Raw genomic sequence first — 57671 nt, 5'->3', positions numbered from 1 at the left:
GGGGGCAAATTTCATGACTAGATTCGTCACCCAAAACATTACTTCCAACACACCTTCAAAGAATCCAAGAATAGGCTTTCCTTTTTCGCCTATCGCAGCCACACCTAAGCCGAATAAAACAGAAAAGAAGATAATCGGTAATAAATCCGCTTGAGCCATTGATTCAAATACATTTGAAGGAACAATATGAGAAATTGTTTCTCCAAAGCCACTGCTGCCAGCGGTATTTGTCGTTTCTTCATATTTTGAAATATCACTTTTTTCAAGATTGCTTGTATCTAAGCCAGACCCTGGGTGGAACAAGTTTGCCGCCAGTAATCCAATAACAATGGCAATTGTGGTGACAATCTCGAAATAAAGAAGAGTCTTCCCGCCTAATTTTCCCAGTTTCTTTATATCGCCGACTCCCGCTATGGAGACGACTAGTGCAGCCATGACGATTGGGATGACGATCATTTTAATTAAATGAATGAAAATATCGCCGATAGGTACCAAAATGGCCATGACTGTTTCATTACCATGGAATAAAGCACCGACAACGATACCTAGTACAAGTGCAACAAAAATTTGAGTAGCTAAGCCAAACCTTTTCATTTGAATTCCTCCTTTTATAGTTGTTCTGTTGTTAGCGCTTTCAATTTTTAGATTATTTCAAGTTTATGATCATCCTACTGGAACCTACTGAATCCTACGGATACTTACAAGGGCCATAAAAAATAATAATTTCAGTCAAAACCCTTCTCACTTTTTTACCTTTTCATGTGTTATGTTTTTAATATAGTGACTGGGGAGGGACCGTATTGAAAAAGAGTATAAGGATATTGCTATTGATTATGATTGCGGTGCCTCTTGCGGGCGAATTCAAGTTTTACCCCTTCGATGATACATTCAGAGTCAGTTTGGGAACCCCCGTCTTCTTCTTGTTTTTACTATGGGGGAGGAGCATCCACCCGATTATTGCAGGCATAGTGACGGGAGTGAGTGTGTTTTTTTTGCGTTTTTCACTGGCTGTCGGGATACCGGACATATCCGTTGAGGATGCGATCTATCTTCATGTTCCCGCCTTTTTCTATTATTTCATTTACGCGTTGGCCTTTCATAAAACGAAATTGAACGAACGGCACGATCAGCCGTTTATGATCGGGCTTTTAGGGGTATTGATCGAGCTTTTTGCAAGTGTATCGGAGATGACGATCCGATCCATCCTGGCGAATCAGGGCACACCCTTGTTAGCCATTGACCAACTTGTTTTAATCGCCTTTATTCGAAGCTTTTTCGTTCTCGGCTTTTTTAATATAGTAAAGCTGAGAGAAGCGAAATCCGCAGAAGCGGAGCAACGCATTCAAAAGGAACAAATGCTGCTTTTCATTTCAAGTTTGTATGAGGAATCGGTTCAACTGAAGAAAACGATGCAAAATGCGGAAGAAATCACCCGAACTTGTTATGACTTTTACCGTCGGATAAAAACAAGGGGGACTAATGGAAGCCATGCGCAAACTGCGTTGCAGATTGCAGGTCTCGTGCATGAGATCAAAAAAGATAACCAGCGGATTTATGCGGGGCTTTCGAAACTTATGTCATCCAAAAACCTACAGGAATATATGAAGATCGAAGACCTTGGTAACATCATGATCGTGTCCAATAGACGATATGCAGAGTCCCTTCGCAAAGTTATTACATTTACCTTGCATATAGATGATGACCATCCCCCCTATCATGTATATATGGTATTATCATTAATAAATAATTTATTGGCCAATGCAGTGGAAGCCATTGAAGAAGAAGGATACGTATCACTGCATGTGAAAAGGAAAGATCAATTCGTGGAGTTTTGCATCTGTGATAATGGCCCCGGCATTGCGCCAAAGCAGAAGGAAATCATTTTTACAGCAGGTTATACAAAGAAATTCGATGCGGCGGGAAACCCTTCGACGGGAATTGGCTTATCGTATGTGAAACAAACAGTTGAAAAATTTGGAGGACATATCAGGCTAATGGATACCTATAAAGAAACCGTATTCATCGTAGGAATTCCGATTGATGCTATTATGGAGAAAGGGCTAACGAGATGAATTATTTCATTATAGATGACGATCCTGCCATTCGAGGAATGTTGACAGAGATAATTGAAGACGAAGATTTAGGCAAAGTGGTAGGAGAAGCAGAAGACGGAGCTTTAGTGAATAATGGCTTGTTGTTTTTAAAAAAAGCAGACGTTGTCTTAATTGATTTGCTCATGCCATTAAGGGATGGAATTGAAACAATCAGGTCTCTTGCTGATGGATTTCAAGGAAGATTTGTGATGATATCGCAAGTGGAAACGAAAGAAATGATTGGTGAGGCGTATAAATTAGGAGCGGAATACTACATTACAAAACCGCTGAACCAAGTTGAAATTTCATGCATATTAAATAAAGTGAACGAGCGAATACTGGTGGATCAATCGATCCAGGGCATTCAAAGGTCGTTGAACGTGTTTACGGACCGCCCGAAGTCTTCTAAAACCTTTCATACAAAAAATATCATGGAAGCCGGACGGTCCTTAATTTCTGATTTAGGTATGATTGGCGAAGGGGGAAGCGAGGATTTATTAAACATTTTAGGATTCCTCCAAAATGAAAAGCAAAGACTCGGTCCTGCCTACTCGTTTCCATATTTAAAGGAGATTTTTGCTGGGATTGCTGCTGAAAAGCTGGGAGATCAAGCGAAAGAAGCCGAAATCCAGAAAGAAATGAAAGCTTCCGAGCAGCGTGTCCGTCGCGCTCTTAACCAGGCACTCATCCATATCGCTTCATTAGGATTGACGGATTATATGAATCCAAAATTCGAGGCCTATTCATCCACATTTTTTGATTTCTCGGAAGTCCGAAAAAAAATGCTGGAGCTAGAAGACAAAAGCAAAAAAGTAAGCAGTCAGAGCCGCAATAATATGAAAAAATTTATCCAAGTGCTGTTTATGGAAGCAAGGCAGATGATGAAATAATAAACCAGTAACACAAGTGGAATAGATTGAAAATTCACAAAAACATTTTCTTATTTTTCGTTGGAAGAAGCATAAAGGCAAATCCGTTTATATGGGATTTGCCTTTATCGCTATTTCCCCCGTATTTTTTTATGGCTCTTTTCGTAAAGATTGTTGTTTTTAAACGAAACTATTTAAGGTTGATTGGAGCGGAAGTGCGAGACTCCTGCGGGAGCAGCGGGACAGGTGAGACCCCACAGGCGTTTACGCCGAGGAGGCTCACCGCCCGCCCCGCGGAAAGCGAGCATCTGGAGGGGAAATCAACCACAACCCACTACCTGGTAAATAGCAACAAAGTATGTGAAAACATCCTTTTTTATAAACAGTATTGTTTCAAATCTATAGAAAAAGGATAAAGAAGTTCATTCGTTTTCTATTCGTTGATTAATTCCATCGCTCTAACTTTGGGATGCCTCTAGTGAAAAACTTAGCAATAAATTTAGGCATATTCATATTTTCCATCATATGATTTTGAACAACTTTTTGCATTTCTATCGCAGTAATGTTTTGAGTGAATTCACCATTTATATAACAATGACTGCAATATTTAGTACTTATCCTACCATCTTTTTCAGTTCCACCACCTAATTCATCTTTAGATAGCGGCATTCCACAACTCTGACATGCTTTATAATTTTTCATGATAATTTCTCCTACAAAAAGTTTTATCCTAAACATTATCTAACAAACAAAGTTAAGTCAAGACAATATGAATCGCATCTCATCGAAACGAATCAAACGTTGATGTGGGTGTTGCAGTTCTTATGAAAGGCGGGACTGGCGAAGCTTTAGGCCTTCAAATAATCATAAAAATAACCAGCCAAGCTATTGCTCGACTGGTTACTGGCTTTACATGTTAAATTAAAGTTTAAAATGACGATTCATTATGGCAACTGTTGTGCAAAATACATTGATATCATTCGGAATTTATGATAAGTTAGTATAGAAACGCATTTAAATATATATAAAAACAGTTTACCCCTTACTATAAGTATAGGGTAAAACTCACCTCTAGTCAACCCCTAATTTCTCATTTTTTAAAGGAGTGTCCGTTATGAACAATGAAATTCGGCAGGAGCAAGAACGTTTGAATGAGGTGATAGAAACAATCACGAAACAAATCAGCAAAATAGAAGGAGAAACTTCAAAGCGTAAAAAAGAAGTTGTTAATATCCGTAAACACTTTTGGGATGACCTCAAGGTTAATATCGATACTTTCGATGATTATCTCGAGACCATCATTGGATTAAGGCAGCAGGCTCAAGACTTGTCACAAAGCGAAGGCGCACATAGATATGCCTTTAAGAGGCTGTCAACACTGCGCCGCATGCAGGAAGTGCCTTATTTCGGCCGGATTGATATCACTGAAGAAGGGTCTCCCCTTACGGAACAAATTTATATTGGGACTTCCACTCTTACTGATGCAACAGGAGAAAACTTCATTATCTACGATTGGAGGGCCCCGGTTTCGAGTGTTTATTATGACTATCCTCCCGGTCCTGTAGAATACTCCACTCCCGGAGGCGTAATTCGGGGGATGCTGGAGAACAAGTGGCAATACACCATCAAGGGCGCCGTTATCGAATCAATGTTCGATACGAATCTCACCATTGGGGATGAGATCCTGCAGCAGGTACTGGGCAAGGGAACGGATAAGCATATGCACAGTATCGTGTCCACCATTCAACGTGAGCAAAATAGGATCATCCGGAACGATCGCGGACGTCTGCTCATTGTTCAAGGTGCAGCTGGCAGCGGGAAGACATCGGCTGCCCTTCAACGGATTGCTTACTTGCTCTACAAGAACCGTGAAAGGCTGAAAGCCGATCAAATCATTTTATTCTCTCCTAACTCCATGTTTAATAACTACGTATCCAATGTGTTGCCCGAACTTGGCGAAGAGAATATGCAGCAGGTAACATTCCAGGAATATCTGGATCATCGTCTGACTGAATCGTTTCAAGTTGAGGATCCTTATGAGCAACTGGAATATTTGCTGACTGGAGCGGAGGATCCTTCCTATAGCACCAGGACAGCGAGTATCCAATTTAAGGCATCCATTCGCTTCTTTGAAATCATCAAGACCTACAGACAATCACTGGAGCAATCCGGAATGATCTTTAGAGGGGTAAAGTTCCGAGGGGAAACGCTCGTCTCAGCTAAACAAATCTCGGAAAGATTTTATAACACAGACACCACATTAAGATTTCACAATAGGATTGAAAAGCTGAAAGAGTGGTTATGTGAGCTACTTGATGAAAGGGAAAAGTTTGAGTTGAAACAACCTTGGGTCGAGGAGGAAATCGAGTATCTTAGCAAAGAAGACTACCAAAAGGTATACACCTATTTAGAGAAAAAACGCGGCCATGATGAAGATTCCTTTGACGATTATGAGATGGAAAATAAAATGCTTGCGCGTATGATTGTTCGAAAGAAATTGAAGACGTTACGCAAACGGATAAAAGCACTTCATTTTATCAATATTAAGGGCATATACAAGCAACTTTTTGACGAACAAATACGGATCGAACTGTGGAATGAGGGTGAAACACCTGCCGAAAGGGAAATTTGCTTATCAACCCAAAAAATGCTGGACGAAGGTAAACTGTATTATGAAGACGCGACTCCATTTTTGCTGCTGAAGGAGTTAATTCAAGGATTTCAGTCGAATACAGCTATAAAATACGTGCTTGTAGACGAAGCACAGGATTATTCTCCATTTCAATTCGAGTTCTTGAAACGATTGTTTCCTAATGCCAGGATGACCGTGCTCGGTGACTTTAACCAGGCAATATTCGCCCATGCCAGTGAACGGGTTGATTTCCAGACTCTTACCAGTTTATACGGGATAAATGAAACCGAGAGCATAACCTTGGATCAAAGCTACAGATCCACAAAGCAGATTATAGAATTCACACGTGAACTAATTCCAGAAGGCCATCGAATTAAGGCATTCAATCGTGAAGGCGAGAAGCCTGTACTCACTCAAGTGTCCAGCCGTGATGAACTGCACCGTGAGATCATGTCTAAAGTCAAAGACTTTCAAAGCCGTGAGTACAATACAATCGCAATAATCTGTAAATCTGCTGCCGAAAGTGCCGCCGCATACGATGCCCTTAATGCCCACGGTGAAATTAAACTCGTACAGAAAGGCACAAATGAATATGAACAGGGTGTAGTTGTTATACCGGCTTATTTAGCCAAAGGCATCGAATTCGATGCAGTCATCATTTATGATGCAGCCATGCAAACATACGGTGATGAGAGCCTGCGTAGATTGTTCTACACCGCATGTACCAGGGCTATGCATGACTTGCAAATTTATACGGTTGGCGAACCCAGTCCATTCTTGAAAAACAGTGCAGCGGAGAGTTTACTTCTGACCTCCAAATAACAAAGAATGGAGTCATTATTAGTGCTTCCTTTTTTCTCCTTTCATTTTATTGCTCTTTTATCGAAATACTATAAAAGAAAATCTTTAGAAAAGGAGGAGATGGATTGACTAACGAGAAAGAACAGGTGGAAACGGGAGGAAGCCAGGTGACTGGTGAATCAACGATTCAAACAGTTAATGATGGTCATTATCATTATCCAGGGCCCGTGGAAGAAGGCTATAGCGGAAATACAGGAAGAGCAGTACAGCCTGCCGGGAAAAAAGATCCTGATGTTCCTCAGAACAAAGATACATTTAATTACACCCGTAATTTAAAGTAGATCCGTCCAACATCATACTTGGAGGTGAAGGAAATGAGTAAAAAGACAGGAAGAGGTCGCATCGCTCCAAGTGTTAACCCGCAGGGGCATGGAAAAGATGTGGAATTCTCCACCGAGCCTAAAAGCGATCTTGAAAACAAGGCAAAAAAGTCCAATACAAAATAAACGTATTGGATAAAAATGAGGTCATACTTTTATTAAAGCCCTTCTCTTAGTCGAGAGGGGCTTTTGCAATCTAAAAGAAGGTATTAATCATCTTAAAAATCCAATCCTTGCTCCTCGTTTTTTGTCGATGAATCATACGTTTTTGAAGCAGCGGGATGTGAAAGAATAAAAGGATGGGGTTACCGTTAAAAAAATACCAAATACATATACTGCTGTGCTAATATGAAAGACTGAACTTAAATAAATGAGAGGAGTTACAAATGAAAATAAATCGATTAATAGCGAACAATATAAGCCATTTGGATTCATCACTGCCAGACGACCAATCATTAGGAATTGCTGGTTTATCAGGTTCCGGGAAGACGACTTTTTGTCAAACCATTGGCGAAGAATCCAAGAAGCGTCTCGTTTCCTTATTGCCGAAGTCTGAATATCAGTATTTATTCCCTAATATTATGGAAACCAACTTCAGTGCCATCAAGATGGAGGAAATGCCTCTGGTCCTTTTTCTCGGCAAATCATCCATTTCAGCTAATCCCCGTTCGACCATTGGCACACATACTGGTGTGTTTAAAGAGATACGTGTTTGTCTTGCAGAAAAATTCAATCTTTCTCCGGAAGTTTTTTCATTTAATAATGCCTTAGGCTGGTGCCCCGCTTGTAAAGGACGCGGTACGACGAAAAACGTCGAATGTCCAAAGTGTGAGGGGAAGCGCTACAATCAAGAAGTCGAGCAATATACCATTGAATTATTAGATCGCCCGCATACTATATCCGATATCAACAACTTAAGCATCGAAACGATCCTTTCACTCGCAGAGACCTTACATATTAGTGAAGCTAAACAGCATATTCTCCAAAATATAATCAATATGAATATTGGTTATTTAGGCTTGAACCGTATTATGGGGACAGTGTCAGGAGGGGAATTAACCCGGCTTTATTTGGCCGAATTCATGGCAACAAGTGAAAATACCGTGATCATCATCGATGAAATCTCCGTCGGTCTTGATCATCAAACCCTTTTGAAAATTTTGGAGCAGATTAAGCAATTAGGTTATAAAAATCAAATTTGGCTCATTGATCACTCCGACACGGTGTTGGATAGCACGGATGACCAATTGTTCTTTGGACCCGGCAGCGGAAAATATGGCGGGAAAATCGTTGAGGAATCACCGCGGCCCAAACCAATCAGCTGGAAGCGTAATGAAGCAGCGCCAACGGAATACTATCAATTTCAGGATCTCTACTGCCGTAATATTCAAATGGAAGAAATCCGGATTCCCAAGAATAGACTCGTTACCTTTACCGGTGAGTCCGGCTGCGGTAAATCTACACTAGTCAATGAATGCATCTCCAAAGATTTTCAGAAGCGGTATCCAAAGGATAAGCTGGTCATGGTCGGGCAGGACCGAAATAAATCGATCACCAGCCGGTCGACCGTTGCGACGTTTCTTGATATTAAAAAGAAGCTCACCAAATACAGTGATGAAATTGATGATATTTTTCAGCGTTCGATCGAAGATATCATCGAAGAATTGCCATCTGAAGACATCGCACATAAACGTTTGAGCTTATTGATCAAACTTGGACTTGGTTATTTGACGTTAGAAAGAAAAACACAAACATTATCGACGGGTGAATTTCAATGTGTCCACTTAGTTTCCGAGCTGTTTGCGAAGACAAGAAACCCGCACACGCTGTTCATTTTTGACGAGCCTTCAAAAGGGTTATCGCAAAATATTTTAAACCAATTCATTGACAGTGTCAGGGTCATTCTGGAGGATGAATCCGTCTCCATCATCATGATTGAACATAATGCCTATATGCTGGAAAGCTCGGATTATATCGTGGATTTTGGCAAAAGACAGCTAACACCTGTCCAGCATCTTGACGTTGTCAGTCATGATGATTATTACAGTCACAAAGACAGTGACGAACGGGTGGAGCCATTGCATATCTCTTCAACGCTCCGGTCAAAAACTGGTATCGATTATTTACAGGATAATCATCTGGACTATTTCAAAAACGCAGAGAACGTCTATAAGGGCGGCATTTTAAAAAGCTTATCACCAATCGCTCGCGTGATTTATGGGGAGTACGAGTCCGACACGATTGCACCTGTGATCGCCATTGATCTTGAACGCCACTTGTACAGTCAATATACGTTTCTTTATGAATTGGGCGGAATGATCAACCATATAGTGGCTGCACATCCGACCAATAAGGATACAAGAAGCTTCGATTTCTATTCAGCAGAAAATCATTGTCCAAGCTGTTCGGGACGCCGGTTCATTGAAAAATTCGATTTCGATGTAGTCATACAAGACAAAAACGTGCCATTCTGGGATGGTTTATTACATCCGGACGTGATGGAAGTATTAAAATATTATCAGCATTCAAAACTGCAATTCCTGTTTGATGAGATCAAGAATGAACTCGGTCACGACATTAGTAAAAGCTATAATGAGATGACAGATGCCGAAAAGCATACCTTCTTATATGGGTATTGGGAAAAGTCCTTTTACGATAAAGCAGGCAAGGCATCGCGAATTTGGGAAGGGTTCAATTTCATCATTGGGCGTTATATCTTCGTATCGAAATCAATCATTAAAGAGCAGATGAAAGAAACAAAAGAGATGATCGACTGTCCAGTCTGTCAAGGAACGGTTCTCAAACATCATAAAAAGCTGATGTTTGGTGATACGGACATTCGCGAGATCATCCAACAGCCAATTGATCAAGTCATCCAAATTGTAGGAAAGCTGCCGGAACTGGAAAAACTAAAAGCGATTGTGGGCGGCGATATCGCACTTACTGATGATGTCTCATTCCTTCCACGTAAAACAAAAGCGGCGTTGAAAATGCTCGAACTCGAACTAGCAAGCTTTGTCGGCTATGAAGTGGTTTTACAAAATGCCCAACCATTCTGGGACAGCATTAAAGGCAATATCGAAGCAATCAGCAGCAAAAATCAGATTACCATCTGTGACTTTGCCAATATTAACGAAACAAGAGAAACCATTATTGATAATTATTTCACCAATGGCAAATACAAAAAACTAACCTATGTCTATGAAGCATTCGGCTACAAAAAAATCGTTACCCAAATCAATAAAATTAAAGCAAGTCATAAATGCCCATTCTGTAATGGCAAGAAAGTCATTTCAGAAGACAACATCCATGACGGTGTGTATAAATTAACGATCCCTTGTGTGAGCTGTCATGCCAGTGGCATCGATGATGAAGGACGCAAAGAAATCGTCGAAAGCATCGACGTCCAGACCTGGCTGACAGGGAAAGTGAAGGATGTCGTGGCCGAAAGCGAACGTACCGAGGCCGTGGCCGATATCCCCATTTTCGCCCGGATACGTGAATTGAACAAACGAGACATGATGGCGGTTTATCAATGCCTAGACAAGAAAAAATAAAGTGAAAAGTCCGCCGAAAATGGCGGACTTTTATTTTGGGGACATAAGGGGTTAAGAGTCCGAATAGTGAGGTGAAGGTCGAAAAAAATTCGTGAGCGGCCGAATACTATGTGGTTCGGGACGATAAACTGCGTCAATGGCCCAAGACAGTGCAGCTGTTTGAATAAAGTGCTCCGGTCTTTAAGGTTTATTACTGTAGTTCTTATTAGATTGAAGAAATTTGCGACACTCCTGCCGAATAACCCACAGACGATTGCGTCGAGGAGACTTGGCAGACAGTCGGCGAAAATAGATTTAAAACAGAGTTGATAGGAACGGAAGGTACGAGACTCCTGCGCGAAAAGCGTCTAGGGGAGACCCCGCAGGCGAAAGCCGAGGAGGCTCCCCCGACCGCCCGCGGAAAGCGAGTGCCAGGAGGGAGATCGGCGTTCCATGTTTTATAAACCCTCATAAAAACTGTGGACAGAAGGGGTTTTATCTAAATTTCAAAACAGAGTTGATAGGAACGGAAGGTACGAGACTCCTGCGGGAAAAGCGCGTCTAGGGGAGACCCCGCAGGCGAAAGCCGAGGAGGCTCCCCGACCGCCCGCGGAAAGCGAGTGCCCTACGTTCCAATCAACGGTCAAATTTTAAAAACCTTATACATACTAAAAGTCCGCCGTAAATGGCGGACTTTGTTTATTATTTTCCAGAATGATCTTCTTGATAAACGGGAAGTGTTATTGAAATCGTTGTTCCCTTATTCAAAGCGCTAGTTAAATGAAGTGTACCATTCATCGTTTGGATGGTCTTGACAGCCACCATAGATCCCAACCCAGTCCCTTTTTCTTTGGAACTGTAATAAGGCTCACCAAAACGATTTATTTGTTCCTTGTTCATTCCCACTCCATTGTCACTGATTTCGATAATGATATCGAAATTATTTACATAAGAAACAATATTAAGTTCCCCGCCGTTTGGCATTGCCTCTATACCATTCTTGATGAGGTTTAGGAAGCATTGCTTGAAATGTTGAATATTCCCCCGGGTGATGCCTGGAGCCAACTGATTAGATATAGTAACTAAATTCATGTTAGCTAATGGTTTTATCATTTCAATTACATATCCTATTTCACGGTTAATTAAAATATTTTCCACTTTTTCGATTGCAGGTTTTGCAAATGCTAAGTATTCACTGATAATGGATTCTGCACTATTAAGCTCTCTAACTACATGTTGTATATATTGTTCTCTTACTTCCTGAGTCAGATCAGGAGCCTTTAGCAGTTGAACAAATCCTTTCACAACCGTTAAAGGATTTCTAACTTCATGTGAAATGCTGGCTGCAAGCTGACTGACTACCTCCATTTTTTCAAGCCTTACCATTTGTGTCCGGATTATAATGGCATCCTTTAAAATTTCTATGATATAAACAGCTAAACCAATGATGAAAGGAGGGAGGATGATAAAGTAAAATACATACGCCTCCGTTATTCGAAAATAATCAGACATAAAAAGTGAAATGAAGCTCGTTAGTATTCCAAGAAACAAAATTAATAGTATCGAGCTATTAAGCTTATATTTTCGATTGAAATTTTTGAATTTGGAAGAAAATAGAGCCGTTATAATAAAGATTACGATATATACAATTAACGTGAGTAAATTGAAACCATAAAAAGCAAACCTAAAAGTTAATATGATGACTAACAGGGCAGCCCCTACAGGCCAACCACCATAAAGTGTCCCTATTATAAAAGGGATTTGCCTGAGATCATGGACACAATATTCATCGATATAAATAGGAAACTTCATACATAAAATAATAGGAATGCTCATGCATGCAGTAATAAGGGTCTTGCCATACTGACTTAACCTTTTGCCATGATCTAATAAAATGTAATAAATCAAAATGCTTACTAATATATAAAAAAGATTATCTAATATGTTTTGATTGATATAAATAAAATTCATAGGATTCTCCTGAAAAAGTAACCGTTTGGTTTATTATACAAGAATAACACCAAAAAAGAGAATCTTAATAAGTAATTTATTTACAGAACGACTTTGAATTTAAAAAAAGAGTTGGTTAATGTATCTATTTAATTAGAACTATTTAACGATTCATCCGTTCGAATTTGTTTATTACATAATAAAGGAAATATAATAGAGGCAGAGGTGATTTTCATTGAGAAAATGGACAAAAGAAATAGAAATAAATGCCCCAATTGAACAGGTATGGAAGTTTCTTGATGGTTCTGTAGAAAATTTGCAAAAAATCATGCCTCAAGTAGTTGAACAAAAGCCGGTTAAAATAACGGAAGAAGTGGTTGGAAGTGTATATCGACAAAAATATCGAGAAGGAAAACGAACAGAAGAGTATGATATAGAAACATTGGAATATTTGAATGAAACTAATGAGAAAAAGCTTAAAGTAGGCTTCATACTTGCTAAAATGTTTGAAATTACGGCTTTCTATGAACTAAATAAAATCAATGACAATAGAACTTCCTTTACATATACAGTCACCAGTCGCCCGTTAAAGTGGTTTTTGAAATTACTTTTAGTATTTGCCACCGATAAAGTGGTCGTGGAATTTTTAGACCGCGTTAAAAAGGTAGCTGAAGCAGAAACAAGTGGATCATGAATTTATAAAGTTAATCCAAGATCGACACAGCAACGCAGATATTAAAAGAATCCATCTTATTCAAGGTGGATTCTTTTTTATTTGTCGTGAATTAATTTTTCAACCATTGGTACTGTCAGGTTCTTTTATTTGTGGCAAGAAAGATATAACGTGAGAGGGCCGCAGAAACGAAGGAGAACGATTCCATATGTAAAAATCGTGAATTCAATTTTGGGACCTATCAATCTGAATGTATGGTTATTATGCCATTATGATAGAGCATCTATACGGCTGCCTATAAGAAATACTAACAGGAAGAGGGGGTGAATTCTACGGAGGAGGAAAGCTCTGGTGATTTATCAAATTTATTCATAAAGGAAGTATTCTATGGAAAAAAAATACGACTTCGCAAGGTTATTCCCTCCTAAAAGAATTGAGGAAGTAGCTTATATATTAGAGTATGATTTAGAGGGAATAGAGATTCCTAAAGAAGATGAACGTATAAAATATATACTGGCTGATCCTTATGCTCCAGAAATGAAGCTTATTAAAGGAGTATATATAATCTATAATAAAACGATACTAGAATTACTCACAGGAAAAATTCATTCTATTAATAGCTATGAATTTAAATACCCTAAGAAAAAGAATAGAAAGATTTCAGATACAGACATAGAATATGCACTGGACATGGCAACAATTGTAGTACTTGCAAGCACAAATAATATAATACTCACGACCTATTTTATTAGTGGTTCTGCTGAAAAACTAAACAGTATATTAAACTTATGTATTGGCTACTCCAAAGATTTAGCATATGATAAATATAAAGTTAGTTTACAAAATTTTAAAAATGATATTGAAACAGTTAGTCAGATGGGATTATTAGAGAAAATACTTGGAAGTGATTCTGGCGTAAGTTAAGTAATTAAAGATTTCTGTATATTAAATAGAGCCGCCGAGAAATGGTGAACATCACCATGTCTCGGCGGCTGTTTTAATGATTAACGATCCATCGTTTCTATTTTTTCAATGCCAAATAACCGACGAAGCGACTTAGTGAAGTAGTTGGAAAAGAATGGGTTATCATGAGTTTCTTCTGGATTTAACTCAAATAATAGACCGCAGCTTCTGCTATACCTCAATCTCCATCCCGATGTTCCGTTCTTTCGATTGGCTGTAAACACCTTTTGCCACAGCGAGGTCAAAGTAAGCAGCACCGACTGATTTAAAGAAGGTAATTTCCTCTTCATTTTCCCTGCCTGTTTTGGTCCGCATGACAAGTTCATAAAGCTCCCCGTGTATATCATTAAACGACCAATTTCCCTGATTGGCTGCAGAAATGAGTTCTCCTGCTTCAGCCTTCACGCCCGCCAAATCGTCGACGATAATTTTAGCAGCGCGTGAAATGGTGGTATTATCCACTTCTTTCATATCCGGTAAGTAAGACCCGACCCCGTTAATGTGTGTGCCCGGCTTTAAATCGAGTCCATTAAATACTGGCTCGTTCGAGCGGGTTGCACAGCAAATGATATCTGCTTGACGAACAGCTGCTGAAACATCTTCGCAAACTTCAAAAGGAACGGTTACTCCGAATGCCCGCAGCCTTTCACCGAATTTCTGCGCTTTCTCTTGTGTGCGATTTACTAATAAAATACGCTCAATGTCCCTTACGGCCAACACACCGATTGCTTGTTCAAATCCCATAGCTCCTGTCCCGATGATTGTGAGAACCTTGGCGTCTTTACGAGCAAGAAAGTCTGTGGCAATGCCGCTCAATGCCCCCGTTCTGAGACGTGTTAAATAGGAGGCATTCAACAATGCTAAGTGTTTGCCATTTTCTGCATCTGACAGCAAGATGACTCCTTGTGTGGTTGCCATCCCCCTTGAAGGATTCTTTGGAAAAATCGTAACGACTTTGACTGCCGAAACCTCTTCAGATAAATCAGCGCTTGGCATGTAAAGGGCCGATGCCTCGTGTTGAGGATAAGCAAGCACTGTGCGATGAGGGATATCTATTTGTTGAGCACCATGTGCACGCAATACGGCCTTTATATCCGCTATTGCGTCATTCATTCCATATGATTGTTGAATTTCCTTCTCGCTTATTACCAACATTCAATTGTCCTCCTTGAAGTAAAAGATCCATAGATTACATGGCACTAGTATTATGCGTTTCGTCTAATTTCTGATTGCTGCGATCCTTAACTGCCCAAATCGCTGCTAGTGACAGGACAGATGCAAAAATAATATAAAGGGCGACAGGAACATAGGAGTTATTAAACCTATCAAGTAAAGCCGTTGCAACTAGCGGAGCTGTTCCTCCTGCCAGAGCTGCTCCGATTTGATAGCCGAGCGTGATGCCGGTATAACGGATCTTTGCATCGAAAATTTCCGAGAACATCGTTCCAAGAACAGCTGTGATGGGAGCCCAAATAACCCCTAAACCTATCACTGTTGCAACGATCAATAGCAGTACCGATTTTTGCTGCAGCAACCAGAAGTATGGGAATGCAAACAGTGCCATCCCGATCGTTCCCCCTATAAACAGCTTTTTGCGGCCAATCTTATCAGATAAATTCCCCATGATTGGTATTAAAATCGTCGTTATAATTGTCGCAATCATGACTGCAGTTAATGTAGCTGTCCGGGAGAAACCGAGATTTGCAGTAGCATATGATACGACAAACGTGCTGAAAATATAAAATGGAGCTGTTTCTACCACTTTGGCTCCGACGGCGATAAGCACTTCACGCCAATAATTCTTAAGAGTTTCCACAATCGGCAGCTTTGGAACTTCTCCCGATTCCTTCACTTTTTTGAATGAAGGTGTTTCATCAATTCCTTTACGAATCCATAGGCCAAAAAATACTAGCAGAGCACTAAAAATGAATGGTATACGCCATCCCCAAGTCATGAATGCGTTTTCAGGCAGCAGTGTCATAATGGATAAGGCAACGGTTCCAAGCAGCATTCCTATAGTAACACCCATTTGAGGAATGGCTCCGAACAAGCCCCGTTTCTCAGCGGGAGCATATTCAACGGCCAATAAAAGCGCGCCTCCCCATTCACCGCCAATTCCCAGACCTTGTACTAAGCGCAGCGTGATTAATAAAATCGGCGCCCAAATCCCAACGGCTTGATACGTAGGAAGAAGCCCCATCCCAAAGGTTGCGACACCCATTAAACTAAGTGTTAAAACAAGGGTTTTCTTTCTCCCGATACGATCACCAATATGGCTGAAAATCACTCCGCCAAAGGGGCGGATGAAGAATGCTAACGCAAAGGATGCATAGGAAAGCAACAGCCCTATTGTCGGATCTTCATTCACGAAGAATAGCTGGTTAAACACGAGAGCTGAAACGGTCCCATATAAAAAATAGTCAAACCACTCAATTGAACTTCCGACTAAACTCGCAATTAAAATTCGCCGCATTTGTTTCTTCTCCATCTTGAGTCACCCCATTAAAATTGAAGTGTCACTTCAATTTATTATTTCCTTTATTGTAAATAATTTATAATTTTCTGTCAATTATTTTATTAATGACGGAACATTCATCAAAATTTGTACTGTATAATGAAGCTAGATACTATGTAAAAAAAGGGGGCATCTCTATGCCTTTTGATTCAATCGGGGAAAAAATGAAATCATTGAGGAAAGAGCGAAAACTAACATTAAAGAGCCTTGCTGAACAAACAGGCGTTTCGATCAGCTTTTTATCACAAGTAGAACGGGGTAAATCAAGCGTCACATTAGAGTCATTAAAAAAAATCGCTGATACATTGGATGTCAACCCAAGCTTCTTTTTTTCTGAGGACCGTTCCCAAGAAAATTCAGATTATAATCATGAACAATTTCACTATCAGAATTTATCCAGCGGCATTCGTGATGCTGTTTTTTCGCCTATTCTTGTCACCTTAAAGCCAGGTGAAAATAAAGGAAGCGCCTTTTCTCATAGCGGACATGAATTCTTGTTCATTATCGAAGGGAAGTTAACAGTGGAAATAGAGGGAGAAAGAATGGAACTCCATGAACAGCAGTCGTTCATGTTCGATGCTAGAAAAGCCCATTACTGGTTTAACTTCTCGGATCAAAATGTCCGGTTTTTGGTGGTGTCGTCCAAATAACGTCACGGTGCTGTGTAATAAAAGTATATCCAGTTAACGAAACATGTCGTACAAAAGGATAGATGTAAACAGGGATTCCTCACTGTTCATCTATCCTTTCTAACTGTTAATTTGTGTCTTTGCATTAGGTCCTCATTAGTTGATAAAATGATTTATCAGCTGTGTTTCTTTGATGAAACTATTAATGAGGAGCGCTATACATACCTTTCAACAAATAGAAAGTGGGATTTTATGATTAACCTGGATCAAGTGAGTAAAAATTTTTCACAATTTCAGGCTATTAAGTCTGTTACTTTAACAATACCTAAAGGTGAAATTCATGGAATAATCGGAGCAAGCGGAGCAGGGAAATCAACGCTGCTGCGGCTAATGAATTTGTTGGAGACCCCAGATGCGGGCGAAGTGGAGGTAAACGGCCAAAGCTTGACAACATTGAACAATAAAGCACTTCGAGGGGCACGGAAGTCGATTGGCATGATCTTTCAGCATTTTAATCTTGTGGCAAATAAAACGGTTTATGACAATGTGGCAGCCTCTTTAGAACTGGCAAATTATCCAAAGAAGGAACGTCGGAGCCGTGTTGTAGAATGTCTCCAATTTGTCGGATTGGAGGGTGAGATGGAGAGATATCCTGCCCAATTAAGCGGGGGACAAAAACAGCGTGTTGCCATTGCAAGGGCATTGGCGAATAACCCGCAAGTGTTGTTATGTGATGAACCGACCTCTTCCCTTGATCAAAATACAACGGCTGAAATATTAGACGTGCTAGAGAACATCAACAAACGCTTCGGTGTGACGATCGTCATTGTTAGTCATGAGCTGGATGTCATTAAAAGTATATGCAATCGTGTATCGATCATGGCAGAGGGAGAGATTTATGACACGGTCATAATCGAACCAACCGGGATTCAAAAAAAGGATAATCGTCCAGAATACTTTATCGAACAATTAGCAGAGAATGGTGGGCTGGGTCATGCCTGAGATTTTAGTTCAATATGAGGCAGAAATTTGGCAGTCGATTGGAGAAACCATTACCATGGTTGGTGTGTCCATTTTTGCTGCGATTTTGATTGGATTGCCTGTCGGGACCTTGCTATTTCTTTGTAGGAAGGGTCATTTGCTTGAAAACCCGTGGGCTTTCTCGATTTTAAATTTACTTGTCAATATTATCCGTTCTTTCCCATTTTTATTATTGGTTGTTTTTTTAATCCCGTTTACAAGGCTCATAATCGGCACAGCCATTGGTACAGCAGCTGCTTGCGTTCCATTAGCGATCATTGCCATTGCCCATTATTCGCGATTGGTCGAGCAATCTTTATTGGACGTGCCAAAGGGTGTGATCGAGGCAGCCATTTCCATGGGGGCTTCCGTTAAGGATGTCATATTTAAATTTCTTTACGTGGAGGCTCGTTCAGGGCTAGTCCTCGGACTAACAACATCAATCATCAGCTTTATTTCCTATTCAACGATCATGGGAGTGGTTGGAGGCGGCGGTATCGGCGACTTTGCCATCAGGTATGGCTATCAGCAGTTTAAAACAGAGCTAATGATTTATATGATTATCATTATGATTATTCTAGTACAGCTTATTCAATTCATTGGAACGGCAATAGCCGGAATGATTGATAAAAGATAAATAATGGAGGGAAACATCATGAAAAAAATACTCTTTCTCATGGCAGCAATTATGTTGTTTTTAGTAGGATGTGGAAAGACGAATGAAGTAAAAGAGAAAGAAAACGCGCAGAATCAGGAGAAGGAAGAAGTAACATTGAAAGTGGCCTCACTCATTCCCCCGATGACGGAGATCCTAGAGCTTGTTAAACCAAAGCTGGCAGAGGAGGGCATTAACCTGGAAATGGTTGTATTAAGTGATAATGTCCAGCCTAACACCGCACTAGCGGCAAAAGAAGTGGATGTGAACTTCTTCCAGCACGTTCCATATATGGAGGAATTCAATCGAAACAAAAATGCCGACCTAGTACCAGTGAAACCCATTTATTTTGCCAATTATGGTGTGTACTCCAAAGAATACGATTCAATGGATAAATTGCCAGAGGGTGCCGTTATTGCCATTGCAAATGATGTATCGAATATCGATCGTTCATTGGCCTTGCTGGCACAGCATAAAGTAATCACTTTAAAGGAAAAAAAGGGTCCATACTATACAATGTCTGATATCACTGAGAACCCTAAAAACTATAAGTTCAAAGAAGTGGATTTATTAATGCTAGCGAGAACGTATGATGAAGCAGATGCGATCGTGATAACACCTGCTTACGCTGCACCGCTTGGTTTGACACCAAAAAATGACGCCCTTCTCACAGAAGGTGTTGAAAATGACTTTGCGATTACATTAGTGGCACGCAAGGATAACGTGGATTCTGAGCCAGTCCAAAAGTTGGCCAAGGCTATGACAAGCCCGGAGGTACGCAAATTTTTAGAAGAGAAATATAGTGAAACGGCCATTCCGGCATTTTAATTTTGATACAAAGAAAGGGCTAATCCTTCAACAGGAATAGCCCTTTTTTACGTATTGGCTTAACTTTGTGATCGCCCATCGTCTAGCTACTATTAAAAATACTGTCCAATTCCCTTCAATTCTTGAATAAATATAGAAACTCTTCTAAAATATAATCAGTCCATAATTTTACAGTGAATAAAAATATTACATAGAAATGAATAAGAAAAGAAGTTGAAAGGACTTTCCATTATGTCGATGATTTACGAATCTCAAACACTAGTTTCTGCCATGCAAACGCGTGTCGGACAATATAAGGATCTAAAGGAACAGCTCACGGAATTAAAAAAAGGATTTGAGAGTATCGTTCATTTGGATGATGAGCTGCAGGGGCAAGGTGCAGAGGCCATTAAAGGATTTTACAAAGCTCAGATCGATGTCGTGGATTCTTGGCTGCGTCTGATTAATCGGCATGTTGCCTTTTTAAGCGGAATTCAAGGAGATACAATCGAAGCGAACCTGAGTGAAACCGTGGTTACGGTCCCTTTTTTAGAGGAAGAGCTAACAAATGCCACTCGAAATTCCAAGGAAATGGTCACAGCCCAGAAAAATGATTTGAGAAAAATATTGGCTGGAATTGATGACATCATACAGTTAGAGCCCTTTTCCGATGATGCGTTCATTGAAAATATCGAGAAGGCTGAAACAAAACGGACCGAAACGATAGACAAAGTAAACGAAATCGATCATAAGTGGACAGCTGAATATGCCAAATCCGAAGAGGACCAAGCGGCAGTGACGGCACTCATGGAGCAATTGAAAGTATCCAGTACAAGGGGGGGAGTAGTATCCCCGCTCTATTTTAATGCAACAGCTTATAAAAATAGTGAAGCCTATAAAAACCTAGAAGTAAGGAAAAAAGAAACCGCGCAATATCTCAAGGTTAAGAAAGAAGAAGCGGAGAATCGCCGGATCAAAGACTTGAAGGCACAACTCGATCATGTAACAGATCCAGACGAGTTCCTCAAAATCGCCAAGCAGATTGGGTACGAAAACTTAGCGCCCACCCAGCAGCAATATGTCATGCAGCTAGAAGCCGCTAAGCAAACCGCCGACATTACAAAAGGAATCGGCGTAGGCCTGTATGATGTAGGGAAAGACTTTGTGACAGGAGTTTGGGACTTTGTCACAGATCCTGGGGAAACGGTCGAAGGTGTAGCAAACTCAATCATGCACCCGATTCAAACCTATAAATATATATCAAAGTCAATCTCGGATTCATATGAACGGGATATGGTAAATGGCGATGCCTATTCGCGGTCCCATTGGGTAACTTATGCACTCGGAACAGTCGTCACATCAGTGGTCGGAACAAAAAGCGCAGGAGCCATAACGAAGACTGGGGCAGCCACTACTAAAGCCGCTGCAGTAAAAGGCGCTACGAAGGCAAAAGAATTCTCTATTCCTAACCTATTGCCATACAATCCTAAAAACCAACTGTCGTTGGCAGGTGGAGTACCTTATAATGTGGTTAATGGTGCGGGGTTGAAGGATCAGTTAATTTCTATGGCGAAAGTGGAGTCGGAGATTAATGGTAGGGGTACGGGGAAAATTGATTACGATTTAGCTAAAGATTATATTAGAAATGTCGAGACAATAACAGGGTTAAAGATTCATAAAGCACAAACGGAACGATTAAAGGAAGCTTTAAGGAATCATAAATTTGAAAAAATGACCCCAGTTGAGACTATGAAACATAGAAACAAGTTTAACAGTGTAAAAGACAAACTAATAAGTGAATGGGAAGGAAAAACAGGACAAAAATGGCCCCGTTATACTGAAGAAGTTTATGATAAGAACGGTAGAGTCGCAAGAGATATCGGGCAACCTTTTGATGCGCATCATATTATAGAAAATAATTTTGGTGGTCCACATGAATGGTGGAATATACATCCTGCCAAATTTCCTGATGAACATCAGGCAGGTATTCATGGTAAAGGATCTCCATCAAATAAATTGTTTCCAAGGAGGTAATTGATGGTGGCTAAATTTGATTATATTAAAAATAGTAATCATAAGTTTTTTCCATTAAAAGAAAAAGACCTTATAAAAGCAGAGGAAAGACTCGGATTTAACTTTCCCCCTGAACTAAGGGAGTTTTACTTAGAAGTTGGTTATGGTTTTTTTAAAGGCAATAATGAGAATTCAATAAGTAGATTAATGGATCCTGATACTATTGCAGATATTACACTAAGGGAAGGTATCTATGAGTATGACCCTGACTTAGAGGGGATTTATGAAGAAGCAGACAAACTTGTTTTTTATGAAGTAAACGAGGGTGTATATTTGACACTTGATTTAAATGATACTCAAAGGACCTCTGTACACTTCTTTGACAATAAAATAGCTGATTCATTAGAGAGTTTTATAAAAAAAGTTGATGAAGACAATGAATATTTTTTTGATATGATGGAGTAATAAATATTGAAACTTGTCCTTGATTGGCAAAATGCCTTTCAAGGTTCCTTTTTTTGTAGGGCTTCCCAGTGAACCGTTTATAATTTAAAGAATAGAAATAACTCTACTACTGAATGTCAATGTCTATCACTTAGGTGGATTGAAACCAAATAGGAGGTAGCTTATGCAAAAAGAAGGATTTGTATCATTTTGGGTAGGGAATATTAACACATCAGAGGAATTAGACAATTTACTTGAAATTTCTTATACAGAGGATGGGGATTTTGTTCCATCAATGTTTGCTCGAAGCTTTGGCATCGATAGATATGACGACGCTGTTAGAGAAGCGGATTTTTATGATGAAGCTGATAACTCGCTTAGTCGATTATTAGAAGGGTTCTCTTACGATGAGGACATTATTCCTAAATTTTCTTCATTGTGTGGCGCACAGTTACCGAGCCAGTATAATGTTGTAATTCTTTTATACAACTTTAAATATGAGGGAATTAAAAAGAAAACTACAATTAATAATAGTAATTTAGAGTTTTTAGGTGCAGTAGAATGCTTGTAATTTAGATGAAAAATCTTGATTGGCTTAAGCTTTTCAAGGTTTTTTTATTTATTATAATATCCATCAAAGTTTAAAGTTATAGAGGTTGCCTCGATTCTTTAAATTAGAGGAGATCGACTTTTTAGGTTGTAATTCTATTTCCTTATTAAATTACCGAAATGGGTGATATTTTTGTCAATTAAGAAATCAATGGGCCAATACTTCAGTATGAGACATGAGCTTGCGGATGAAGGAATGAACTTTTTATTTAAGACTTCAGTTACTGAAGAGCTTAATTCAATAATTTATGAAGGTGAAGTTGACGAAGAAGATTATATTACATGGAAACCTGTAGAAAAAACTACTTCACATGACTTAAAGGAGTTAGAAGAGAATTTAGGGGTGGGATTCCATAAATCAATTATTGAATATTTTAATTCGTACTGGTTTGCTGATTTAGACGGATTTTTAAATGATTCCTATATCAAATTAGAGGCGATTTTGCCAAACTTCGAATTAGATTCATTCCGGGGGACCTTAGAGGGATATAAAGGCAATCATAATAATAGACTAGAAAATATACCTTTAGGTATTGAAGGTAATGGTTTGTTAGTGGTAATTGATAATGAGAACGGTAAAGTAAAGTTAGAGGACTTCGAAAGGAATTCATTTGAGGTTATTTCAGAAAGTATTGAAGCATTAATTTCTAAACTAAGGTTAAAAAGATAGTCACGTACAGACATTTCCAAAATTCAGGGGAGAAGTTGATAAAACCACAGTAAGTTGGTTCTATCAACTTTTTATTTTTAAAAATTCATTAAATCTTTAGTACTCCTATATACTCTAAAAGCCGGCAAGAAGGAACATAACAGCTCATATAGTTAAAGATTTTATGACGGGAATTTGGAATTTTGTCACCAAACCTGGGTAGGGAATCCGACATCCCCTATAATAGTGGGTGTTTATTGTGTTTAGGTTTAGGTTTAGTTTTTGTGTTACTCATTTTAGCAAGGCTGTCAGCTTGATTTGAAAAATAAATAAATGGTAAGGAGGTAAGTTTTTATGGATAAGAAAGAAATTAGTTTCCTTGAACAGTTACTTTATGATACAGATAATGAAATAATAATCAATGAGTTAACGAATATAGAAAACCCTTTATTTCTTCATTATTTTGCTGCAAATTATAATTGGAATAGTGGATTTGATGTACCAAGAGTTATTTTAGAAAACGAGGCTTGTGATTTAGGTACGGGTTTACTAATGTTTCATTATGCGGACGGCTATCGTATGTTAGAAGATTCAGAAGAAGGTTCAAGTTCTTCATTAGAGGAATGGAAAGAATTTTTGAATAAGCTTTATAATAAACTTATAAACTTTGTGTTTAAATCTCGGAATATTTCCTTTGACCCAGAATTAACAAAAATTCAAAAGTATAAATTGAAAAAGAATAACCCAAACATTCCTGATATTCTTATTAGTAAATCACCAGGCGAAGTAGTTGATATTCCTAAAATATAATGTTATATCTCACTTAAGTCCTATGTACCTGGTTATCTAATGTGCATGTGGTATCCTAGATATTTTAGATCCTGCTTATCATTTTGGAAAGGGCAGTAATTAAGGGGAAGAGGAAAAAATGAGTAAAAAGTTATCTAATGAGGAATTAGTTGAACTAGTAATTAAAATATGTAATCCTATGCTGTCTGATGAAGAAGTAAGTGAGTATATAGAAATTTTAGAAGACAATGTTCCTCATCCTGCCCCTAGTGACTTAATTTTTTGGAATGATGAGGATTTATCACCAGAGGAAGTAGTAGAGATTGCCTTAGCATATAAAGAAGAAAAATAAATGTATTTAGAACACGTATTATTAGAACCTTGAATGGCTATCTACTATTCAAGGTTTCTTTTCGCGGGGCTACCCTTAATTAATAGGAGTTTTTAAATCAAGATTAGTAGGTGATTTTGGTGAAATATTCAGCTTTACAGGAATTTATTAAGCAATATGGCAAAGATAATGATTTTACAGGTGGAGTAAGTGAAGACAAAGTAAAAGAAACAGAACAAAAATTACTAGTCTCATTACCGGAAAGTTATAAGTGGTTTTTAAGAAATTATGGTTATGGTGGACTTTTTGGTGTGGAGATTATTGGATATGGTTTTACGGGTCCAGCAGTAGTAGATGCTACCAAAGGTCATCAAAAGTACTATGATTTAATAAATGGACTTGTGGTTATAGAAGATATTGATGAATTTGCTTATTGTCTCGATACTAATAAAATGAAAGATGGAGAATGCCCAGTCATTATGTGGGATAATCAGGAAGGCTATGGTCGAACGCTTGCCGTTAATTTTTTAGACTATTTAATCGAACGCCTTGAATGGGCAAAAGAAGATTGGGATGAAGATGAAGAAGATTGGTAAAAGCTGAGGGTAATAGTTATTTATCATGATATGTTATAAAGTAAGATATATATTAAATAAGAAGAAGTGGATAGTGCCTTTCGAAAATCAAAGGGACTATCCACTTTTTGTTCATTTAGATTTATCGCAAACCAAAAAAAGGAACAAAACAGCTCATATAAGTAAGGACTTTGTGACAGGAGTTTAGGACTTTGTCATAAACTCCTGGGGTAGCCACTACAAAGCGACTACAGTAAAAGGCGTTACGAAGGCAAAAGAATTAGTCTCAATTCCTAATCTATTGCCTTACAATCCTAATAACGAACTATTTTTGGCAGGGGGAGTACTGAATGCAAAAAGAGGAATTAACAAATTTTATTAATGAACATAACGAATCAGATGACTTTACAGGTGTAGTAGCTGAAAGTCAAGTCAATGTCGTCCAAAATGAGTTAGGGGTGGAATTACCAGAAAGCTATAAGTGGTTTTTAACGACCTATGGTTCTGGTGGATCATTTGGTGTAGATATTTTAGGAGTAGCTAAGTCAAATAGAGCTCCTGTTGTTGTTAACACGAAAAGATATAGAGATTTAGGATTGGAAAAGGACTTAGTAGTTATTGAAAATGCTGGAGAATATGCTTATTGTTTATATACAAACAAAATGGAGAATAATGAGTGCCCAGTAATAGCGTGGAATAGACAAGGGGGACTTGATGACTACAATACAGCAAATAACTTTCATGAATTTTTATCACAAAGGTTATTGGATGCAAAAGAAGCATGGGAAGAAGATTTTTAAAATTGATAACAAGAAGCAAAATATAAAAGGGATCTCGTTATCCAATGGGATAAGTTTTTTAGGTTTATATGAAACTTAATTGGGAAGATAAAATGTATTGGGAAACGTTGGTAGTTTGCCTGAAATGTTAATAAAAGGATGTGGTTATAAATGAATAATGATAAACCTCTTAAATCAGAAACTCCAATATTAGGAACAGACCATACTATTTTAGATTTCTGGCAATGGGGATTTTCAAAAATTTTAACAAACAACCTAAGGGGAATTTTTGCCGAGTTTTTAATCGGAACTGCTCTTGGCTGTTTAAATCAATTACGAGTTGAATGGGATGCATATGATTTAGTTTATAAAGGCATGAAAATTGAGGTCAAATCTTCTGCGTATATCCAAGCATGGCATAAGGAAAGATATTCAAACATCAGTTTTAGTATTGGGGCAAAAAAAGAATATGATTATACAACAAATAAATATAACCCAACCGTAAAACGAAATGCTGATATATATGTATTTTGTTTACTAAAAGAAAAAAATCATGAAATAATTGAACCATTAAATATGAAACAATGGGATTTTTACGTTGCATTAACTAAAGACTTAGATATGCATTTTCCCCATCAAAAAACACTATCTTTAAATTCACTCAAAAAAATAGCTCACCCGTGTACATATGAAGAATTAAAACAGACAACAGATGGTTTGTTATAGTTATTATATTCATTTAAAGGAAATTTCTGTTTTGTTGGCGTTTGAGCCCCATGTTACAAAGGCGCTAAATGATACCAATAAAAAAGTCTAAATACTTAAATCTGTTAAGTATTCTGAGTTGCTACTATTATTATACCCAGTTTGAATGGCTTTTCTAACATGATTTAATTCAGAAGCTAAAACTGGTTTCAAAAGGTTCCAAGCTGCTGCTGAACCGTGATTAAATGCAACTTTTATGGATGTCGTTTTTTTAGCAAAATCCAAGCGCCAATAGTCACTTTTCTTATCATCATAGTTAGGGTCCTGAAAAATAGGACTTTCAACAGCCCAATCTAAGTCTTTAAACTCCTCTTTTAATAATTTGTTGATTGTAGTAGAAAGACTCTTATTCTTTGTTTGATAATGTGTTTGATATGTATTGATTAACATTTCATCTGTAATTTTCGTAAGTGCATGTCATATCTCTTTCCATGAATCTAGAAATTCAATTTCATTTTCTAATATTGTAATTGCATTGCGGTGAGAAAAATACTAATATTGCATTGTTATCTCCTTGTATTAAAATCAAGATGATTTATTATCTCCGCTACATACCCACTATTCAACCAAAAACATTGTTTGGATATAATCTGACCATTAGGTAAAACTACTTTATCCTTGCCATTTTTACCTTTTGATTTTATATGAGCCACCCCGTTAAAAGAACTCTTAGGTAAGTTGTTTGTTTCTTCAATTTTCTTTCCTCGTTTTTTAAATTCAATATGTAATCCTTGTTGTAATAGTCTGTTTACTTCTTCCCATATTTGCTTGATTTCCTGATCAATTGTTGGTAAGGGCATATTCCATAGGTTAATTCCTTTGAAGTACAATTTCCGGTCAGGGTTTTGTTTTTTAGTTTCAGTAAATTCAAAGATTACAAAAAGGAATTTCGTTGTTGTGAATTTTTCCCGTATTAAGCTTTCTTCCCATGATTCACTGGTCCATTGATGAAAATCAATGTTTTCAAATGACATGCTTTCTTTTGGTTTTCCGTTAGGCTCGAGGCGTACAGTCTTGAATTGAATGTTTGCTTTTGCAAACTCCTCAATCTTGTCCAACCGAGTTCCTTTTATTCCAAGCAGTGAACTGACTAAGGAAGGGACGAAAGATTTTGAACCATTGTTGTATGTAACATTCAATCTTGTGGCTATTTCTTTGTCAGTTAAGCCGATATAGGGAGCAAACTTGTCATTCAATAAACTTTCCAGGGATTTTTCTTGTAAGTCGCTTTGTTTTGCAAATGACACCAGTTCTTCATTATTAACATATTTGCGAAGCAAGGCTGTCATATATGATTGTTTAAGGGAGAAAGCCCTTTGCATGGCCGGAATGTTTGAATTCGGTTGTGTACGCAAAGAGTTTTTGCTGGCTCCTTTTGTACAAGCACCTAAATAGTTGGTGTCACCTTCAGAAATTTCATGGGCCTTGCCGTTTCGGATTTTCTCTACAATCGTTTCCCAGTCCTGTTTAATGATCTCCAAATCTGCAGCCGGATAAGATAATAGGATATTCTTATATATGTAAAAATCCTTAGGTTCATAGTTGGGTAGCCATTCATAAAACATCAGTAAAATTTTTTTGTTTTTTTTCCAAAAACTTGAGGTCTCGAATGTGGTATTAACTTCATCCATGTAATTGATTATATTTAAAACCAATCGTTCCTTTGCAGAGATGGATTTGTTTTTATTCTGCTTGAAAGGGGTGACTTTCAACTCGATACCCAATTCTTCAAAATCCGGTCTTGCATCGGAATTGATTTTATAGCCAAAGAAACTTTCTTCGATTACTTGTCCTAGTCCCCCTTTTGATTTAGTGTTCGTGAGTCGACCTTTTAAATCAATTTCTCCAAAGGTTTTACCTATGGCTTCTTGTGCCTTAGTCATTAACTCTTCGACTGTTCTATATTCCATAAAATAACAAGCTCCTTTCTTGAGTGTTCTGTTAAAATGGAATTTTAAAATCTTTTACAATTCACGCATTACACTTTAAAATGATAGAGGGTATGTAATATTATACCGCTATATTCAAAATTCAGGTATATGAATTAACTTATTTTGGATAAATGAATTTATTTTATATTTTTAATGGATATTTCTTGATCTCACTAGGGATTATTATTATAATAGGTATAAAAGCCGAAAGGATGTTCGGTCATGATAAATGCAATTGAATTATTTGCGGGGGTCGGTGGGTTTCGGCTGGGCCTTGAGGCGGCAAAAGGATTTGATGTGGTTTGGGGTAACCAATGGGAACCTTCAAAAAAATCACAGGATGCTTTTAACTGTTATGCTAGACAGTTCGATAGAGGAATACACTCCAATGAAGATATTTCTACGGTAGATGAAAAGATATTTGTAAATAAAGGGATTGAACTAATTGTAGGCGGTTTTCCTTGTCAAGATTACTCCGTTGCCCGAAGTCTTTCCGGAGAAAAAGGAATTCAAGGGAAGAAAGGTGTCCTTTTCTGGGAAATCATGAGGCTTGCTGAAGGAATCAGGCCGAAGTATATCTTGCTGGAAAATGTGGACCGATTATTGAAGTCTCCATCGAAACAGCGTGGTAGGGATTTTTCCATCATGCTGGCAAGCTTCAGGGATTTGAATTACTCAGTCGAATGGAGAGTAGTCAATGCTGCCGAGTATGGACAAGCACAGAGGAGGCGACGGGTCTTCATTTTTGCCATCAGGAACGATACGCCGTATGTAAAAAGTAGGGCCAAGGAAGATGATGCGGTAATGTTGCATGAACGAGGTTTCTTCGCGAATGCATTTCCTGTCAAATGGGAAATTTCGAAAAAGCATAAACCAAATTCGTTCACGATGGAAGAAGGTATTCTCGAAATTTCAGATGAGTTCACGATGACATACCTAAATTCAGGAATTATGAGAGATGGCGCTGTATATACAGAGGAATTGCTCCCAATCGAGGAGCGGCCAAGGCTATTAGGTGAAATCTTGCAATCTGGTGTGGACGAAAAGTATTATCTTAGCACAGATGCAATAGAGAAATTCCGTTACCTTAAGGGCCCGAAAAAGATTGAGAGGACGGCTGCTAACGGACATAAATATGTATTCTCAGAGGGTGGGATGGCTTTCCCTGAATCGTTGGACAAGCCAGGTCGTACGATGCTGACAAGTGAAGGTACTGTGAATCGGAGCAGCCATGTGGTGGAAGATCCCGAAACGAAAAGGCTTCGCATCCTTACCCCGGTGGAGTGTGAACGATTGAATGGGTTCCCAGATCATTGGACGGAAGGAATGTCCGAACGGATGAGGTACTTCTGTATGGGAAATGCCCTGGTGGTTGGACTGATTGAAAGAATGGCCAAGCGAATTCTCGAAATCGAAGAAGAAGATGCAGCAGCTATTAAAGTGAATCCACAACAACTAAGTTTATTTTGAATTTAGAGTGGTCCCTGTCAAAATTGTCAGGGACCATTTTTATTCGTGTGCTATATTTTCCTTGGCATTATCGATGAAAGTGGAGATTTTTTCGATTGTATTATCAAAATTCTTTCTTACCTCATGCTCCCAGATTCGTAAGATATGCCAATTTCCATCTGTATAATATTTTGTGATTTCCAAATCGCGTTCCTGGTTTCTCTCAAGCTTTTTCATCCAGAAATCAACATTGCTCTTCGTCATTTTTCCATGAATCGGGCAAAAGTGCCAAAAGCACGAATCGATGAATATGACGACCTTATACTTTTTGATGGCGATGTCTGGTGTTCCCATCATCCCCCTGACATTCCTCCTGAATCGAGACCCCCTGTGCCATAGTTCATGTGAAACTAACGTTTCCAGTTTCGAAACGGCTTTAATGGATGACATGATTTTACTCCGGGTTTCTTTAGTCTCTGGTAATCGTGCATGATTTGCCAATATAAGATCCCCTTTCAGTTGGAAGTGTTCGTCCCTTATTCCATTAGTACCAACCCAAAGGTTTTTCAAACATCTATTTTAATTTAACATCTAATTGTTGTTACAATTTAAAGAAATTAATAAAAAAAATGTAAGTTAATTGTGATTAATATATAATGGTATATATGTACTATTATGAGTTTTGTCGAATAGTTTAATTGAATTTGGATATTCCTATTTTTAGTTAAGCTGTATATATCATAATTAAGGGCTGTATTAGCTGGAGTACCAATGTCTATTTGAACTAATATAGTATTACATAGAACTTAGATTATTACGACAAGTGAAAGATAGTGCTGCAACTGTTAAATAACACATGTATTAATAAAGCGTTTTTTCTTTATCCATGGAAAGTAACTTTTTAGTGAAGATATTATCATCTGAAGGGTTTCCCTGACTACCATTTTCAGCCAGTTTTTTTGTCGCTATGCTGACATTATCACTTTGAAGTTTTGAATTGACATGATTGAAGAAGACCCTGCCACATTCAAGTGAGTTGTATGGTGGGTTCGACGCAGTTAAGCCATGTGTGAAATTAATTGAACCGTAGGTGGATTATATGAATAAACAGCAATATATAAAAAAAGTGCAACAACAGTTAAATGAAAAATTTAATAAGTATACAGGTCTCTCTTTTTCCAATGTAGCAAGAGCTGTGGGTATCAATCCGGAGATTTTAAAAACCAAACTATCGACAGTTAACATTGTAAAGAAATTAAAGGAGATTGAAGATTTTAATGAAGATGATCTTATCTTTGGGGAATATATCAAATCAGTATCTTTGAAAACCGTTCGTTTGAAACATAATGGTATACCAAAGGAGTCAATGTCTTTTGAACAAATAAAGTTTAATGAACTTGTGAGAGAATCCTGGGAGACAAGCAAATTAAGAGAAAAATTTTTGACTACTACATTCCTGTTTGTAGTTTTTGAATATGAGGGGAAAAATACTTCAGTAGACAACCTGTATTTCAGAGGATTCTATGTATGGCAGATGCCGTTGAAAACATTAGATAACGATGTGAAAAAAGTATGGGAAAAGACCAAAAAACTTTTACAGGATGGATTGGAAATCAAAGTAGTGAAGCGTGGTATTAAGACTGTTCAGTCAAATAACTTACCAGGAATCCGATTTAATAATGTAGCTCATGTCAGGCCAAAGGCCAATGATTCATCTGATAAAGTATTTTTACCTAATGGACAGTCTATTACAAAGCAAGCATTTTGGTTAAATGCGGATTTTATAGCAGAAGTCATTAGAGAAATGCCTAAAGTAACGAATTATAAAAAAAGTAAAGTTGAATTTAAACCGTTGGAAACTACAAGCATAGAAAAAATCAAAAAAAAATTGGTGCATCCTATTTATACTTTTGATGATTTCAATAATATATCTAGTAAAGTAGTAGACAAGTTTGAAGAAAACTATTTTAATTCGGAAAATATCTCTGCAATGGGATATAATATTCATCCTAATTTTATACTAATTAAAGAAATTAGTAGACCTGAGGAATATTTTGAACAAAAAATATTTGAACAAGATTATTTTACTAAAACAATCGATCCTATTTACGATAGTGGCCCATTTTTGCGTAAACTAGTGAATCTCGAAAACAGCTATGATTTATTGAAAGTAGAAGAAAATACGTATATAACAATCAAAAAACTGAATGAAGCTGGTATATATAAAAAAGATTTAATAGATTTTAAAAATAAAATAGAAAATTTTGTAAGTGATGGTCAATTTTTCACTTGGGATTCTATCGTAAAAGCAGGCTTTCAAAATGAATTAATAGACCTGGGATTCCAAGAGATTTTTTACGAGAGTTTACTTAAAAGACCAGGTGCTTTTAAGTACATGAAAATCAATCAAACGTCATTTTTTGTGAAATCTATAGATGATTTTAATATAAGTGATTTCTTTCGATATTTAATGGGAGAGAAAACCTCCATCTCTTTAAATGAACTAGATGATAAATTTATAGAACAGTTTAGTACATTTATTAACCGAGATAATATAGGTTTTTATGCTAAGCAAAGCCTGCTATATTATTCAGAAGAACTTGAACGATTATTTATTAGCAGAGAGGTATATTACCAATATATTGAATAATGAGGTGATGGGTCTGTGTATTTTTTGTATGAATTATGCAATCAAGGGATTTCTACGAGACAGGTATCATTATTAGTTGAAAAGGGCTTTACACCAGATGTATTAAGTAATAAAAAAAATGATGAATAAAATCGATTCACGAAATAAAGTAGATGATCTTTATCAATTGTTTAATGAAGGCCTGTCACTGAATATCATTGAAAATTTAATAGAGGCTGGTGTTCGGTATCATGAAGTACCAGAACTCTTAGTTAGCGGGAGTGTACATTCTAAGATTTCTTTAAGGCAGACGACTATAAATAAAATTATAGAAGCATTCAATGCAGTTGAAAATAACAAAGGATCTGTTTCTTATTACCAATTATTTAATTTTGCAAATAATTATATTTCTACACTATCGTATAATCAATCTATTACAATTGTGCAGTTAAGAGATATTCTTTCTAGAAAGTTTCTAGTGCCAATCGGGGATAATTTGAATCGAATCATTGCAGATTTGCAAAAGGCGAGAAAAATAAAATTTACATCTATAGGCATAAAAAAGTATGTATTTTCTTTAATGGAATATTTGAAAGAGGATTTTGATAATAAAGAGCTAATTTTAGAAAGATTACAGGGTAAAAATTTTCAACAACTGGCAGATCATTTTGGATATTCAAGACAAGGTGCATTTAATGTTGTGAAAAGAGTAATGGCAAAAATGCCTGTGTTCGAAGAAGAGTATAGATTTTCTAAACTGTTCGATGAATATGATGTTGAGGAAACACTATTTTGTAAATTATTTGATGAAGCGCCTATAGTTTATCATTTCATGATTAATAAGTTTAATCGTCAAAGCAAGTCAATTTTAGAAGGTTTTTACCACCTTAATTTCAATGAAAAACAAAAGGAATATTTGTTGCAGCATTTTAATTGCTTCATTTCTTCTAGCGGCGATATTTTAGAGTATTCACGAATCAATGTTTTTAATGAAGTGTTAAAAAAATGCCATTATGAAAAAATGCGTAATGAAGATATGTTAGAAAGTTATAACGATTTTCTTGTGAAAAATAATTTTCCAGAAAGCTTGAAGGCTGATATTAACTCTATTCGTGGAATAGCAGAGAGAAGCAACATTGTCATTCGTTGTAGAAGAAATTATTTTAGATATTATGATTTTCAAGTGGTCGATAGACATATGCTGACTCGTCTACATGATTTATTAATGCTTGAACGAGGTGTATATAGTACTAAAAAACTTTTCAATGAGAACCCTGACCTGATGGCAGAATTGGATATCAGGACTGAATACGAATTACACAATTTATTGAAAAGGTACATACATCCTCCGCAAGTGCGATATACACGTATGCCTGAATTCATAATGGGTAAAATTACAAAGAAAGAATTTATTCTTGAAATTTTTAATGAGTTAGCACCTATTGAATTCAGTGAATTTCTAGAGTATGCAGAGGAGAATTTTGGGCTCAGAAAAGACTCTTTAGCGAGTTATATTACAAGTGAATTTTCTAAATATATTCACAATGACTATATCAAAATAGACTATCAATTATTGTCTAAAGACAAATTACAAGAATTAAAAACAAATTTAAGTGAGCCTATCTATACTGTAGAACAGTTTAAGTCAATTGGCTTGAAAGTAGATAAACATTTTAATATGTATGTGAATAATATGAACTTAACACATTTAGGCTATACTTTAAGAAGCAATTATGTTCTATCAAATGAATACTCATCCGTTGAGGAATATTTCAGAGCGAACATTCTATCTCAAGATTATTTTGTTTACGAAGATTTACCAATTTATAAAAATCAAAGCTATACTAGTGCGATTTCGAAGCTTGAAAAAAGTTTCGATATTATTAAGGTCGAGAAAGATATGTATATCACTTCTAAGAAACTAGGTGAAGCTGGTATCTCCCAAGGTAATATCATGGAGTTTCGGGAAAAGTTAATAGAGCTAGTACAACATAATGAATTTTTCACTTTGAAAAGGGTAAGAGATCTAGGATTTGAACACTTTATAGAGGATTTCGGTTTTGATAATATTTTTTATGAACGTATGATTGCCAGATTTGAAGGGATTTCGACTATTCGTTTAGGAGCAGGATATGTATTCAAACTCACTGAAGAACAAATTAGTTTATCAGATTTTTTATATAACCGTGTAGCGGCTCATGGAAAGTTGAATTTATACGATTTGTTAGATGAGCTAAAAAACAAATATGGATTGAATATAGAAACTCATAAAATTATTAGTTCAATTCAACAGGTAGAAGTTTTTTACTCAGAAGAATTACAAAGATTTTATTTAGATGCAGATGATTATTATGAGGAGGTATTTTCGTGAGTATTAACTTATTAGATTTAATTGGGACTGAGATTACGATAACTTCGGGGGCCAGGAAGCTAACGATTAAAGGGGTTACTGAAAACTATACAGTTTACAAAATTCCTTTGGAAGTTTTATTTTATAACGATCGTAATGGAAGAATAGCTACTTGGATTAGTCAATACTCTTCTGAAGTAGGGCCATTGAATCCAACGCAGGATATGAAAAAGTATAATCAGACTCTGCATGAATTTATTCGCAAGTCTAATCCTGGTGCTTTAACAAAAACGAAGAATAATATCAAGGCATTTGGTCAAAGGGTTGCTGGTGTAGTATTGCAAGATGGCAGAATTATTGATGGGAATCGCCGTTATACTTGCTTACGGGAATTGAAGTATGAAGATGGTATGGACTGTTATTTTGAAGCAGTTATCTTAGATACAACGAATAGTATTACAAATAAAGATATTAAACGACTCGAGTTAAATCTTCAGCATGCGGAAGAAAAGCCAGTAGATTATAATCCAATTGATAATTTAGTGGACGTTTATCGTGATATTATCGAAGAAGAAACTTTCACAGAAGCAGAATATGCTAATAATACATCACGAACTAAAAATGAGGTTACCAAGTTAATTGAAAAATCTAAGTTAATGGTAGAATTCTTGGAGTTTATGAATGCTAAAGGTAAATATTATATTGCACGTGAATTAAACTTAGATGGTCCTTTACAAGAGATTATGTTGATTTTAAATAAAGTTACAGAAGGTGCAGAAGCTGATTCTATTAAGGATACATTATTTGCAAATTTATTGACTTCAAAGCAAGGGGATTTAACTCGTCATATCCGTGACATTGGCAATCATATTATTAAGACAGACAATGTTGCTCAATTTATTGAAGATCATGAAGAGGTTGTAGAGGTAATTTATGAGAAATTACGTGCAGATAAACAAAGCTCTGTTGTTTCAATTAAAGAAGCCATTCAAGACGAAAAAGCGGTTGTTAAGCAAAGCCAAGACCTGGTAGAAGATTATATAGAAAAGAACAAGCTTATTAATGCAAGGAACAAACCAGTTGAATTACTAACAAGGTCATTTACAACATTAGACAGCATTGACTCAGTTGCCGTGTCTAAAATGAGTGATGAAAATAAACAAGAATTTAAGAAATTATTAGATAAGATGAATGCAACATTAGGGTTATTAGAGAGCAAAATGTAATGTTCAAGACATTGTATTTGAAACCTAGTTATTATACAGCTGAATCAAATGTCATCGAAGAATTTTATAATCCTGTTTTAGGGAATGCTGTTAGATATGACAGAGTAAGTGGTTATTTTAGTTCAAAAGCACTTGCTGCTTACGGAAAAGGTTTACAAGGACTTGTAAAGAATGGCGGTAAATATAAATTAATCATTTCACATGAAATTAGTGAAGCTGATTTTTTGTTAATCAAAAGTGGTTATTCCAATCGAAAAATTCAACAAGAACTGTTGAATAGAATGGAAGAAGAGTTGTCCTTAGCTGAAGAAATGCAGTTATTTAATTTGGCGAATTTAATTGCTACAGGCTATGTAGATATAAAAATTGCATTTAAAAAGGCAGGCCTTTTCCATGCGAAGTATGGCCTCTGTTATGATTCCTATGAAAATGTCATTTATTTTACAGGCTCAAATAATGAGACCCAAGCAGCAATCATGGCAAACTATGAATCATTTGATGTATCTACAAGTTGGTTAGTATCCGATTTTGATAGACAAAAAATTGTTCATGCACAAGAAGTCTTTGAGAAACTTTGGTGTAATGAAGTAAATAATATTTACGTTACTGAGATAGATGAAGTTGTAAAAAAAAGAATATTAAGTTTTGATAAGGGGCGTCTTATATTGGATGTAGAATTGTTAACAAAAGATGCACTTGTTTTGACGATAGAAAATGAATTACTTGTATTATATGATCGACTTGAAAATTTTCAAGTGACACCAGGAGACTACTTGCTATCTAAAAAGTTGAGATATTATTATGATGGAGAATATCCAAACTTTAAAAATGATTTAACTTATATAGATATGCAGTATATAATTCAAGTTTTTGAAAAATATGCTGACAAAAAGGGGTTCAATTTTGTTGTAAGCGATAGACTTCAACAATATATTTTCAATCATAATTTTATGATTGAAGAGAGAGCCAAATATGCACTCATGATAAAAACACAAAATCCACTAGTTTTATCTGACTTTGAAAAGTTCAAGCAAGTGATAAATAAAGAATTACATCGTTTTTTAAGGGATCAACAACTTTGGAGTGCATTTTATATGATGCAAATGAAGAAGTGTGCTAATTTTTCAGTTCCTGGTTCAGGGAAAACATCTATGATATACGGTGTATTTGCATTTCTAAATGCACCTGAAGTTAATAAAGCGGATAAAATAGTGATGGTCGGACCAAAGAACTCATTTTTATCTTGGAAGCTAGAGTTTGTTGAGAACTTTGGCAATAAAAAAGAGTTGAAAGTATTAGATATTCATGAGGAAGATGGGGCAGAGGTCCAAATAAGATTAAATAGCCGGGATAAAAATTTAATCTTAATCAACTATGAATCACTTGCTAAATATGAAGATGCTTTGATGAGTGTTATTAATGAGAAAACTATTCTAGTATTTGATGAAGTGCATAAAATCAAAGGTATTAAGAGTGTGAGAGCTAAAGTTGCGAAGAGAATTTCTAAAAAACCAATCTATAAGTACGTCTTAACAGGAACACCAATACCCAATACTTATGAAGATATATACAACTTCTTAAATGTACTTTATCAAGAAGAATATAAATTATTTTTTAATTTTGATTTGTTACGTTTGAAAAATCCAACGCCTGTAGAAATTGATAAAATTACAGAAAAATTATTCCCTTTCTTTTGGCGTACTACCAAAAAGCAACTATCTGTTCCAGAAGCTAATGAAGATATATTAGTTCGCTGTGAAATGGATGTTGATGAGCAACAAATTATAGATTTGTTATATAGGAAATATGGGCATCGAGTATTCTTATTGTATATTCGATTAATTCAAGCATCGTCCAATCCCGAGTTACTATTGAAATCTATTGTAAATAGCGAGCTGTTTGATATGGAAAATGAAGAAGCTTGGCCAATAATTGAAGATGATTTGATTACATTTAGTGAAGAAGAAAAGATGTTGATTCGCTCTGTCTCTTCAACTTCGAAATATCGAAAAGCAATCGAAATAGCAGTGGGGCTATACCAAGAGGGAAAACAGTCTATAATTTGGTGCATGTTTGTAGATACGATTAATAAAGTGATGAAGGACTTGCAAAGTAGAGGCATAAAAGCACGTGTAATATATGGGGCGACACCTCAGTCTGAACGAGATGAGCTTATTCAACTGTTTAAAGAGCAAAAAATAGATGTGCTAATCACGAACCCACATACTTTAGCTGAATCTGTCTCACTTCATAAAACATGTCATGATGCTATTTACCTTGAGTATTCTTTTAATTTAACTCATATGCTACAGTCTAGAGACCGTATTCATCGTTTAGGATTACCACATGAGCAATATACTCAGTACTATTACTTAATGTTGGATGGACAGCAAGAAAAACGCAACCCTATCGATGAAAAAATCTATTGGCGCTTAAAGGAAAAGCAAAAAATCATGGAGGACGCTATAGAAGGTAACATTCTAGGACCTATGATATTTGATGATGCGGAAGATTTAAAAAATTTATTTAGTATATAGTTTTGTTAGAAGGAGCTTATCTAAAAGGTATTGCTCCTTTTATTATAAAGATATTTGCATTCATCTATATTCATATATTTGGGACCAATTGACAGACTATTTAAATCAAATTATACATCGATTTAGCGTATAATTTACGATCGTATAAAAGGAGATTAAGCATGATGGAGCCAAAGGCTTTTGGATCATTTGTCAAAAGGGGAGAAAATATATATCGAACATCAGCTTACATTCAGTGGGGAGATTCAGAGGAATCTATTGGAGCATGTCTTTTACAAAATCCAGGATCAGCTACACTAGATAAAGAATTAACTCAGTTACTTAATGCAGTGGGGTTTGCCAGTGGTTGGATAAAGGCAGAAGATCCTACTATGAAACAGTTAGTCACTGTTATCGAAGGAATTTACGGTAAAGATAAGCCTGTTTCAGGTCGATTACATATCTATAATATTTTTAATCTTCAAAATACTAAGTCGGAAGATGCAATAGAGCATTTTGAAAATCTTGTCCAATCTGGTGAATATGATATTACAAAACCGCTAGTTAATATAAACGAATTTAAATTGCATCCTTGGATTCTCCTTGGTTGGGGAGTCAAGCACGAAAGGAAATGGGAGAACTATAGACTGATTAAGGAGAAATGGCTTAAATTAATAAAAGAAACAAATGTTCCTTCTTTCGGGAAAAAACATGAAAAAAAGAATGAATATTATCACCCATGCCCACTCATTTCATCACACAGACCCATGATGGCTCAAGAGCTGATTAATATATATAAGCAGCAGTTTTGTATTCAACGTTTTCCAAGCTATGCAACAAAACCTAATTTGATTGTAGAAATGAAACAAGTAGAAAAATATGACGATGACGACTATGGATGGTATAGGACGCCTGCAAATCCTGAATCCGTTGTAAAGGGATTCTCTCACCTAAGCATCCAAAGTGGCTATAAACTAAGGGCGTATCAATTTAGTGATGGCGGCGGTAATGGTAATGGAATCGTATGGGCAATTCCTGAAAAAAAGGAGTTACAGGATGTAGAAGATTGTAAGCAATTAGATGGTTTCTTATCCGCTCCAAAACCAGCTTATGCATTGTCAGATTTTATGCAAGTCATTGAAGGAGATAAAACACCTTTATCTTATTTACAGGCGGCAATCGTATATCATGAATTACATGAATTTGGAGCTAACTGGCATGGGACATCTTGGGGAAGAGATGTTATCTTGCCAGTTCAAGAGGAATCAGGAGATGAATCATATGATTATAACGTTAATGATGAATGGGAAATGATTGAGAAAGAGCCTGATATAATAGAACCTCATTTTTATTACAGTAGGGAAGGCTATCCCGTCATTGTATTTCATGCCATAAATGATATCGGAACAGTCACATGGAATCGATATGTACATGTATTCAGTAAAGATGACTATACATTAAAAGTTGAACAAACATGTATTGCGACGGGTGGAGCTGGAATTATCTTTTAGGATCGATTGAACGGTACTTGGTTCAGGTCTACTCTTCAAAATATGTAGTCCGCATTTTTTCAGGGGTGCTTGAAAAGAACAATTAAGAGACATCCCCCAAGGAATGTCTCTCCCCTCCTATAAACTTATCACACTCATCATCCCCTCATGCGTAGCTTCCTCAATCGTCCGCGGACCAAGGCAATCCCCTATCTGTTTCACAATAGGTGCATGGCCTTTCATTTCCTCGAATAGTTCGGTATTGGGAATGCGGCCAAGGGAGAGGACGATGGAGTCCCAGTTGGTTAGTTCTTGTTTTTGTTGGGTGAATAGGTTCCGGATGATGACGTGATTTTCTTTGATTGCCCCGATGTCGTAATGGGGGAGGAGTGTGACGCTTAGGTTGTATAGTTTTTTTAGGTATTCGTTCCTGAGATATTGGTGGACGGTTTCACCGATGTGCAGTCGTGATGATATGAGTGTGACGTGGCGGCCTTTTTCGGCTAGGTAGATGGCTGCTTCCATGCCGGGCCAGTCACCGCCAAAGTCGAATACGAGTACGTTTTCCCCGACTTTTTTGGTTGAGCTGAAGAGGTCATCACTCATGATGATCCGTGGGTCATCGATTCCTTCGATGGCTGGTGTATAGGGCCGTGAGCCGGTTGCGCAGATGATGGCGTCCGGTTTTGATTCGGATATTTCTTGGGCGGTGGCTGTTTTGCCTAATTGCACATTTATATTGCTTCTCATTAGTTTCCTGGAGTAGTTATCGAGCATCGATTCTGCGAGTTCATGACGCATGGGTGCTTTGCGCATGGTACGAAGCAGGCCGCCGATTGATTTGCTTTGATCGATCAGTGTAACGGAATGACCTAGTGAATCCGCGGTTATGGCTGCCTGTAATCCGCCGGGTCCGGCGCCGATGACGAGGACATTTTGTTTGCTTCTCTTTTTCTTTAATTCTGGTAAAATCCATGCTTCTTTACCTGTTGTCGGGTTTTGGACACAGCCAATCGGCAGTCCTTTATGATAGTGACCGATACAGGCTTGTAAACAGCCGATGCATGCATCGATTGCTTGCAGGTCGCCATCTTTTGCTTTGTTGGGCATGTCTGGGTCGACGATTAAGGCCCTGGTCATTCCGACGACATCGGCTTTTCCGGTTGATACGATCTGTTCCGCTTCAACGGGGTCGACGATTCGATTGCCGACAAAGACCGGTACGGCTCCTGCCATCCTGATTTTGAATCCATGTGGAGATAGGTATGCGTGCTTTATCGGTGATGGCGGCACGATATGTGTTGATCCCTCAAAGGTGCTTGAATCTCCGGCAGTGACATTAATGAAATCCAATCGGACTTTTTCTGCGAGATATTCGACGATTTGCACGGAATCCTTCATTGTTGTCCCGTCCATCGTCAGTTCGTCTGAACTCATGCGAATGCCGACGGTAAAGTCTTCTCCGACTCTTTCCCATACCTTCTCCAAGATTTCCACGATGAATCGCATCCGATTTTCAAAAGACCCGCCATAGAAATCGGTGCGTTTATTTGTATGCACCGACCAAAACTGGGCAGGAAGATATCCGTGTGAACAGCAAATTTCCACTCCATCAAGTCCGCCTTCCTTTGCCAGCTGTGCTGAATGTGCGAACCCTTCAATCACTCCTTCAATATCCTCCAAGCTCATTGGTTTTGGCATCACGCCAAAGCGCAGGCTGGGAACGGCTGAAGGCGCCCATGCCGCATTTCGATAGTCGCTCGATACGACTTCCCTTCCGCCATGAAATAGCTGCGAGAAAACCTTCGTTCCATACTTATGGAGCGTTTCGGAAAGCTCTTTGTAGGCATCGACAATTCTTTGGTCATAGCCTGCGATCGTTTTGGACGTAAGCATGCCGGATGGATGTACCGATGCCGCTTCAAGGATGATTAATCCGACGCCCCCTTTAGCACGGGCTTCATGATAGGCCACCATATCCGAAGTGGGGATTCCGTCCGTGACATGATTTGTTTGATGTGCTGTACTTAAGATCCGGTTTTTTAATTCAGTAGAACCGATCGTTAATTGGGTAAACAGATTCTTGAATTGAGCCATATCCATGACCACTCCCTAATGTTAGATAGAATGAGAGTATAGAGGGCAGCCGCCTCTACCTATCCCTATACAGGTTCAATATGCAATAACCATGCCGTTTGGGGGAATGCGGTTTCATATCCGTTTTTTTACTTGGATAAAGAGGGTATGGCTCATGAGTATCGTATTTTATATCTAGATAACTGAACCTTTTTTGAAAAGTGGTGATTCATAAAAGGTTCAGTTCTGAATTTGTTGATTTAGAGACATTCGTCGCTTATGAAAATGATACTTATTTCTTTTTGTATCATAAAGTGTAACAAAATCGGTTCGAAATCAAAATATGGGGTGATGTGATGGAAGTAAAAAAGGAATCACTAATTGTATTTTCTGATATTTCTATTTTGGATGTAAAAGCCTTGCTGAAAATACATTCTTCGCCTTTTATTGTCATGAAAAATCACTTGGAGATCCTCGGCATATTGGATGAAGGTTTCTTTTTGAAGAGATTGGATAGCGATGGTCAAAATCAGGAAATCTCGGCTTATCTGAATTCATCGTTTGTCGTCGTTGATGATTTAGATAAGCTAAGTGAAGAGGATATGAGCACCTATGATTTTGTGATTCAACATGGCGATAACCAATATAGCTGCCATCCGATTTCCGAAGTCAGGGAAATGCTGCTTAAAAAGAAGATGAAGAGCTTAATCAGTCTAAATGAATCACTAAAGAAAGAGCTGGAAGTGACAAGAAAAAAGGTAAAGGAGCTCACGCAAATCCTGCATTCCAGCTATGATGAAATTTTCGTGACGGATGCGAACGGGGACACGTTATTCGTGAGTGAGGCCTGCAAGAAGCTTACAGGGCTGCCGCCGGAGGCCTTTATTAATAAGAACATTAATGAGTTAGTTGAAAAGGGACTGATCGTCAATTCGGTTACATTAAAAACGATGAAAACGAAAGCGATCCATTCGGCGGAGCAAACCTATCCGCATGGATTGACGGTATTCAGCACAGCGAAGCCGATTTTTGATGAGGAGGGGAACTTATATAGAATCGTTTCAAACTCCAGGGATATCACGGAATTGGTTGAGATGAAGAGTCAATTGAACAGAGTGAAGCTTAGGAACCAGCGGGCCCAGCATGAAAATTCGAGAACCGTTTCGTTCAATAACTTCATTACAAATTCGGATAAGATGGTAAAGGTTTTTGAGTTAGCTGAAAAAGTCGCCCCGATGGATTCCTCGATCTTCATCCATGGAGAAACCGGAGTCGGAAAAGGGGTTTTAGCAAGGGTCATTCACGATCTCAGCAGCAGAAAGGATAAGAATTTCATTCAAGTGAATTGCGGCGCAATACCATCGGCTTTAATTGAGTCCGAGCTGTTTGGCTACGAAAGCGGCGCATTTACGGGAGCTAATAAGCACGGGAAAAAGGGGCTTGTTGAGAGTGCCGATGGAGGCACGTTGTTTCTTGATGAAATCGGGGAAATGCCGCTCGACATTCAAGTGAAAATCCTGCATTTGGTCCAGGATCGAACATTCATGAAGGTGGGAGGAACGAAGGAGAAAAAGGTGAATATCCGCATCATCTCCGCCACCAATAAAGACTTGAAGCAAATGATCAAGAATAATCAGTTCCGCGAAGATCTATATTATCGGCTGCATGTCGTTCCAATGGAAATACCGCAGCTGCGTGAGCGGAAGGAAGACATCTTATTATTAACCGATTATTTTCTGAAGAAATTCAATGAAAAATACGGTCAATCCATCACGATCGATGATCATTCCAAGTTAATTCTGCAGCTGCAGGATTACCCGGGCAATGTTCGGGAATTGGAAAATGTAATCGAACAAATTGTCGTGACAGCTAGAAAGCCCATCGTAACGATAGATGATTTGCCTTCCGGTTTAACCTACAAAGATACGGCACTGGTCAATTTAACAGGAATCATTCCCTTGAAAAAAGCGTTAGAGGAAACGGAAAAGCAATTATTGTCACAGGCCCTTTCCACCTATAAATCAACCAGAAAAATGGCCAAGGCCCTGGAGGTCAGCCAAACGACGATCATGCGCAAACTGGGCAAATACCAATTTAGCTATCAGGACGATTAATAATAAATTAACCTCCATTAAAATCTGAATATTCAAAAACTTGGTATGGATATTGCATATTTAAATGATTGATTATTTCTATTTTGATAAGGGGGTCAAGAAATGGGCGAGCTGATTTTCTCTTTAAGCTATGGGGGTTCCTTAATTGTCATGGGATGGATCACGAAGGTTTTCCTAGTAAAAATGAAAAGAAATCAAGAAGAAATAGCAAAAGATCCGATTGAAAAGGTGGGGATGTAAGTGGCCTTTCTCCTTGGTATTATCATATCCTTTTGTGTGTACGTCTCGATTGGCATCTTTTTATTCAGGAAAGTGAAAAGTTCGGAGGAATACTATGTTTCTGGTCGAAGCGGAAACACATTGATGATAACGGGTACGCTTGTTGCCTCTTTCCTAAGTACGGTATCTTTCATGGGAGAAGCGGGATTTTCCTATGAAGGGTATCCGATCCTGCTGCTGATTCTCGTCATTTTTAATGCAAGCGGCTATATATTCGGAGTGTTCCTGTTTGGCAGGTATTTAAGAAGAAGCAAATCATTGACCGTTCCTGAATTTTTTGGTAATCGCTTTCATTCTAAGAAGGTAAGGCTGGCGGCTGCGATCACGACGATTCTTGGAATCGCTGCATACTTGGTTGCCGTTACTCAAGGGGCAGCCGTTTTATTGGCCGAGGTTTCCGGGGTTTCCTATCCAATGGCCCTGGTGATCATGTGGGTCGTGTATTCATCCTTCACCATTCTCTCAGGAGCGAAGGGGGTCATGGTCAATGATACGGTGATGTTCTTTTTATTCTCGATTGCAACGTATCTTAGTTTTCCTTACATCATCAAATCCGCAGGCGGGTTTCCTGATGCCGTTACGAAAGCGGCAAACCTGGCTGAACGACCTGATTTATTAAGCTGGCATGGCATTACCGGACCTGCCGCAACGATGGGCACTCCTTGGGAAGCATTGGCCTGGGCCGTCATCATGGGCTTGGTCTGGGGCATTGTCATAGCAGTGAGTCCATGGCAAAGCAGCCGATACTTGATGGCAAAAAATGAACACGTAGCCATCCGGGCCGGGGTATGGGCAACGATATCCATTTTGACGGTCTATTTGTTTCTTCATATTAGCATATCGACAATCACCACGATTAAAGCGGATATCGCCCCGACGGAAAAGGTATTCATTTGGGCAGCGATGAATATTGTCCCGACATGGCTTGGAGTCATCATCGTCAGCGGCATCATGGCTGCGGCCTTATCATCCTGTTCAAGCTTCCTGCAGATTATAGGAAGCAGCATAACACGGGATATCATGGAACAATCACGGAAAAAGGAATACACCGATCATCATCTATTACGGGCCAGCCGCATTTCCATGGTTGTGATCAGCTTGATCATCTTATTGATTGGATTGTTCCAGCCGCCTGCCGTCATGTGGATCGGCTACTTTGCGGCTACACTATTTGCGGCATCATGGGGACCGATTGCCATTTCAAGCGTATTCTCAAAGAAGGTAACGAAGGAAGGCGCATTTTGGAGCATCGTATTCGGCTTCGTTGGCGTCATTCTCGGAGAAAGTCTCGGCATGTTCGGAATAAGCCTACCCGTTTACCTTAATCCTGTCATCATTGGTTTAGTCTTAAGCATAGGCGCACTTATCATTGGTTCCAAGTATGGAACGATCACCATCGAAGAAAGGGAATTTCATGCCAATATCCTTCAAACCCCGATTGAAATAGACGAGCAAAAAGAAATGAACATCACCCGCAGATACCCAGCCTATTTAATGATCAGCGGCGTCATGATCATCATGGTTACACTAGTGTTTTATTATTGGCCGATTAATATGAATTGAATGAGATGGCAGGGGGAATCCCCTGTCATTTTTTACTTTTTGCCTTTTAGTAAATTTGACGGAAATCATTAAAATTGTTATAAAATTCTTCTGAATCTGTAGTTAAAATTTGATTGGTTGTTTAAGGTCTTGTGAGTGAGAATATCTCTTATGACCATTAAGTCTATGATCAGTGATTCTTTTCTCTAATAGTCATATTAATTAATGTTGCCTTTAATTATTACTCGATTAGCACATCCGTTTGTTCATGACTTGTATCATGTTAAGCAAATGAAATCGCAATAATGTTTTTATTAGAGAAAAGTATCGAAAAATAATGTAAAATTACATTATAAAGAAGGGGGAGAAACATTTTGTTAGAATGGAAAAAATTATTAAACACCGAGAGGCAGAGAAAATCATTGGGAAAGAGCTTCCCACATAGGAATGAATTTGATAAAGACTATGAGAGAATTATATATTCTTCTTCTTTAAGAAGGTTACAAGATAAAGCACAGGTATTTCCCTTACAAAATAACGACTTTATTCGCACAAGATTAACTCATTCTTTAGAAGTAGCTTCTTTGGGGCGTTCTTTAGCTTGGAATATTGGAAATTGGTTGATTGAGATTGATGAATTTGAAGATTTTGCAAAGGCAAAAGAGTTAGCTTCGTTAGTAGAGGTATCCTGTTTAGTCCATGATTTAGGAAACCCTCCGTTCGGACACTATGGAGAAGATATTATCCGGAAATGGTTTGAGCAATGGTTTAGGAGCCCCGCATTTGAAAAGGCTGAGGTAAGACACGGAAGTTTAAATGAGCAACAAAAAAATGATTTCTTATTTTTTGAAGGTAATGCACAAGCAATTAGGATACTATCTAAATTACAATTTTTAAATGATCCTTACGGAGCAAATTTCACATATGGAACCTTAGCGACTTTAATGAAATACCCTTGGGCTTCTAATCATGCCAATGTAACTGAAAAAGGAAAGAAAAAATTTGGTTTTTTCTATGCAGAATCAGATTTATACACAAAAATTTCCGAAAATGTAGGAATTGGAGAATGTAGACATCCTGCCACGTATATATTAGAGGCAGCAGATGATATTGCTTATTTAACTGCAGATATAGAAGATGCCGTTAAAAAAGGCGTATTTAATTGGGAAGAAGAGTATTTTAAATTAAAGAAAAAATTTGAAGGTAAATATGAAGGCAATTTTGCTGATTTAGAAAAATACAGAAAACAAGCTATAGACAATAAGGTTCCCAATAAAGCTCTTATAGATGTTCAAAATTTTAAAGTTTCCATGCAAGGTGCACTGATCTATGCCGTAGTAGATGCATTTAAAGCTAATTATAGCAAGATAATGAAGGGTGAATTTGAAGGTGATTTACTTTCAAGTTCATCAGCAGAAGAACTAGCAGAAGATTTAAGAGAATTAGCCTTTAAACACGTTTTCTCTAATAAAGAAGTGTTGACTTTGGAGCTAGTTGGGGATAAAGTAATGTCTGACTTACTAACATTATTTGTAGATGCAGTGACCAATATTGAAGACTTGAAAAAGTCAAAAACTAAACATGAAAAATTAGTACATTTAATCTCAGAAAACTTTAGGCATATTCAACGTTTCAATGAGGAAGGAAAGCCTGAAGTAGACTTTGCAAATATGAAATTATATAATAGATTATTATTAGTTACTGACTTTATTTCGGGAATGACTGATGGCTACGCAGTAAATCTACACCAAGAATTATTAGGTGTAAAATTACCATAATTTTTAGAGGGGTGTCCGATGAGTAAATTAGAAGGCATTATCAAGGATAATTTAATATGTCTACTTAAAGAACAGTCAGAAACCCTGGAATTTGTAGAAAAATTAGCTGAAACAGGTGAATTACTCTTTTTTGGTGGTGCTGTTAGGGATGTTTACATCAAAAATGAGCAAAAAATATTCCCTCGAGATTTTGACATAGCAATAAAATTTAAGAATGAAAGAAAATTTTATCAACTCATAGAGGAGTATGAGTTTAAAAAGAATAGATTTGGTGGATATAAATTTAAGATTTCAGGTATAGATTTTGATATATGGGATTTAAACAATACATGGGCTTTTAAAAATACAGATTTAGCAGCTAGTGAGGAAAATTTAGCGAGGTCTGTTTTTCTTAATATAGATGGAATAGTCTATAATTTTAACACTGGTTGTCTACACGCTGAATTATTAAAAGAAACTTTAAAAAGATCAGAACTTGATATCAGTTTAGAAGAAAACCCACATGTAGAATTGAATCTTCTAAGAGCATTGGTCTTTAAAAGGAAATACAATCTAGATCTTTCCAATAAATTAAAGACTGTTTTTAAATTTTATAAAGAGCGCTCAAACAAAGACAATCTAATAAATAACTTATTTGAAGTTCAGTTATCACACTATAAAGCAGAGAAGCTTTCACGAGATGAGTTGGAAAAAGAATTACACTATATATAAAACCTTCATCAGCTTTAACTGAAAATCAACTCAAAAAGAGAAGATGCTTTTCTAATTTCCTTATTCTAATATTTTATTTATAAATACTTATCGAAAGAGAATGTTTTAACTATTTTAAACAAGGTCACCCCTTATAAACATAAGGGGTGACCTTGTTTATTTATGTAGGTAAACATTTTACTCTAATTAATAATAATCATTGTGACTTGAGGCAGTGTAATATACTTCCTTTTAAGCAAGGTATTTAAAATAGCCCTGAATTACAACAAAAATCGGAACACTGAAAAAAGCATTGCCAGTAATTGGTGGGAAATCGGACATAGTCACTTCTCGTAATAGTAAGAATGTCCAAAGAATTGAATATGGAGAAAAAATACTTATCTTAGAAAATGAAAAGTTGTCAGTAAACTAAAGAAATAATAGTTAATAGAAAAGTATCATACTCAATTAACATTAGTAGTATAAGTGGTAGGTTATCTATGTCAATGGAAAATTACCTACTACACTAATTAGCTTTTTCCACTTCATTTAGTTCTTATTATACAATCTTACAGTATGGTGGTTATTAGCACTTCTCTATAGTGTTTTATACACTTATATAAGCTTAAGTATTTTTATATGCTATAACATAGGAAATGTCCCCTAAGGGAATGTAGATGAACATTACGATATGTCTCCTTATTTTTCTTTCTTTCCCCTCGTTACTCTAGCTCGCTTTAACATTAATGAAGAAGAGGTGAAATGTTTTGCCTAAGAACTTAGGCATTTTTTATAAAAAAAGTGTCCAGGTTTCCCTAGACACATTAAGGATGAATAGTAACCGATGTCCCGATTGGAACAATCCTTGATAATTCCTCCACGTCCCGATTATGCATGCGAATACAGCCTTTTGAGACGGCTTTACCAATCGAGCTGGGATCATTCGTTCCATGAATGCCATAATGTTCTTTTGATAAACTCATCCACATCGTTCCGAATGGGCCTCCGGGGTTGGGGGCTTTATTGATGATGATGAACTGTCCTACTGGTGTACCGAACAGCATTCTTCCAACGGCGATTGGATATTGTTTTTGCAGTACGCCATTTTTAAGCAGCCTTAACTTACGATTATTGACGGACACATCGATTCTAAATGGAATGGTATCAGCCGGAGGAAAACCAGGGATCATGATGGGCTGGCCAACATTAATGACATTTGGATTTATGGTCGGGTTAGCAGCGATGATTTCAGATAGCGGTTTCCGGTAGTCCCTGGATATCTGTGTCAGTGTTTCACCTGGTTTAACTGTATGAATCAGTCTGAACACCTCCATAGGTTATAGTGGTCACGTTACATTCTATGTGAATTTTTAAAAGTGTTTCGTAACTCGCTGTTATCTGTTTTTAATAAAACTTATATGTTAAGTAACTATGCCGAAAAGAAACCGAAATGAACTTTTGATAAAATAAGTTTTTATCAAGATGGATTTTTGTTAGTTAATGAGGGGGAAATTAGGGTGGAGGAACATGTGAAAAAGGCTTTAGTAGAATGGAATGAAGAAATCAGTGATGTTTTAAATGGAATAGAAAAAGAGTATGAAGAAGTTAAGCGTGAACTTCAGGTTTATTCCTATAAATTTAATATTACCAAGCAAGTTGTGCAATCCACTATAAATGATGAAATTATTCGAAACATCCGCGAGCTCTATCATAAACCTTTTGAACAAAAATTGAACGAATTGAAAGAGTCGATAAAAGAACTGGAAGAAAAGAGAAAGGTTTTTCAAATGTTTGTCGATAAAATCGAAAAGGTTAGTGAAAGAGAAGAAGGAAAACCGCAAATATCAGTCATATAAGGCAGCGAAGAGTACGACTCAGAACAACTCTACCATTCCATACACAAAAACCATGGCAGCGAATATACCTGCTTTTTTTTGCTGGAATAGTAAAATACGTCCCTTGTTTACCCCAACATCAACCCGGGTACACTATCCTATAAAAAGGAAATGGGGGAATTCTATGTGGAATGCGGTCTTTTGGGGAGGGGTATCGGGTTCTGCCGTCCTGCTTGGCGCACTTGCCGCCATCCTCATTCCGATAAAGAAAAACATCATTGGCTATATTATGGCCTTTGGTACGGGTGTATTGATCGGTGCCGCGGCATATGAGCTGCTTGCTGATTCGGTGAGTGATGGAGGAATCTGGGCGACGGGGATCGGATTCATAGCAGGGGCAGCCGTGTTTACTGCCTTGGATTTTCTTATTTCCAAAAAAGGTGCGGATAAAAGGAAACGGTCCAATAATAGCTCTTCGAAGGAAGCGGGCCTAGCCATTTTCATCGGGACGGTGATGGATGCCATACCGGAGTCGATCATGATTGGCGCAAGCTTGATAAGCGGCGGCTCGGTAAGCTGGCTATTGGTCATTGCCATCTTCATCAGTAATATTCCGGAGGGGCTCTCGAGTACGACGGGTCTGCTCAAAAGTGATTACTCCAAGAAGAAAATCATGCTGCTATGGTTTTCCGTCCTGATCATTTCGGCACTATCCTCGATGTCGGGCTATCTATTCCTCGATCATGCCCCGGACTATGTCCTGGCAGCGATGGCAGCCTTTGCGGGAGGGGGAATCATCGCGATGATCGCCTCAACGATGATGCCTGAAGCATATGAAGACGGAGGGCCGATCACGGGCATATTCACCGCTGCGGGCCTGCTTATCTCTTTGGTTCTGGATTCGATGTAAGATTGTCCCCTTGGAAGGAAGGGGGGCAATTTTTTTTGTGAATTCTATCATAGAAGGAAATGTACAAGGAATCTATCTCGAAAAAGAATTGTTGGTGTTAAAATATCATTTCAAATCATACACTCTTCATATAGATTTTAGACATTGAGGAGCTGTTGGAAATGAACTTCGAGATGCAAATAGCGAATATGTTAGCTGATAATTTAAAAGGTTTCATCACATTCGTCCGGGAAAATCATGAAAATGAAAACAACTGCTTTTGTTCAAATAAAGATAAATTGTATCAATTGAGGCTTCTTGTTGAGGAGTTTAAGTTTCAAGTATTGGCCGACGAACTTAAACGGATCAACCGGTTTACCTGGGATGAAAACTATACGCACTTATTAGTTGATAGATTCAGAAAAGGGATGGCAATCATTGAAGAGTACGTTGAAAATAACTACAGCGATTTATTCATTTTCACCGCTAGACTTTACACGTTGAATAGCCTCAGCTTAACCTTTTGCAAGGAGGAAGAATCAATAGTCAGCTAATTAGAGCACCTGCGAAAAAAAGAAGAGCACATAATATGTGCTCTTCTTTTCATTCATTATAGGTATAGTTGACCAAAAAGATTCAGCCTGATCTTATTTGCTTGGCATCGCAGAGATATATTTTTTGACCACTTCATACACATACTCTTGATTGGCTGCTGCTGTATTAGGGTTATATTTGCCGCCATTCGTTTTATTATTGGATAGTACCCGTATACCTAGGAAAGGCACATCGTAAGCTTTGGCGATTTGTGCTGCCGAAGCTCCTTCCATTTCTTCAACGGATGTACCATATTTCGTATGGAACCACTTAATTCGATCCACTTCATTATTCCAAACGTCTGCAGAACCGATAGTACCATCGACAACCTTACCTTTTGTGTAAGTATCCTTAACTGCATGAGCAGCTGCGAGTAAATCCTTATCTCCCTCATAGAAGCGTGGTTTTTCAGCATTAGGATCTTCTCCTGCACTTCCTTCAGAAGCCATTAGGTCCATTGGTTTCCATATGGTTGGATCGATTCCTTCATTTTCAGCTTTATCGGCCGTTTTTAGTGAACCTAGGTTTACCGTTCTTTCTCCTAAAACAATATCAAAAACGTTTAAGCTTGGATCATGTCCGCCTGATGTCCCTTGATTGATGATGGCAATAGGGTTATATCTTTCAATGGCCAATGCTGTAGCGGCAGCCGTATTTTCCATCCCTTTACCTGTTTTTGCAACGATTACAGGATAATTGTCCAACGTTCCCATGTAAAATACAAAATCCCCTGATTTTTCTTCTTTCACATTTTTTAACCTTTTCGCGAAATTTTCAGCTTCGATTGGCATTGGACCTTGAATCATGATCGGCCTTTGTGTCTTTTTCTCGACCGTTTCATTTTTGGAAGCAGAACTGCAAGCTGCAATCACCGACACGAAAAGTAAAGTAATGATTCCTAATAGAGTGTACTTTTTTAACATGTTTTTTCTCTCCTTAAAAACAAATTATCCAATTGTTTGAAACACTCGCAGTTGTGGTCAAAGAAAAAGGTCCAGAACGGCAGAATGAATGCTGCCTTCTAGACCTACGAAAGTCAAAGTATAGATAATCAAGCAAAAATGAAGCGATTGCTAAATCATTAGCTGCTTAAAAAGCGGGCGGCCGAATACTTTAACTCGTAGTCTAGTTCTTTAACTGGGAACCAGGTAGAAACGCTCAGACCATATTTCCGAGCATATACGAGTAATTACGATTATTACTTTGCTAATATAACAAACAAATGCTAGATAATCAATATAAAAGTGAACATTAAAATATAAATGTAAAGTAATGTTCGTGTTTTCGGGGTGTGGTTCGATGGAAAAGCTATTTTTTACAAGGTAAATGGGTTTTAGTGGGATTTGGACACAATCATAATGTGGGTGATTTTCGAATAGTATAATTTAAAGGCGAAGTCAGAGATAGAAGATTCGGAAGTGTCTCAACCCGAACATAACTTTAAAACAAGACTATGGTTTAGGTGTAAATCTGATCGTTGATTTCCACTCCAGGCACTCGCTTTCCGCGGGGTCTCCATTGCCCACGCTTTTCCCGCAGGAGACTCGTACCTTACGTTCCAATCACTGGAACTACTTTTTTAAGAAATATTGTAGGGTCTGGCGGTCCATCAACTTTCCGGTAAAAGGAGTTCCGAATTGCTCTCGCCCAGAACCAAAATTTTAAAGGTAAACTAGAATACTCTTCATAGTTTTTTTCAGTATTCCTTAAAGGGTTGAAGAGATTTGCAACACTCCTGCCGAATAACTGGCTAGCCAAGACCCCACAGGCGCATGCGCCGAGGAGGCTTGGCAGACAGTCGGTGGAAGGGAACGGGTTTCTGCAATAATCTGAAGTGTTTTCTTGGAAAAACTGTAGGCTAGTCTCAATTATGTTTAGACTAGTTTATCCTTTAAGTTTTTTTCAGTAATCCTTATTGGAATGAAGAAATATGCAACACTCCTGCCGAAAAACTGGCTTGCCGAGACCCCACAGACGCGTGCGTCGAGGAGGCTTGGCAGACAGTCGGCGGAAAGGGAGCGGATTTCTGATATCAACTGAACGCTTTATTTATAAAAAGACTATGGATTTGATCAGGGGGTATCATCATCAACCAAAGTTATCACGACATTTCCTTTTTTATGTCCTAGCTCTACGTATTTATGAGCTTCGGGAATCTGTTCCAGCGGGTAGCGTTTATCAATGACCGATTTTAATTCTCCAGTTTCGATTAGCTCTTTGAGAAATAGTAAATCTTCCGTACGTTCCTTTGCAATTCCTTGACCTACAACGGACACGTATCGCCCGTTCGGGGTTAGTGCTTTTTTGCATGTGGCTTTCGAGCTTTTCCCGACTGCATCAAAGATGATATCATACCGCTCTTGTCTTTCCGTAAAATCCTCTTCGGTATAATCTATTACTTTATCGGCTCCCAATGATTTCACCAATTCAAAATTTGCGGCACTGCAAACTCCGGTAACTTCTGTTCCAAAGTATTTGGCCAGCTGCACCGCGGAAGTGCCCACCGAACCGGACGCTCCATAGATGAGGACTTTTTGCCCGTCCTGGATATTGGCTTTTCTGAAAAAATGCAGAGTTGTCGTTCCGCCAAAAGAAACGGCGGCGGCTTCTTCATAGGTCATATTGGCAGGCTTCAATGCGATTGGTCCGTCTTCAGGTAAGCATGTGTATTCGGCATGGGCACCGAAATTCATTCCAGTCATGGCAAAAATCTGGTCGCCCTTTTTGAATTTCGTCACATTCCTCCCCGTGTCTTCTATCTCCCCGGACAACTCCACTCCGAGTATCGGTTTTCGCGGTTTTCTAAGACCCAGGAATATTCGCATCGGCAGCCATAATAAGAAAGGGCTATTGAAACTCCGGACTCTCACGTCCCCAGAAGCCACTGTTGCCGCGTGAACCTTTACCAGTATTTCGTTGTCATTGGGCGTTGGTTTTGCTACCTCTTTGAGTTCCAGTACATCAGGTGAACCGTATTTCGTGCATACCATTGCTTTCATCGCAAGTCTCCTTAGTTTTTGATTCAATCTTTTAATACTATGATGGAAGCTGTAAGATAAAACTAACGTAACTGAAGTAACTTCTGATGAAATGTTGAAAAACAGTGATTATTCATGGGGATTCACTGAGCTAATAAGAGTACGTTCATTCGGATAAAGCCGCGAAACCTTTGGCTTTGCTGATAAACGGCAAAAGGAGATTTAAGAATGACCATTAATGAAAGACCAAGAAGAATTATTTTAGATTTAGCAGTTACATTAGATGGATTTATTGAAGGGCCGAATGGAGAAATCGACTGGTGCATTATGGACTCTGAAATGGGGTTCATTGATTTCTTGAATCAAATTGATACTATTTTTTATGGAAGAAAAAGCTATGACTTATGGGGGCAATATACGCCAGAAAATGAGGTGTCCGATACTGAAAAAGAAATGTGGAATATCGTTCATAGCAAACAAAAATTCATGTTTTCTAAAACGAAAAAAAGCACTGATAATAACGTAACGCTCATAAATGATGATATTGTTGAAGAAGTAAATAAAATAAAGAATACGCCTGGTAAAGACATCTGGCTTTATGGAGGGTCAAGTCTTATTACATCTTTTATAAGATTGGGGCTGGTTGATGAATTCAGGTTATCTGTTCACCCTGTTATTTTAGGGGAAGGAAAACCTTTGTTTATTGACATAAAGGAGAGATTGAACCTAACACTGGTTAATACAAAAAGCTTTTCCTCTGGCGTTGTCCAACTTTGCTATCATCTTAATGAAGAGTAATTGTTAAGCATGATGATATATTTCTTTTTAGCATTAAAATGATCAACCTTTATTATGAAAAATTCATAATTAGATAAAAGAGTAACTCCATTTAAAAAAAATGGAGTTTTTGTATTTGCCGTTAAATTAGATTGAAGGGAATTAATGCACTATTTGTTATTGAATTTACGATATCGACAAAACTGCAGTTTTATCTCCGAAAATAAAGATATATCGACGAAAACTGCCGATTTATCTCCGAAAATGGAGAGATGCGAGTAAAGCCCTAAATAAGGAAGTAGAGGGATCCGGACTTGATGTGTGGGTACCTTTTTTTATACATAATGCAATTTATAAATTATAAAATGTAATATATATGTTGCAAAAAGTAAAATGAATCATATAATAAGAGTAAGAAATGGAATTAAATGGAGGGTGATTAAAGGTGAATCTATTTAAACGAACGAAAAAGATCACGGATGAGCGGATTGAGAATGTAAGAAATAAGATTTATAAAGAAATGTATTATGTCATGTTGGTCATTTGCCTGGTGAGTGCACTTTTCAAATTATATAAATATGGTGCAGGCAGCGGGGAGCTATATCTGGAATTCGCGATCCTTGTTGGAGGGGGGCTGTATTACTTAGCTCGTTCGATTTTCTTAGGTGTATTCTGGGATGAGGTGGAGATGCATGACCGCACAAGCAAAACACCGATGAGCAAGAAGACGGTTCTTGGAGCGGTTGCTTTAGCACTTATCATCGCTATATTCATGGGCGTGAATAGTGCTGTATCCTATGCCGATGGCAGTTCCCAAGGCGTATGGTATTTTATATTGGTATCGTTTGTATCCGTCATGATCTATTTGCCGATTTTACTTCTGTTTTTTGGCGGTATATACTTGCTGGCGAAGAAAATCGGAATGAAAAATAGCTAAGATAATAAGAAATAGTAGGTGCTGTCCCTTGAAAAATATAAAACTGAAGCTTGCGAGAGTAGAAAAGGACTTGTCACAAGAAGAACTGGCCAAGATTGTCGGCGTATCCAGGCAAACGATAGGATTGATTGAATCCGGAAAGTATAATCCCTCATTAAGTTTATGTGTCGGAATTTGTAAAGCATTATCCCGTACATTGGATGATTTGTTTTGGGAGGAAGACTAATTGGGTATCCATTGACTTGGATATCTTTTTTTTCAGGAATTTATCATCAAAAAATGGGGGAAGGTATAGCATGTAAGCAAAAATCTAACATTCGAGAGGGATGGTTTGATGGATCGTACGATTGGTTACTTACGTGAGATATTGTCTAACTATACGGACCAATATCCTGAGGCGCAGGAAATATATAATAAAATCAAAAGCGGACACTTTCATTCTGAAGAAGAACTCGTCAATAAGCTATCCGGTAAAGAGGCCAGTCTCCTTAACCATATTCTTCCTCAGGAAATCAAGCATGCAAAGGAAGCGAGTGATTCGGAACGGGTCACGCAATTATCAGAGGTATATGAACTGATTATTATATGATGAAACCTTGTCCATGATGATCATGGACAAGGTTTTGTTGGTTTTATTCCATTTCACTAAGTGAATCCATATGACTGGCTATCATGGCGATGATCGTGCTTGCTTCTTCCTTGCTGAAAATGAAATTCGTTTCATCCTTTATCAGGTCATCATCCGCTGTCCGAATCCGATTGATCCGTTTCAGCACACCATCACCCGTCTCCTGAACGATACCGAACTGGTAGGTGACCTCCACTTCATTATCCTGGATATAGGCAGTCACTTCAGGCGTTTCCCAATCTACATCGATTTCGTATATATCGGAATTTTCGCCGTCAGGATCATACAAATCATCATTATCATCATCCATATCCATTTCATATGCATAATCGTAATCATCATCATCCTCATCTTCTTCCAAATAGTTATGGAAGCTCTCATGGACAGCATCGATGATATCTTCAATATCCGAAAGAATGACCTTGCTGATCTGCCCTAAATCCGGATCGAACGATTCCATATAAAATTCTTCATTATACGGATCAA

At 37.8% G+C, this 57671-nt stretch carries 52 protein-coding genes and 1 riboswitch (2 of these 53 cut by a window edge); of the genes, 39 read left to right on the top strand and 13 right to left on the bottom strand.

What is annotated here, in order from left to right:
* Window positions 1–594, bottom strand: partial view of a cation:dicarboxylate symporter family transporter gene (locus NYE65_RS06995; RefSeq protein ID WP_340860177.1) — the 5' end (the start) only. It extends 678 nt beyond the left edge of the window; only the first 594 of its 1272 coding nucleotides appear in the window; its start codon is at window positions 592–594; its stop codon lies beyond the left edge, outside the window.
* A gap of 206 nt (window positions 595–800) precedes the next feature.
* Between NYE65_RS06995 and NYE65_RS06990 the strand changes: the two genes are divergently transcribed.
* Both NYE65_RS06990 and NYE65_RS06985 read left to right on the top strand, forming a co-directional pair.
* Window positions 801–2072, top strand: coding sequence for an ATP-binding protein (locus tag NYE65_RS06990; protein WP_340860175.1), 1272 nt, complete (start codon window positions 801–803; stop codon window positions 2070–2072).
* Window positions 2069–2983, top strand: coding sequence for a response regulator (locus NYE65_RS06985; protein WP_340860174.1), 915 nt, complete (start codon window positions 2069–2071; stop codon window positions 2981–2983). The genes NYE65_RS06990 and NYE65_RS06985 overlap by 4 nt, the downstream gene beginning before the upstream one ends.
* A gap of 423 nt (window positions 2984–3406) precedes the next feature.
* Here the strand turns inward: NYE65_RS06985 and NYE65_RS06980 are convergent, their stop codons facing one another.
* On the bottom strand, window positions 3407–3664 hold the full coding sequence (locus tag NYE65_RS06980; RefSeq protein WP_057276990.1) for a zinc ribbon domain-containing protein: 258 nt from the start codon (window positions 3662–3664) through the stop codon (window positions 3407–3409).
* 412 nt (window positions 3665–4076) lie between these two features.
* On the opposite strand from NYE65_RS06980, the gene helD reads away from it, so the two are divergent.
* The 4 genes from helD to NYE65_RS06960 all read left to right on the top strand — a co-directional run bounded on the left by helD (window position 4077) and on the right by NYE65_RS06960 (window position 10332).
* Window positions 4077–6416 carry an RNA polymerase recycling motor HelD gene (gene helD, locus NYE65_RS06975; RefSeq protein ID WP_340860172.1) on the top strand — a complete coding sequence of 780 codons (2340 nt, stop codon included), beginning with the start codon at window positions 4077–4079 and terminating at the stop codon, window positions 6414–6416.
* 104 nt (window positions 6417–6520) lie between these two features.
* Window positions 6521–6736 carry a hypothetical protein gene (locus NYE65_RS06970; protein WP_034304092.1) on the top strand — a complete coding sequence of 72 codons (216 nt, stop codon included), beginning with the start codon at window positions 6521–6523 and terminating at the stop codon, window positions 6734–6736.
* A 33-nt stretch (window positions 6737–6769) separates the two neighbouring features.
* Window positions 6770–6901 (top strand): small, acid-soluble spore protein L, encoded by a 132-nt coding sequence (gene sspL / locus NYE65_RS06965; protein WP_034304091.1) that lies wholly within the window; start codon window positions 6770–6772, stop codon window positions 6899–6901.
* A gap of 260 nt (window positions 6902–7161) precedes the next feature.
* Window positions 7162–10332 (top strand): ATP-binding cassette domain-containing protein, encoded by a 3171-nt coding sequence (locus NYE65_RS06960; RefSeq protein WP_340860168.1) that lies wholly within the window; start codon window positions 7162–7164, stop codon window positions 10330–10332.
* 681 nt (window positions 10333–11013) lie between these two features.
* Here NYE65_RS06960 and NYE65_RS06955 read toward each other — a convergent pair.
* Window positions 11014–12282: an ATP-binding protein gene (locus NYE65_RS06955; RefSeq protein ID WP_340860167.1), complete on the bottom strand. Its 1269-nt coding sequence runs from the start codon at window positions 12280–12282 to the stop codon at window positions 11014–11016.
* Window positions 12283–12496: 214 nt separating this feature from the next.
* On the opposite strand from NYE65_RS06955, the gene NYE65_RS06950 reads away from it, so the two are divergent.
* Window positions 12497–12955: an SRPBCC family protein gene (locus NYE65_RS06950; RefSeq protein ID WP_340860166.1), complete on the top strand. Its 459-nt coding sequence runs from the start codon at window positions 12497–12499 to the stop codon at window positions 12953–12955.
* 366 nt (window positions 12956–13321) lie between these two features.
* Window positions 13322–13858, top strand: a complete 537-nt coding sequence (locus NYE65_RS06945; protein ID WP_340860165.1) for a hypothetical protein — start codon at window positions 13322–13324, stop codon at window positions 13856–13858.
* Window positions 13859–14068: 210 nt separating this feature from the next.
* On the opposite strand, the gene NYE65_RS06940 is transcribed toward NYE65_RS06945, so the two are convergent.
* Window positions 14069–15052 carry an ornithine cyclodeaminase family protein gene (locus tag NYE65_RS06940; protein ID WP_340860163.1) on the bottom strand — a complete coding sequence of 328 codons (984 nt, stop codon included), beginning with the start codon at window positions 15050–15052 and terminating at the stop codon, window positions 14069–14071.
* Between the two features lie 34 nt (window positions 15053–15086).
* On the bottom strand, window positions 15087–16385 hold the full coding sequence (locus NYE65_RS06935) for an MFS transporter (RefSeq protein WP_258249062.1): 1299 nt from the start codon (window positions 16383–16385) through the stop codon (window positions 15087–15089).
* 164 nt (window positions 16386–16549) lie between these two features.
* Here NYE65_RS06935 and NYE65_RS06930 point away from each other — a divergent pair, with 164 nt between their 5' ends.
* The 13 genes from NYE65_RS06930 (at window position 16550) to NYE65_RS06870 (ending at window position 26438) form a co-directional block, all read left to right on the top strand.
* Window positions 16550–17062: a helix-turn-helix domain-containing protein gene (locus NYE65_RS06930; protein WP_034309858.1), complete on the top strand. Its 513-nt coding sequence runs from the start codon at window positions 16550–16552 to the stop codon at window positions 17060–17062.
* A 231-nt stretch (window positions 17063–17293) separates the two neighbouring features.
* The gene (locus tag NYE65_RS06925) at window positions 17294–18043 is read left to right on the top strand and encodes a methionine ABC transporter ATP-binding protein (protein ID WP_340860158.1); all 750 of its coding nucleotides are present in this window, start codon (window positions 17294–17296) and stop codon (window positions 18041–18043) included.
* On the top strand, window positions 18036–18698 hold the full coding sequence (locus NYE65_RS06920) for a methionine ABC transporter permease (RefSeq protein ID WP_340860156.1): 663 nt from the start codon (window positions 18036–18038) through the stop codon (window positions 18696–18698). Before NYE65_RS06925 ends, NYE65_RS06920 begins: the two co-directional genes overlap by 8 nt.
* Before the next feature lie 18 nt (window positions 18699–18716).
* Window positions 18717–19544, top strand: a complete 828-nt coding sequence (locus tag NYE65_RS06915) for a MetQ/NlpA family ABC transporter substrate-binding protein (RefSeq protein ID WP_340860154.1) — start codon at window positions 18717–18719, stop codon at window positions 19542–19544.
* A 231-nt stretch (window positions 19545–19775) separates the two neighbouring features.
* Window positions 19776–21557 carry a ribonuclease YeeF family protein gene (locus tag NYE65_RS06910; protein ID WP_340860152.1) on the top strand — a complete coding sequence of 594 codons (1782 nt, stop codon included), beginning with the start codon at window positions 19776–19778 and terminating at the stop codon, window positions 21555–21557.
* A 6-nt stretch (window positions 21558–21563) separates the two neighbouring features.
* Window positions 21564–22001, top strand: a complete 438-nt coding sequence (locus NYE65_RS06905; protein WP_340860151.1) for an SMI1/KNR4 family protein — start codon at window positions 21564–21566, stop codon at window positions 21999–22001.
* A 163-nt stretch (window positions 22002–22164) separates the two neighbouring features.
* Window positions 22165–22551, top strand: a complete 387-nt coding sequence (locus NYE65_RS06900; protein ID WP_340860149.1) for an immunity 22 family protein — start codon at window positions 22165–22167, stop codon at window positions 22549–22551.
* A gap of 189 nt (window positions 22552–22740) precedes the next feature.
* Window positions 22741–23259 carry a SecY-interacting protein Syd gene (locus tag NYE65_RS06895; protein ID WP_340862099.1) on the top strand — a complete coding sequence of 173 codons (519 nt, stop codon included), beginning with the start codon at window positions 22741–22743 and terminating at the stop codon, window positions 23257–23259.
* A 333-nt stretch (window positions 23260–23592) separates the two neighbouring features.
* A complete protein-coding gene (locus tag NYE65_RS06890) occupies window positions 23593–24048 on the top strand; it encodes a DUF4274 domain-containing protein (RefSeq protein ID WP_340860148.1) in 456 nt (151 codons plus the stop codon).
* Window positions 24049–24166: 118 nt separating this feature from the next.
* Window positions 24167–24379, top strand: a complete 213-nt coding sequence (locus NYE65_RS06885; protein WP_340860147.1) for a bacteriocin immunity protein — start codon at window positions 24167–24169, stop codon at window positions 24377–24379.
* Window positions 24380–24498: 119 nt separating this feature from the next.
* Window positions 24499–24954, top strand: coding sequence for an SMI1/KNR4 family protein (locus NYE65_RS06880; RefSeq protein ID WP_340860146.1), 456 nt, complete (start codon window positions 24499–24501; stop codon window positions 24952–24954).
* Between the two features lie 329 nt (window positions 24955–25283).
* Window positions 25284–25733 carry an SMI1/KNR4 family protein gene (locus NYE65_RS06875; RefSeq protein ID WP_340860144.1) on the top strand — a complete coding sequence of 150 codons (450 nt, stop codon included), beginning with the start codon at window positions 25284–25286 and terminating at the stop codon, window positions 25731–25733.
* A 150-nt stretch (window positions 25734–25883) separates the two neighbouring features.
* Window positions 25884–26438, top strand: a complete 555-nt coding sequence (locus NYE65_RS06870; protein WP_340860143.1) for a hypothetical protein — start codon at window positions 25884–25886, stop codon at window positions 26436–26438.
* Window positions 26439–26525: 87 nt separating this feature from the next.
* Here NYE65_RS06870 and NYE65_RS06865 read toward each other — a convergent pair whose 3' ends face one another.
* Both NYE65_RS06865 and NYE65_RS06860 read right to left on the bottom strand, forming a co-directional pair.
* The gene (locus tag NYE65_RS06865; RefSeq protein WP_340860142.1) at window positions 26526–26867 is read right to left on the bottom strand and encodes a hypothetical protein; all 342 of its coding nucleotides are present in this window, start codon (window positions 26865–26867) and stop codon (window positions 26526–26528) included.
* Between the two features lie 116 nt (window positions 26868–26983).
* The gene (locus NYE65_RS06860) at window positions 26984–28387 is read right to left on the bottom strand and encodes a Sau3AI family type II restriction endonuclease (RefSeq protein WP_340860140.1); all 1404 of its coding nucleotides are present in this window, start codon (window positions 28385–28387) and stop codon (window positions 26984–26986) included.
* 243 nt (window positions 28388–28630) lie between these two features.
* On the opposite strand from NYE65_RS06860, the gene dcm reads away from it, so the two are divergent.
* The gene (gene dcm, locus NYE65_RS06855; protein WP_340860138.1) at window positions 28631–29878 is read left to right on the top strand and encodes a DNA (cytosine-5-)-methyltransferase; all 1248 of its coding nucleotides are present in this window, start codon (window positions 28631–28633) and stop codon (window positions 29876–29878) included.
* A gap of 39 nt (window positions 29879–29917) precedes the next feature.
* On the opposite strand, the gene NYE65_RS06850 is transcribed toward dcm, so the two are convergent.
* Window positions 29918–30358 carry a very short patch repair endonuclease gene (locus NYE65_RS06850; protein ID WP_340860137.1) on the bottom strand — a complete coding sequence of 147 codons (441 nt, stop codon included), beginning with the start codon at window positions 30356–30358 and terminating at the stop codon, window positions 29918–29920.
* A 598-nt stretch (window positions 30359–30956) separates the two neighbouring features.
* Here NYE65_RS06850 and NYE65_RS06845 point away from each other — a divergent pair.
* The 5 genes from NYE65_RS06845 (at window position 30957) to NYE65_RS06825 (ending at window position 40089) form a co-directional block, all read left to right on the top strand.
* Entirely contained in the window at window positions 30957–32507 is a 1551-nt protein-coding gene (locus NYE65_RS06845) for a MutH/Sau3AI family endonuclease (protein WP_340860136.1), read from the top strand.
* A 118-nt stretch (window positions 32508–32625) separates the two neighbouring features.
* A complete protein-coding gene (locus NYE65_RS06840) occupies window positions 32626–34857 on the top strand; it encodes a hypothetical protein (RefSeq protein ID WP_340860135.1) in 2232 nt (743 codons plus the stop codon).
* Window positions 34854–36062 (top strand): ParB/RepB/Spo0J family partition protein, encoded by a 1209-nt coding sequence (locus tag NYE65_RS06835; RefSeq protein ID WP_340860134.1) that lies wholly within the window; start codon window positions 34854–34856, stop codon window positions 36060–36062. Before NYE65_RS06840 ends, NYE65_RS06835 begins: the two co-directional genes overlap by 4 nt.
* Window positions 36062–38599 carry an SNF2-related protein gene (locus tag NYE65_RS06830; protein ID WP_340860133.1) on the top strand — a complete coding sequence of 846 codons (2538 nt, stop codon included), beginning with the start codon at window positions 36062–36064 and terminating at the stop codon, window positions 38597–38599. The genes NYE65_RS06835 and NYE65_RS06830 overlap by 1 nt, the downstream gene beginning before the upstream one ends.
* A gap of 161 nt (window positions 38600–38760) precedes the next feature.
* Window positions 38761–40089, top strand: coding sequence for a hypothetical protein (locus tag NYE65_RS06825; protein WP_340860132.1), 1329 nt, complete (start codon window positions 38761–38763; stop codon window positions 40087–40089).
* 117 nt (window positions 40090–40206) lie between these two features.
* On the opposite strand, the gene NYE65_RS06820 is transcribed toward NYE65_RS06825, so the two are convergent.
* Entirely contained in the window at window positions 40207–42165 is a 1959-nt protein-coding gene (locus NYE65_RS06820) for an oxidoreductase (protein WP_340860131.1), read from the bottom strand.
* A 335-nt stretch (window positions 42166–42500) separates the two neighbouring features.
* Here NYE65_RS06820 and NYE65_RS06815 point away from each other — a divergent pair, with 335 nt between their 5' ends.
* The 5 genes from NYE65_RS06815 to NYE65_RS06795 all read left to right on the top strand — a co-directional run bounded on the left by NYE65_RS06815 (window position 42501) and on the right by NYE65_RS06795 (window position 48568).
* Window positions 42501–44258, top strand: a complete 1758-nt coding sequence (locus NYE65_RS06815; protein ID WP_340860129.1) for a sigma-54 interaction domain-containing protein — start codon at window positions 42501–42503, stop codon at window positions 44256–44258.
* Window positions 44259–44360: 102 nt separating this feature from the next.
* A complete protein-coding gene (locus NYE65_RS06810; RefSeq protein WP_340860128.1) occupies window positions 44361–44498 on the top strand; it encodes a hypothetical protein in 138 nt (45 codons plus the stop codon).
* Window positions 44499–46100, top strand: a complete 1602-nt coding sequence (locus tag NYE65_RS06805) for a sodium:solute symporter family protein (RefSeq protein ID WP_340860127.1) — start codon at window positions 44499–44501, stop codon at window positions 46098–46100.
* 353 nt (window positions 46101–46453) lie between these two features.
* The gene (locus NYE65_RS06800) at window positions 46454–47857 is read left to right on the top strand and encodes a deoxyguanosinetriphosphate triphosphohydrolase (RefSeq protein ID WP_340860126.1); all 1404 of its coding nucleotides are present in this window, start codon (window positions 46454–46456) and stop codon (window positions 47855–47857) included.
* Window positions 47858–47875: 18 nt separating this feature from the next.
* A complete protein-coding gene (locus NYE65_RS06795) occupies window positions 47876–48568 on the top strand; it encodes a hypothetical protein (RefSeq protein WP_340860124.1) in 693 nt (230 codons plus the stop codon).
* An 803-nt stretch (window positions 48569–49371) separates the two neighbouring features.
* Here the strand turns inward: NYE65_RS06795 and NYE65_RS06790 are convergent.
* The gene (locus tag NYE65_RS06790) at window positions 49372–49866 is read right to left on the bottom strand and encodes a L,D-transpeptidase family protein (protein ID WP_340862098.1); all 495 of its coding nucleotides are present in this window, start codon (window positions 49864–49866) and stop codon (window positions 49372–49374) included.
* 210 nt (window positions 49867–50076) lie between these two features.
* Here NYE65_RS06790 and NYE65_RS06785 point away from each other — a divergent pair, with 210 nt between their 5' ends.
* The 3 genes from NYE65_RS06785 (at window position 50077) to NYE65_RS06775 (ending at window position 51825) form a co-directional block, all read left to right on the top strand.
* Entirely contained in the window at window positions 50077–50403 is a 327-nt protein-coding gene (locus NYE65_RS06785) for a hypothetical protein (RefSeq protein WP_370027490.1), read from the top strand.
* A 163-nt stretch (window positions 50404–50566) separates the two neighbouring features.
* Window positions 50567–51292 (top strand): ZIP family metal transporter, encoded by a 726-nt coding sequence (locus tag NYE65_RS06780; RefSeq protein ID WP_034309799.1) that lies wholly within the window; start codon window positions 50567–50569, stop codon window positions 51290–51292.
* 161 nt (window positions 51293–51453) lie between these two features.
* Window positions 51454–51825, top strand: coding sequence for a hypothetical protein (locus tag NYE65_RS06775; RefSeq protein ID WP_340860121.1), 372 nt, complete (start codon window positions 51454–51456; stop codon window positions 51823–51825).
* A gap of 93 nt (window positions 51826–51918) precedes the next feature.
* On the opposite strand, the gene NYE65_RS06770 is transcribed toward NYE65_RS06775, so the two are convergent.
* Window positions 51919–52788 (bottom strand): 5'-methylthioadenosine/S-adenosylhomocysteine nucleosidase, encoded by an 870-nt coding sequence (locus NYE65_RS06770; RefSeq protein ID WP_340860120.1) that lies wholly within the window; start codon window positions 52786–52788, stop codon window positions 51919–51921.
* Window positions 52789–52966: 178 nt separating this feature from the next.
* A riboswitch (purine riboswitch) is annotated at window positions 52967–53070 on the bottom strand.
* An 867-nt stretch (window positions 53071–53937) separates the two neighbouring features.
* On the bottom strand, window positions 53938–54864 hold the full coding sequence (locus NYE65_RS06765) for an NAD(P)-dependent alcohol dehydrogenase (RefSeq protein ID WP_340860119.1): 927 nt from the start codon (window positions 54862–54864) through the stop codon (window positions 53938–53940).
* Window positions 54865–55071: 207 nt separating this feature from the next.
* On the opposite strand from NYE65_RS06765, the gene NYE65_RS06760 reads away from it, so the two are divergent.
* The 4 genes from NYE65_RS06760 to NYE65_RS06745 all read left to right on the top strand — a co-directional run bounded on the left by NYE65_RS06760 (window position 55072) and on the right by NYE65_RS06745 (window position 57146).
* On the top strand, window positions 55072–55641 hold the full coding sequence (locus NYE65_RS06760) for a dihydrofolate reductase family protein (protein WP_340860117.1): 570 nt from the start codon (window positions 55072–55074) through the stop codon (window positions 55639–55641).
* A gap of 424 nt (window positions 55642–56065) precedes the next feature.
* On the top strand, window positions 56066–56557 hold the full coding sequence (locus NYE65_RS06755; protein WP_340860116.1) for a DUF6773 family protein: 492 nt from the start codon (window positions 56066–56068) through the stop codon (window positions 56555–56557).
* A gap of 28 nt (window positions 56558–56585) precedes the next feature.
* On the top strand, window positions 56586–56783 hold the full coding sequence (locus tag NYE65_RS06750) for a helix-turn-helix transcriptional regulator (RefSeq protein WP_034309784.1): 198 nt from the start codon (window positions 56586–56588) through the stop codon (window positions 56781–56783).
* A gap of 108 nt (window positions 56784–56891) precedes the next feature.
* Window positions 56892–57146: a sigma-G-dependent sporulation-specific acid-soluble spore protein CsgA gene (locus tag NYE65_RS06745; RefSeq protein WP_034309781.1), complete on the top strand. Its 255-nt coding sequence runs from the start codon at window positions 56892–56894 to the stop codon at window positions 57144–57146.
* 43 nt (window positions 57147–57189) lie between these two features.
* On the opposite strand, the gene NYE65_RS06740 is transcribed toward NYE65_RS06745, so the two are convergent.
* On the bottom strand, window positions 57190–57671 hold the 3' portion of the coding sequence (locus tag NYE65_RS06740) for a hypothetical protein (protein WP_034309777.1). Its footprint extends 178 nt past the window's final position; only the last 482 of its 660 coding nucleotides appear in the window; the start codon falls outside the window, past its right edge; the stop codon is at window positions 57190–57192.

The organism is Peribacillus sp. FSL R5-0717 (assembly GCF_038002945.1).
Taxonomy (GTDB): domain Bacteria; phylum Bacillota; class Bacilli; order Bacillales; family DSM-1321; genus Peribacillus; species Peribacillus frigoritolerans.
Note: the sequence above shows the minus strand (reverse complement) of the source record. Positions and strands in the feature narration are given on the sequence as shown.

Excerpts from the sequence above, each read along its gene's own strand:
- NYE65_RS06910 (WP_340860152.1), top strand. The coding sequence starts at position 19,776 with ATGTCGATGATTTACGAATCTCAAACACTAGTTTCTGCCATGCAAACG.
- NYE65_RS06825 (WP_340860132.1), top strand. The coding sequence starts at position 38,761 with ATGATGGAGCCAAAGGCTTTTGGATCATTTGTCAAAAGGGGAGAAAAT.
- helD (WP_340860172.1), top strand. The coding sequence starts at position 4,077 with ATGAACAATGAAATTCGGCAGGAGCAAGAACGTTTGAATGAGGTGATA.
- NYE65_RS06865 (WP_340860142.1), bottom strand. The coding sequence starts at position 26,867 with ATGTTAATCAATACATATCAAACACATTATCAAACAAAGAATAAGAGT.
- NYE65_RS06875 (WP_340860144.1), top strand. The coding sequence starts at position 25,284 with ATGCAAAAAGAGGAATTAACAAATTTTATTAATGAACATAACGAATCA.
- NYE65_RS06890 (WP_340860148.1), top strand. The coding sequence starts at position 23,593 with ATGGATAAGAAAGAAATTAGTTTCCTTGAACAGTTACTTTATGATACA.
- NYE65_RS06915 (WP_340860154.1), top strand. The coding sequence starts at position 18,717 with ATGAAAAAAATACTCTTTCTCATGGCAGCAATTATGTTGTTTTTAGTA.
- dcm (WP_340860138.1), top strand. The coding sequence starts at position 28,631 with ATGATAAATGCAATTGAATTATTTGCGGGGGTCGGTGGGTTTCGGCTG.
- NYE65_RS06885 (WP_340860147.1), top strand. The coding sequence starts at position 24,167 with ATGAGTAAAAAGTTATCTAATGAGGAATTAGTTGAACTAGTAATTAAA.
- NYE65_RS06765 (WP_340860119.1), bottom strand. The coding sequence starts at position 54,864 with ATGAAAGCAATGGTATGCACGAAATACGGTTCACCTGATGTACTGGAA.
- NYE65_RS06870 (WP_340860143.1), top strand. The coding sequence starts at position 25,884 with ATGAATAATGATAAACCTCTTAAATCAGAAACTCCAATATTAGGAACA.
- NYE65_RS06895 (WP_340862099.1), top strand. The coding sequence starts at position 22,741 with ATGGGCCAATACTTCAGTATGAGACATGAGCTTGCGGATGAAGGAATG.
- NYE65_RS06940 (WP_340860163.1), bottom strand. The coding sequence starts at position 15,052 with ATGTTGGTAATAAGCGAGAAGGAAATTCAACAATCATATGGAATGAAT.
- NYE65_RS06985 (WP_340860174.1), top strand. The coding sequence starts at position 2,069 with ATGAATTATTTCATTATAGATGACGATCCTGCCATTCGAGGAATGTTG.
- NYE65_RS06795 (WP_340860124.1), top strand. The coding sequence starts at position 47,876 with ATGAGTAAATTAGAAGGCATTATCAAGGATAATTTAATATGTCTACTT.
- NYE65_RS06930 (WP_034309858.1), top strand. The coding sequence starts at position 16,550 with ATGCCTTTTGATTCAATCGGGGAAAAAATGAAATCATTGAGGAAAGAG.
- NYE65_RS06920 (WP_340860156.1), top strand. The coding sequence starts at position 18,036 with ATGCCTGAGATTTTAGTTCAATATGAGGCAGAAATTTGGCAGTCGATT.
- NYE65_RS06980 (WP_057276990.1), bottom strand. The coding sequence starts at position 3,664 with ATGAAAAATTATAAAGCATGTCAGAGTTGTGGAATGCCGCTATCTAAA.
- NYE65_RS06780 (WP_034309799.1), top strand. The coding sequence starts at position 50,567 with ATGTGGAATGCGGTCTTTTGGGGAGGGGTATCGGGTTCTGCCGTCCTG.
- NYE65_RS06830 (WP_340860133.1), top strand. The coding sequence starts at position 36,062 with ATGTTCAAGACATTGTATTTGAAACCTAGTTATTATACAGCTGAATCA.
- NYE65_RS06760 (WP_340860117.1), top strand. The coding sequence starts at position 55,072 with ATGACCATTAATGAAAGACCAAGAAGAATTATTTTAGATTTAGCAGTT.
- NYE65_RS06955 (WP_340860167.1), bottom strand. The coding sequence starts at position 12,282 with ATGAATTTTATTTATATCAATCAAAACATATTAGATAATCTTTTTTAT.
- NYE65_RS06845 (WP_340860136.1), top strand. The coding sequence starts at position 30,957 with ATGAATAAACAGCAATATATAAAAAAAGTGCAACAACAGTTAAATGAA.
- NYE65_RS06925 (WP_340860158.1), top strand. The coding sequence starts at position 17,294 with ATGATTAACCTGGATCAAGTGAGTAAAAATTTTTCACAATTTCAGGCT.
- NYE65_RS06810 (WP_340860128.1), top strand. The coding sequence starts at position 44,361 with ATGGGCGAGCTGATTTTCTCTTTAAGCTATGGGGGTTCCTTAATTGTC.
- NYE65_RS06900 (WP_340860149.1), top strand. The coding sequence starts at position 22,165 with ATGCAAAAAGAAGGATTTGTATCATTTTGGGTAGGGAATATTAACACA.
- NYE65_RS06840 (WP_340860135.1), top strand. The coding sequence starts at position 32,626 with ATGATGAATAAAATCGATTCACGAAATAAAGTAGATGATCTTTATCAA.
- NYE65_RS06820 (WP_340860131.1), bottom strand. The coding sequence starts at position 42,165 with ATGGCTCAATTCAAGAATCTGTTTACCCAATTAACGATCGGTTCTACT.
- NYE65_RS06770 (WP_340860120.1), bottom strand. The coding sequence starts at position 52,788 with ATGTTAAAAAAGTACACTCTATTAGGAATCATTACTTTACTTTTCGTG.
- NYE65_RS06945 (WP_340860165.1), top strand. The coding sequence starts at position 13,322 with ATGGAAAAAAAATACGACTTCGCAAGGTTATTCCCTCCTAAAAGAATT.
- NYE65_RS06815 (WP_340860129.1), top strand. The coding sequence starts at position 42,501 with ATGGAAGTAAAAAAGGAATCACTAATTGTATTTTCTGATATTTCTATT.
- NYE65_RS06775 (WP_340860121.1), top strand. The coding sequence starts at position 51,454 with ATGAACTTCGAGATGCAAATAGCGAATATGTTAGCTGATAATTTAAAA.
- NYE65_RS06860 (WP_340860140.1), bottom strand. The coding sequence starts at position 28,387 with ATGGAATATAGAACAGTCGAAGAGTTAATGACTAAGGCACAAGAAGCC.
- NYE65_RS06745 (WP_034309781.1), top strand. The coding sequence starts at position 56,892 with ATGGATCGTACGATTGGTTACTTACGTGAGATATTGTCTAACTATACG.
- sspL (WP_034304091.1), top strand. The coding sequence starts at position 6,770 with ATGAGTAAAAAGACAGGAAGAGGTCGCATCGCTCCAAGTGTTAACCCG.
- NYE65_RS06935 (WP_258249062.1), bottom strand. The coding sequence starts at position 16,385 with ATGGAGAAGAAACAAATGCGGCGAATTTTAATTGCGAGTTTAGTCGGA.
- NYE65_RS06960 (WP_340860168.1), top strand. The coding sequence starts at position 7,162 with ATGAAAATAAATCGATTAATAGCGAACAATATAAGCCATTTGGATTCA.